Genomic DNA, 57,201 nt, shown 5'->3' on the forward strand with positions numbered 1-57,201 from the left:
CAGATTCATCGGCTCCACCAAGCGCAATTCACTCGGCGCACGAGAGCAAACCAGTTGGTATTGATTCCATGGCAAACGCAATGAAAAAACCCGCGAAAACGACTGTTACCGCAAAAAAAGCGAAATCGGCTGCAACTAAAATGGCCTCGGCCAAGTCGATGGCAAAGCCTGCCGTGAAGAAGACCGCTGCCGCCAAGCCCGCAAGCAAGGCGAAAACCTCGAACAAAGCCACGACGAAGACCGTTGCCAAGGCGGCATCCAAGATCGCTTCCGCGGCAGCTGCGCCGAAGGCGAAAACTTCATCCCGAGCTGCTGCAAAGCCGGCCGCTCCCGAGAAATTGAAAGCACCTGTGACGACCAAGAAACCTGATTCGAAGACCGCGAGCAAGCCCACGAAAGTGGCGGCGAAAGCCGAGCCCAAGTCCGAAAGCAAAGTCATGGCGGTCAGCCAGACGACCGATGCAGCAGCATTGGCGGCCATCGACACGTCCGGCTACGTGTTGCCGACCGTGAAAGTGCCGGGTCGCCGCGGCCGCAAGCCCAAGGATTTCCAGCCGGAGAACGATGAAGTCGCCGCACTCAATGCCGTCGAACGCGCGGAACTCAAGGCAGCCGACAAGGCAAAAGCAAAGGATCGCAAGGCCAAGGAAAAGGCTCTTCTGAAGGACGCATTCTCTTCCGATACCGAGGCCAGCGAGGAAGAACTCGAGCAGCGCCGCCAGAAGCTCAAGACACTGATCAAGCTCGGCAAGGACCGCGGCTTCCTCACGTATTCCGAAATCAACGACCATCTGCCGGAAAACATCGTCGATCCGGAAGCCATCGAAGGCATCATCGGCACGTTCAACGACATGGGTATCGCCGTCTACGAACAGGCGCCCGATGCCGAAACGCTGCTGCTGTCGGATAGCGTCGCCTCCGTCGCCACCGACGAGGATGCTGAAGCTGCCGCCGAAGCGGCGCTGTCGACCGTTGATTCCGATTTCGGCCGCACCACCGATCCGGTGCGCATGTACATGCGTGAAATGGGCTCGGTCGAACTGCTGACGCGTGAAGGTGAAATCGAAATCGCCAAGCGTATCGAAGAAGGCCTGAAGGACATGATCCAGGCAATCTCGGCCTGCCCGACCACGATCGCAGAAATCCTAGCCTCCGCCGACCGCATCGCCAAGGATGAAGCGAAGGTCGACGAAATCGTCGACGGACTGGTTGACCCGAACGCAGGCGACGATGTCGCTCCCGCTCCTGTTTCCGCTTCCGATGACGACGAAGAAGAGGACGAGGAAGAGGAGGAAGAAGAGGAAGAGGAAGAAGAAACTAACAGTGGTGGTGCTGCTGCTGGCTTCTCTGCAGAGCAGCTGGAACAGCTCAAGCGCGATTCGCTGGCAAAGTTCGACGAAATCTCGTCGCAGTTCGAGAAGATGCGCAAGTCCTACGAGAAGGAAGGCTACAACTCCAAACCCTACGTGAAGGCACAGGAAACCATCTCCAACGAACTGCTCGGCATTCGTTTCACCGCCAAGTTCGTCGAGAAGCTGTGCGACACCCTGCGCGGGCAGGTCGACGAAGTGCGTCATATCGAAAAGCAGATCCTTGAAGTTGCGGTCAACAAGTGCGGCATGCCGCGCGCCCACTTCATCAAGGTCTTCCCGGGCAACGAAACCAATCTCGACTGGGTCGATGCGGAAATCGCCGCCAACGAATCGTATAGCGGCATCCTCGGCCGCAACGCGCCCGCCATCAAGGAACTGCAGCAGAAGCTGATCGACCTGCAGGCGCGCGTCGTGCTGCCGCTGCCTGACCTGCGCAACATCAACAAGAAGATGGCCGCGGGCGAAATGAAGGCGCGCAAGGCCAAGCGCGAAATGACCGAAGCCAACCTGCGCCTGGTGATTTCGATCGCCAAGAAATATACGAACCGCGGCCTGCAGTTCCTCGACCTGATCCAGGAAGGCAACATCGGCCTGATGAAGGCGGTGGACAAGTTCGAATACCGTCGCGGCTACAAGTTCTCGACCTATGCAACGTGGTGGATTCGCCAGGCCATTACCCGCTCGATTGCGGACCAGGCGCGCACGATCCGCATCCCGGTGCACATGATCGAAACGATCAACAAGATGAACCGCATCTCGCGCCAGATCCTGCAGGAAACCGGTGCCGAACCGGATCCGGCCACGCTGGCTATCAAGATGGAAATGCCGGAAGACAAGATCCGCAAGATCATGAAGATCGCGAAGGAACCGATCTCCATGGAAACGCCGATCGGCGACGACGACGATTCCCATCTTGGCGATTTCATCGAAGACAACAACACGCTGGCACCGGCCGATGCTGCCCTGCATGCATCCATGCGCGGCGTGGTCAAGGACGTGCTCGATTCGCTGACGCCGCGTGAAGCCAAGGTGCTGCGCATGCGATTCGGCATCGAGATGTCGACCGACCACACGCTCGAAGAAGTCGGCAAGCAGTTCGATGTCACCCGCGAGCGCATTCGTCAAATAGAGGCCAAAGCGCTGCGCAAGCTGCGCCACCCGTCTCGCTCTGACAAGCTCAAGAGCTTCCTCGAAGGCAGCTAATCGATTAACATATCGGAAATGTTCTTGGGCGGGTAACACCGCCCAAGTCCTTTAAGAGTTATCGGGGCCTCTAGCTCATGCTTGGTTAGAGCAGCGGACTCATAATCCGTTGGTGCCGTGTTCGACTCACGGGAGGCCCACCAGTAAAATCAAGGGGTTACGTTTCGGCGTAACCCCTTTTGTTTTTGAACGCGCATTTCAGAAAAATTTCGCCGTTAAAGATACATTCAAAATGAATCTTATGGTACAGTGTCGCTATACAAGTATTGGACTTGTTATCGACGAACCTGAGGAAAGCAAATGAAATCTGAAACTTTGTCACTGTCGGGTGCGCTGGACGAAGCTGGCGCGATGACCGTTGCACGCGTGCTGAATGCCGTAAAGGGTGTGAGCAAGGTGGCGATTGCCACGGCGGACGCGAAGATCAACATCGACTTTGATGACGATGTGACCTCGCTCCAGGAACTGCGCACCACATTGACGCAAGCGGGTGTCAGCCTGAAGAAGGTTGCACACGGAGAAGAGGGGATGTGCTGCGGAAGCTGCGGTAGCTGATACCGGCAAGCGCGGCAACGCCTTTCTTTCGGAACACGGCGGTACTCGCTTTTCCGTAAAAAAATCCCGGGCAAGCTGCATTTCCTGGGATTTTTAAACCGGTTTTATAGGACTAACTTGGTACTGATTAAGCGCTAGGTGCAAGACCATGTTGAGACTAAGCAAGATGGCCGATTACGGAACTGTGGTACTGACCGCCATGGTCAATGAGCCTGACCGCAGCCGGAGTTCGGCGGAGATCGCAGCAGCGATTCATGTGCCGGCCCCGACCGTCAGCAAGATCTTGAAAATGCTGGCGCGCAGCGGGCTGGTGACATCACTGCGGGGCGCGAAGGGGGGCTATCTGCTGTCGCGTCCGCCAGGAAAGATTTCGATGGCCGACATCATCGACGCCATGGATGGCCCGATTGGCATGACGGAATGCAGCGTAACGCCGGGGCTGTGCGTGCAGGAAACGGCATGCGCGATTCGCGTGAACTGGCAGCGCGTCAATCGCGCGGTGCTGGGCGTGCTGCAGGAGATGACGCTGGACCAGATGGTGCAACCGGTGATTCAGCCGGTCGATGCAAGCGCGATCACCTTGAAGCGGCAAATGAAGGCGGTCAACGCCGGAACGAACAGAGGATAAGGAACATCATGGCTGAAACAATCACCGCACTTGACGAAATGATCGGTGGCGAATACCGGCATGGTTTCGTCACCGAGCTGGAAACGGATACCGTTCCGCGCGGCTTGACGGAAGAAACGATCCGCATGATCTCGGCGCGCAAGAACGAGCCGCCGTTCATGCTGGAGTGGCGCCTGAAGGCCTTTCGCCACTGGCTGACGATGACTGAACCGAACTGGCAGATGGCGAAATATCCGCCGATCGACTATCAGGACATCATCTATTACTCCGCGCCGAAGTCGCTCAAGGACCGGCCGAAGAGCCTCGATGAAGTCGATCCCGAATTGCTGCGCACTTATGAAAAGCTCGGCGTGCCGCTGCATGAGCGCGAGCGCCTTGCCGGCGTCGCGGTGGACGCGGTGTTCGACAGCGTTTCGGTCGGCACGACCTACAAGGACAAGCTGGCGGAACTCGGCATTATCTTCTGCTCCTTCTCCGAAGCGGTGCAGGAGCATCCCGAGCTGGTGCAGAAATACCTCGGTTCCGTCGTGCCGTCATCGGACAACTTCTTTGCCGCGCTCAACTCCGCGGTGTTCTCCGATGGCTCCTTCTGCTACATCCCGCCGGGCGTGCGCTGCCCGATGGAGCTGTCAACCTACTTCCGCATCAATGCGAAGGACACCGGCCAGTTCGAGCGCACGCTGATCATTGCCGACGAGGGCGCCTATGTCAGCTATCTCGAGGGCTGCACCGCGCCGATGCGCGACGAGAACCAGTTGCATGCGGCCGTGGTGGAACTGGTTGCCATGGACAATGCGCAGATCAAGTATTCGACGGTGCAGAACTGGTACCCGGGCGACAAGAACGGGCTGGGCGGCATCTACAACTTCGTGACCAAGCGCGGCGACTGCCGCGGCGCGAACTCGCGCATCTCGTGGACGCAGGTGGAGACCGGTTCGGCCATCACCTGGAAGTATCCGAGCGTGCTGCTGCGCGGCGACAACTCGACCGGTGAGTTCTACTCGGTGGCACTGACGAACAACTACCAGCAGGCCGATACCGGCACCAAGATGATCCATCTCGGGCGCAATACGCGCAGCACCATCGTGTCGAAGGGCATCTCGGCTGGCCGTGGACAGAACGCTTATCGCGGACTGGTGAAGGTCATGAAGAATGCCGAGGATGCGCGCAACCATACGCAGTGCGATTCGCTGCTGCTGGGCGACCTGTGCGGCGCGCATACCTTCCCGTACATCGAGGTGCGCAATCCGACAGCGCGTGTCGAACATGAAGCCACTACGTCGCGCATCGGCGAAGACCAGCTCTTCTACTGCCGCCAGCGCGGGCTGTCGGCGGAAGATGCGGTGTCGATGATCGTGAACGGCTTCTGCAAGGAAGTGTTCAAGGAACTGCCGATGGAATTCGCGGTGGAGGCGCAAAAACTGTTGAGCGTGAGCCTGGAAGGCAGCGTGGGTTAAGAAGGGAATGACAAACATGTTGAAAATTACGAATCTGCAAGCAACCGTCGACAAGAATCCGATCCTGCGCGGCCTCAACCTGACCGTGAATCCGGGCGAGGTGCACGCGATCATGGGGCCGAACGGCTCGGGCAAGAGCACGCTGGCGCAGGTGCTGGCCGGACGCGAGAACTATGAAGTCACCGGTGGCGAAGTGCTGTTCCAGGGGCGCGACCTGCTTCCGCTGGCGCCGGAGGAACGGGCCCGCGAAGGTATCTTCCTGGCCTTCCAGTATCCGGTCGAGATCCCTGGCGTGAGCAACGTCCACTTGCTGAAGGCGGCCGTCAACAATGTGCGCAAGCATCGCGGTCTGCCGGAACTCGATGCGATGGAATTCCTCAAGCTCATCAAGGAAAAGATGAAGCAGATGGAAATGCGGGAAGAGCTGCTCTATCGCTCGGTCAACGAAGGCTTTTCCGGCGGCGAGAAGAAGCGCAATGAAGTGCTGCAGATGGCACTGCTGGAGCCGAAGCTGGCGATCCTCGACGAAACCGACTCCGGCCTCGACATCGATGCGCTGCAGATCGTGGCCAAGGGCATCAATGCCCTGCGCAGCCCGGAGCGTTCAATGATCCTCGTGACGCACTATCAGCGCCTGCTCGACTACGTGGTACCGGATTTCGTGCACGTGCTGTCGAAGGGCCGCATCGTGCGGACCGGCGGCAAGGAACTGGCGCTCGAACTCGAAGAGCGCGGCTACGGCTGGCTGGATGAAGCCACAGCCGTGAAGAAGACACCGGTACGGGCGGGGGCACGATGAACATCGACGCTCGCAGCCACTATCTGACGGACTTCGCACGCGTGGTCGATCTGTTGCCGGGCGCGGGAGTGCCCTGGCTGGCACGCGTGCGGAAGAGTGCGCTGGACCAGTTTGCGCAGCGCGGTTTCCCGACCCGCAAGGACGAAGACTGGAAATACACCAGCGTGGCGGCACTGGAAAAAATGAACTTCCGCGTCGAGCCGGATGGCCGCGCCCACACCGGCGCGAATCCGCTCATGGACCGGTTCGCGCTGGCCAGCGATATTGGCCACGTCCTGGTATTCCACAACGGCCGCTTTGCGCCGTGGCTCTCGGCAATCGGAAAGCTTCCTGATGGGGCGCGGCTAGTCAGCCTTGCCGATGCGCTGGAAGCGGCGCCGGAAGCGCTGGAACCCTATCTCGCGAGCGAGGAACCGCAGTCCGCATTTGGCGCACTCAATGGTGCTTTCATGGCGGACGGCGCCTACCTGCACCTAAAGCGCGGAACCGTGCTGGAAGCACCCGTACACCTGCTGTTCCTCTCGACCGAACCGGGATTTGCGAACCATGTGCGCAATGTGATCGTCGCCGAAGAGGGCGCGCAGGCGACCGTCATCGAGCACTATGCCGGCATCGACGGCGCGACGTATTTCAACAACGTCGTGACGCGCATCTTCGCCGCGGGCAATGCGGCGATCGAGCATCACAAGCTGCAGCAGGAGGGATCCGGAGCGTTCCACGTGGCCGGAATCCACGCGGTACAGCAGCGCGACAGCCGGCTGGAATCGCATTCCATCTCGTTCGGCGCGGCGCTGGCCCGCAACGACATCACGACAGCGTTCGATGGAAACGGTTGTGAAGTCACGCTCAACGGCTTGTACCTCGTCGGCGGCACGCAGCATGTGGACCACCACACGCGCATCGACCATCGCCAGCCGAATGGCACCAGCCGCGAACATTATCGCGGCGTGCTGGAAGGCCAGTCGCACGCGGTGTTCAACGGCAAGGTGATCGTGCAGCCCGGCGCGCAGAAGACCAATGCCTACCAGGCCAACCATAACCTGCTGCTGTCGCGCGATGCGGAAGTGGACACCAAGCCGGAGCTGGAAATCTATGCCGACGATGTGAAGTGCAACCATGGCGCTACGGTCGGCCAGCTGGACGAGGCGCAGCTGTTCTATCTGCGCTCGCGCGGTATCGACGAGGCTGTGGCGCGCAGCCTGCTGGTGCACGCGTTCGCACATGACGTGATCGAGCGCATCCGCGTCGCATCGCTGCGCACCCGTCTTGAACAGATTCTGCTGGCGCGCCTGCCACAGGAAGAACGTATCGGAGAACTGTGATGAAAATGGAAACGGAAGTGCTGCGCAATCCGGGTCAGGTCCACAGCGAAGTCGCGCGCTGGCGCGAGGATTTTCCGGTGTTGCGCGAGACGGTGCACGGCAAGCCGCTGGTGTACCTTGACAACGCGGCCACCACGCACAAGCCGGTGTCGGTGATCGAGGCGGAAGCGGCGTTCTACCGCCACACCAATTCCAACGTGCACCGCGGCGTGCATACGTTGAGCCAGCGCGCCACCGACCAGTACGAAGAGGCGCGCGAGAAGGTGCGGCGCTTCATCAATGCCGCGAACACGAAGGAAATCATCTTCGTGCGCGGCACGACGGAAGCGATCAACCTGGTGGCGCAAAGTTTCGGACGGCCGCGCCTGACCGCGGAAGACAACATCATCGTTAGCGCGATGGAGCATCATTCCAACATCGTGCCATGGCAGATGGTCTGCGGACAGACGGGCGCGGAGCTGCGCGTGGCGCCGGTGAACGAAGCCGGCGAGGTGGACGTCGAGATGCTGGGACGCCTGATCGGGCCGAAGACGAAACTGGTCGCGATTACGCATCTGTCAAACGCACTCGGCAGCATCACGCCGGTGAAACGCATCATCAAGATGGCGCATGCGCAGCAGGTGCCGGTGTTGCTGGATGGCGCGCAGGCCATCGCGCACCTCGGCGTGGACGTGAAAGCGCTCGACTGTGATTTCTACGCATTCTCCGGCCACAAGATTTATGCGCCGACCGGTATCGGCGTGTTGTACGGAAAGGAAGCCTGGCTGGATGCGATGCCGCCTTACCAGGGCGGCGGCGACATGATCAGTTCGGTCACCTTTGGCGAGACGCACTATAACGACCTGCCGTACAAGTTCGAGGCTGGCACGCCGAACATTGCCGGTGCCATCGGTCTTGGGCATGCGCTGGATTATGTGTCGTCGCTCGGCATCGGCGCGATTGCGGCGCATGAGCATGACCTGCTGGAATATGCGACCGGGCTGGCGAACGGCATCAAGGGCCTGAAGATCATCGGTACTGCGCGTGAGAAGGCGAGCATTTTGTCGTTCACGCTCGAAGGCGTGCATCCGCATGATATCGGCACCATCCTCGACCATGACGGCATTGCCATCCGTGCCGGCCATCATTGCGCGATGCCGATCATGCAGCGTTTCGGCCTGGCCGGCACGGCGCGTGCCTCCTTCTCGCTGTACAACACGCGTGCCGAGGTCGATGCATTGATGGCGGGAATTGCCAGGGTACAGGAGATGTTTCAGCGATGAGCGATCTGCGTGACCTTTACCAGGAAGTGATCTTTGACCACTACAAGAAGCCGCGCAATTTTCATGCGATGGCCGATGCCAATCATGTTGCGCACGGCCACAACCGCTTGTGCGGCGACAAGTTGACTGTCTACCTGCACCTCGAAGGCGATGTGATCCAGGACGTCAGCTTTGAAGGCAACGGCTGTGCGATCTCGACCGCATCGGCGTCGCTGATGACCGATGCCTTGAAGGGCAAGAAGGTGGAAGAGGCCGAGCACCTGTTCGAGGAATTCCACCACCTGGTGACGCACGACGATGCCGAACCGGCGCCCGACCTGGGCAAGCTGGAAGTGCTGGCTGGCGTGCGTGAATTTCCGGCGCGGGTGAAGTGCGCGACGCTGGCCTGGCATACCCTGCAGGCGGCATTAAAAGACCGCGCCGCGCCGGTGACCACCGAGTAACTATTGATTCGAAGCGAGATGCAACCATGGATCTGGACAATGCAAACGTGGCGCAGGAAGCGGCCGTGAACGAAGAGGAATTGCGGGAAGACATCATAGCCGTGATGCGCACGATCTATGACCCGGAAATTTCCGTCAACATTTTTGACCTCGGGCTGATTTACGTGCTCGACATCGACCCCGAAGGGAACGTGCAGATCGAGATGACGCTGACAGCGCCGGCATGCCCCGTCGCAGGCACTTTCCCGGGTGTGGTCGAGGGACGCGTGGCCGAAGTGCCAGGCGTGAAAACGGTGCACGTGGAGCTGGTCTGGGAACCGCCGTGGAGCATCGATTCCATGACGGATGAAGTGAAACTCGAGCTCGGATTGCTTTAAGAGCGCGGAATCGTCGTTCCCACGAAGGCGGGAATCCATAGTGCGATTGATATGTCACTGCATTTACTCTCATTACCTCAGCATGGGTTCCCGCCTTCGCGGGAACGACGGGGAGAGGTAGGGGTACTGCACAGAGCCATGGCCCGCCTGCGAAGACGAGCGTGTTTTCGCGTTGTATTAAATAACTTTTGTCTGTCCGCTTAATTTTTTCAAGACAACACCCTATGAACCATCCTGCCTTCTTCGACCAGGCCCCTGTCATCACCGTCCATGACGGCCTCGCCGAGTTCCTCGGCGCTTGCAGCGACGGCATCATCACGTACCGCTATGTCGATGCGGTGCGGCTAGCCGGGCATTCCTGCCCGACCGTGGCCGGTGCCTATCTCATGACCCGCAAGGCGCTGTCCTTGCTGTATCCGAACGAGACGCCCGAGCGCGGCGCGGTGCAGGTGCGCTTTGCCCTGCCGGCCGATGAAGGCGTGACGGGCGTGATCGGCAGCGTGGTCAGCCTGATCACCGGCGCGGCCGGGCCGGGCGGGTTCAAGGGCATCGGGCGCAAGTTCCGCCGCCAGGACCTGATGTATTTCTCCTGCGCGGTCGAGGGCGAGGTCAGCTTCGAGCGGCTCGACAACGGCGCCTCTGTCCAGCTTGGCATGCATATGAACCATGTCGAGGGCGATCCGCGCGCCGGCGGCTTGCTGCGCAAGCTGCTGGAAGGCGTTGCCACGCCCGAGGAGGGCAAGCAATTCGCGGCACTGTGGCAGGACCGGGTACGCCGCATCCTGCTCGAGCATGCGGATGACCCGGAGTTGATCCTGGTCAATGCAGCCACCGTCTGACCGCGAGGAAACTTGTCCGGGTTAAATGAGGTCGTACGACGACAGCCAACTTGCGGCAAAATATGCCGCAAGATAACCTTTTGGATATTCCCGTGACTCAATCCCTGCCAGACATCGAGCTCTCCGAAGAGCTTATCCGCCGCTTCGACAAGCTCGGCCCGCGCTATACGTCCTACCCGACCGCAGACCGCTTCAATGCCGGCTTCACCGACCAGACCTACCAGACCTACCTGAAGCAGCGCGCCGGGGGCGGTGCCAATCCGCCCTTGTCGATCTATCTGCACCTACCGTTCTGCGAATCGCTCTGCTATTTCTGCGCTTGCAACAAGATCATCACGCAGGACCATGCGCGCGTGGCCGAGTACCTGCGCTATCTCGACAAGGAGATGGCGCTGGTAGCGTCGCAGATCGGGTCGGACCGCAAGACAGTGCAGCTGCACCTGGGCGGCGGCACGCCGACCTTCTTCAATGCCGGCGAATTGCGCGAGCTGATGGACATGGTGCGCAAGCACTTCGAGTTCACGCCGGACGCCGAGCTCGGCATCGAAATCGATCCGCGCACGGTGCGCGACGGCACACTGGAAATGCTGGCCGGTCTTGGTTTCAACCGCACCAGCTTCGGAGTGCAGGACTTCGACCCGGAAGTGCAGAAGGCGGTCAACCGCATCCAGCCGCTGGAAATGGTGGACAAGTGCGTGAAGGATGGCCGCCGTTCAGGCTTCCAGTCCATCAATGCCGACCTGATCTACGGCCTGCCGAAACAGACGCTGGAAAGCTTTTCGCGCACGCTGGATAGCCTGATCCAGGTTTCGCCGGACCGCATCGCGCTGTACAACTATGCGCATCTGCCGAACCGATTCAAGGCGCAGCGCCTGATCGTGGCATCGGACCTGCCTTCGGCCGAGGACCGCCTGCAGATTTTCCTGATGTCCACGCGCCGCCTGCTGGAGGCCGGTTATGTGTACATCGGCCTGGACCACTTCTCCAAGCCGGACGACGAGCTGAACAAGGCGCGCCTGGACAAGACGCTGCACCGCAACTTCCAGGGTTACACCACGCGTGCGGAATGCGATCTGATCGGCTTCGGCGTGTCGGCCATCGGCAAGGTCGGCAGTTCGTACAGCCAGTCGGTGCGCACGGTGAAGGCCTATTACGAGCATCTCGATGCCGGACGCCTGCCGGTCGAGAAAGGCTTTGAGCTGAGCCAGGACGATCTGCTGCGCCGCCAGATCATCATGACGCTGATGTGCAGCGCGCCGCTGGAGTTCGAGGAAATCAACCGCAAGTACGGCATTGATTTCGAGAGCTATTTTGCGAACGAGATGGCGACGCTCAGGCAGTATGAGGAAGCCGGCCTGATCACGATCGATCCCACGGCGGTGCGCATCACGCCGAAGGGAAGGTTGTTTGTGCGCGCTGTTGGCATGGCCTTCGACAAGTACCTGACCCAGCCGACGACGTCGACGTATTCGAAGCTGATCTGATGGAAGGCGGTGTGTGCTGTGCGCGAACCTGCGCACGGCGCATGCTACCGGATGTTTGCCTCGGCGGGACGGGAAGCTGCGAGCTTGCCGTCGTCCGTCTGCCCGTCTTTGAAAAACTCCCTCACCTGTTTCTGGCTCGCGCACCATAGCGCGGGGACTACGATCGCAAGCACCACCAGCCCCACGCCTGCCACCACCTGGTCGTCGATCAGGTAGAAGTTGCACAGGCGCGTCGACGTGTCCTGGTAGAGCATGCCGACGATGGCCATCATCGAGGCGAAATTGCCGAGGAAGAAAAGCTGCAGGATGATGTTGGCGCGTGACAGCGACGCGGGCAGGTGAAGCCCCGCGATGAAAAGCGTTGCGAACTTGGCGAGTTCCACGGTGCCTGATGCGACTGCGCTGTCGAGCGCGCGGGGAATCATCCAGTAAGCCGTCACCAGCACGAAGATCGCCAGGCCAGCCAGGCCGTATTCGTCCCACGAAGCCGCATAGCACCGCACCGCCTTCATGCGTGGCAGGTGCGTGAGGCATCGATGCCATGCTGCACCGGAGGCCAGCAGCATCGGGATCTGCACGAGCATGTGCCGCGCCATGGTCAGTTCGAGGTGCTGCCGGAACAGGAAGGCGGTGAGCAGCAGCAGGGCTGCGAGTGCGGCCCATCCGCATGCCCTTGTTGTTTCTGAAAGATGACGCGTCGGTTGCTTCATGACAGAGGATGGCGGCGGGCGGCGGATTCGCGCCCGATGGCGAGCGCATGCGCCAGCGCCACATCGGGCTGGTCGTAGTCGATAATGCGCGCCAATTGCCCGTCGGGCGTAACGATGTGGAAAGCTGCGTTGTGCTGGAATTCGCCGAGCGGTGCCGGTATCACGGTGATGCCGAAGGCATCGAGCAGTTCGCTGCGGTGCTGCGCGTCGGTCACGCGCGCGAAGCGCCATGCGCCGGGCGACGCGTGCATGTGTTTTGCATAGGCGGCCAGCGCGCCGCGGTCGTCGGCAGGGTCGAAGCTGATGCTCAGCAGGCGCACCTGAGACTGCAGTCCGCGCGAGCGGATGGTGTCCTGCAGCTGCTGGAACTCCGACCCGACTGCGGAGCAGACCGTGTTGCAGCGGGTGTAGAAGAAGACAGCGATGGTCGCGCGCCCGTCCTCGCGCAGCGCCTGCGCCAGTGGCAGCGTGGTGCCGTCTTCGTACTGGATCATGCTGGCCGGAAGCCGCCGGGGATGCTCGTGGATCGCCAATCGCCGCGCGTCTTCGGTGGTGACGACGCGGAAGCCGTCGGTGACGCGCCACGCGGCAAAAAGCGCCAGCGTGGCGACCAGCAGCAATGCCAGCAAGGTCTTTGCCGGCATTCCCGCCTTATTTGAGCTTGGCGAGCTCATCGTCTCCGGTCCATGGCGTGGTGCGGCCCTTGGTCGACTCGCGCGCGGCCTTGACGGCAGCTTCGTCGACCTTGCCCGCGCTGTTGCCGAACTGGGTGCGCACGTGGCTCAGCACGGCGGCGATCTGCGCGTCGCTCAGCTTGTCGCCGAAGGCTGGCATGGCGCCCTGGTAGGCCTGACCCTTGACGGTCAGCTTGCCCGAGATGCCATGCAGCAGGATGTTCGCAGCCAGCGAATCCTTGCCGTTCACCCATTCCGACCCCGCCAGCGGCGGGAACACGCCCGGCACGCCGCTGCCGCTGGCCTGGTGGCAGGCCGCGCATTGCGCGCCGAAGATCTGCGCGCCATCGACAGCGCCAGCGCCGCCCCCTGCCTGCGCCATCAGTTCCTTGCTGGTGCGGCTGTCGCCCAGCGACGGGTCGGCACTTGGATGCGCCATGAAGATGTAGCCGACCGCCCATAGCAGCGCGAGGCTGACCACGGCGATCACTGTGCGCGGCACCGGCGTGCCGCTTTCATGCGGATCAGGGTGCTCGCGCAACTGCGCATCGGCTTGATTGATGTCCTGGATCATGTCTGAACTCCGTGATTATTTCTTGACGTCGTCGGCGGTGATCGCCGGGTAGGTGTGGTCGAGTCCGAGCAGGTACTGCGTCAGGTCCAGCGCCTCCGGCTTGGCGACGATGACCTTGCCCGGCGGAGCGACGCCCGGCGGCAGGTTCACCACGTGGTCGCCGCTGTCGGCCTTGTCCTTCACTTCGAACAGGAAGGGATAGGACGGCATGATGCTGCCCGGCGTATAGGCGCGCGGCTGGTAAAGGTGGCCGAGCTGCCAGTCGGCGCTCGGCTGCCGCGCCCCGATGTTGAACAGGTCGGGGCCGGTGCGCATGGTGCCCAGCAGGTGCGGGCTGTCATAGTAGTAATCCGCCGCGACCGAGGCGCGTCCCCAGCCGCGTTGCGTATCCGGCGCCTGCGTCGAGGCGCGCGGCTGTTGCGAGTGGCAGTAGAGGCAGCCGTTCTTGATGTACTGCTCGCGGCCGCGCAGCTGCGCGGAGGTGTAGGGCTTCAGGGCTGCCGGCGGCTTGAGGTCGGACAGTTGCAGGTACGGCATGATAACCAGGGTCGACGTTGCAAGTGCCAGCGTCACCATGGCGCCGGTCAATAGTTTCAGTTCGTTTTCCATGAGAATTCTCGCGGCAGGGAGACAACGGGAGCAGGGGTGTGCAGCAGGGCGGCGCCGATGCGGCGCGGGCCATAGCGCAGGGCCATTGCGACGAAGTGGAAGGCGAAGACCAGGTGGCCGAGCGTCATGACGGCGCCGCCGATGGAACGGCCTTCCAGGTAGGGGATGGTGACGTTCACCGAGTCCATGAAGGGCTTGGTCGCATCAAGCATGGCCAGGCCTTGCAGCCAGCCGCCGATGGTCAGGCTGACTACATAGATCGAGAAGCCGGCCACGACCAGCCAGAAGTGGGTGGCGATCAGTTTCGGATACGGCCATTCCCAGGCCATCACGCGCGGCATCACGAAGTACACGGCACCGAACATGACCATCGAGAAGAAGCCATACAGGCCGAGGTGCGCATGTGCCACGGTGTAATGCGTGAAGTGGGTGATGGTGTTCACGCTGCGCAGCGCTTCCAGCGAACCCTGGATGGAGCTGACGGTGTACATCATGCCGCCCAGGACGATGAAGCGCAGCGTCGGCGAGTAGATCAGCGTCTTGAAGCTGCCGCGCATGGTGAGGTGCTGGTTCACGGAGAAGGAGATCACCGGGATGATCATCATCACGCTTTGCACGATGGACAAGGTGATGAGCCAGCCGGGCACCGGGCCGCCGATCAGGTGGTGGCCGCCGACCTGGCCGTAGAAGAAGGCCAGCGTCCAGAAGCCGAGCAGGGACAGGTTGTACGACTGCACCGGGCGGCCGATGATTTTCGGCAGGAAGTAGTAGACCGAAGCCAGCGCCATCGGAGTGTAGAACAGGCCGAGCACGTTATGGCCGAACCACCAGTTCATGGTCGCCTGTTCCACGCCGAAATGCAGACCGGGGATGTTACCGATCAGGAACAGGGTGGGGAACCAGAACAGCGCGGCGCCCATGTACCAGATCGACACGTAGAGATGCTCGACGCGGCGGTTCTGCAGCGTGAACACCAGCGGCAGCGCCACCAGCAGGCCGCCGATGACCAGCAGGATGTCGACTTGCCACGGAATTTCCAGCCATTCCATGCCGTCGTTCAGGCCGACGGCGATGCAGCCGAGGCCGGCGATCAGGCCGGCATTCCAGACCATGGCGCCGAGCACCGCGAAGCGGCCGCCGATCAGCGGGGTTTTCAGCAGGCGCGGCAGCATCCAGATGGCAATGCCGAGCGCGGCCATCGGCGCCCAGCCGTAGGCCACTGCGTTGAGGTGGATGGTGCGGATGCGGCCGAAGGTCAGCCAGGCCTGGTTGACCAGCCAGTCGGGCTCGTGCAGCTTGATCGAACTGATCAGGCCGGCGCTGGATGCAACGATCAGCCATACGACCGCGCATGCCAGGAACACGAAGGCCACGAACGCTGTCGACTTGTCAGCCTCGATGCGCTCGGCCAGTTCCTGCGAGAGCGTGGCCTGTTGCGCGGCGTCGAGGGCTGCCGGGCGCTCCGTGGTCGCGTCCTGCAAACCGGCGCGCTGGGCGGCGTCGGCAGCGGGCTCTTCGACCCGCCCGATCTCGCCCGGGGAAAAGATCACCTTGGCGGCTGCGGGATTGGCATCGAACAGCCGCTTGCGTAGCGACCAGATGAAAAAGAATAGTCCTGTGATGGACAAAACGAAGGATGACAGCAGTATGGTTGCAGTGTCCATGGTTCTGAAGTTGGATGGTGGGGAAATCGGATACCGGAGTCGCCCGATTTGCTCAGTAAATCTTGACCTGGGTCATTTGAGACAAGGGGTTCTCTGTGGTAAAAGCGAAGCCATTATAAGATACATCGACGATATTTGTTTGATATACGCCAAATATATATTAATACTTAGGCATATACGCAACAAGTAATGCGATGATTGGCACTACAGGGAACCGTAATGAGGTGTTTGTGTTGCATGTTCGATATTGCCTTGGAGCCAGACTATGAAGAACGGATATGGATTCGGAAAAACGGTAAACGTTTCATTCGATGATGCAATTAGCCGCGTGACTGCGGCCCTCCAGGCCGAGGGCTTCGGCGTACTCAGCGACATTGATGTCGCTGCGGCATTGAAAAAGAAGATCAACAAGGACATCCCGCCCTATCGCATCCTCGGCGCCTGCAATCCTCCGCTGGCCGACCGCGCGATCGGCATGGATCCGTCGATCGGCCTGCTGCTGCCCTGCAATGTGCTGGTGCGGCAGGACGGCAGCGGCGCGGTACATGTCGAGTTCATGGACCCCGACGCCGTGTTGAAACTGGTCGAGGCGCCCGGCATCGACACCCTCGCACACGATGTGCGGCAGCGGCTTGAGAGAGTGATGGCCGCGCTGTAGTCGCCTGATGCCGCTCGTCTCTTGTCTGAAAAGATAGAACTTTTGACATTGCGGCCCGGTCATACTTTCACGCGGAATAGATTGTTTTCCTTGAAAGCGATCGCCGCGTGGAAATTCCTTTGAGGTTGAACCGGTGCGGCGCTGGTGCGGGCGCCCGTCAATCGGACGCCTGCCGATGCGCTCGTCACTTGCAAAATGAACCAGTCTTGCAGGGAGGACAAACCATGTCGTATCGCTCGCTCGCGGCGCTCATCCTGACCGGCGCGATTTCCAGCATCGCCCACGCGCAGACCGCTGCGCCACCCACGGCCGAATTCAAGGTGCCCGACGAATCCTCGATCCCGTCGGGGCCGAAAGGCGACGCCATCCGCAACGGCAAGCTGCTGCTGACCGAAACGCACCAGCGCCTGCCGAAGAACGTGGGCAACAAACTGACCTGCTCCAATTGCCACCTCAACGCCGGCACTACGCCAGGCGCCTCACCGTGGGTCGGCATCTGGGGCGTGTTTCCCGAATACCGTACGCGCAATGCCAATGTGAATTCCTTGCAACAGCGTGTCAATGACTGCTTCCAGCGATCGATGAACGGCAAGCCCTTGCCTTACGATTCGCGAGAAATGAACGACATCCTGTCGTACATGCAATGGCTGTCATCCGGCGTGCCCACCGGTGTCAGCGTGAAGGGGCGCGGATTCGGACAGATCAATCGCGAGCTCGTACCGAACGCGGCACACGGCAAAGAGGTTTATGCAGCGAAGTGCGTCGCCTGCCACGGGCCGGACGGGCAGGGCGTGAAGAATCCGAACGGCAGTTATGCCTTCCCGCCGCTGTGGGGCAAGTATTCCTTCAACGTCGGCGCGGGCATGGCGCGTACTTATACGGCCGCGGCATTCGTCAGGCACAACATGCCGCTCGGACAGCCGGATACGCTCACCGAACAGGAAGCGGTCGATGTGGCGGAATTTGTCACGCACCAGCCGCGACCCGACTACCCGGCGAAGGCCAAGGACTGGCCGAAGGGTGACAAGCCCAAGGATGCTCGCACGCAAGGCTGAGCGCATTCTGCGGCGGCTGACGTATGCGACCGAAGCACGCGGCCAGAGCGCGCCACGCAGCGTGCTGGCCTCAGCGCGCCGACCTCAATGCCGGTTCAGCTGGAAATCGACCTCGACCAGCTTGATGAGCATCAGCGTGGCCATGATGTTGTGCAGTACGCCCGCCAACAGGAAGCGCCCCCCGAAGACCATGGCAAGGCCGAGCGCCAACTGGATCAGCAAGAGGGCAAGCAGTGCCGGATAGTTCCTGCGCATGGCGCCGCCGGCATCACGCAGCCGCAGGCAGAGCTGGGCGACCAGTACCAGCAGCAGCGATGCGCTCGCTGCATGCACGGCGCCGAGCCAGTGCGTGGCCTGCAGCAGCGCCGGGCTGGCGCCATACTGGATCGCGAAGGGATTGAGCGCCTTCCACGCCAACGGGCCCGGCCATAGCATGATGTCGCGCGGCGAAGAAAGCGCATCGCAGCTAGTCGCCGCGACCAGGCCGGCGCACCAGCCGCCTATCCAGACCTGGAAGGCCGCGAGCGAGCGTGCCGACCGGCTCAGCGCACTGACGCGGCGTTCCGGCCGCTGCCAGGTTTCGCGCGGCAGGAAAGACAGCCGCAGGCGCCAGAACAGCGCCGCAAGCGCCATGCCTGCCACCACATTGCCGATGACGATCGCCGGCAAGGTGCCGCCGGCGGTATAGCGGCCGAGCACGGCAAGGAACACCGTCAGCACCCACAGCATCACGAGCAAGGCGCGGCGGCTGCGCAGCACGGGCCGGCCATTGAGCACAAAGGCGCTGATCATGATCAGCAGCATGCCGACCGCCGACGCCGCTACGCGATGCATCACGCGCGCCATCATGCTCAGCGTCGCGGGGAAGGCGACGTTGGTGCAACCGTTGTGCTCGATCCGGATGAAGGCGCTGGCTGCCAGCACCAGCAGCATCAGGCAGGCAGCAAAGCCGCACAGGTTGGCGATCAGGCGCGCGTGGCGCGCATCAACGTTCATGCACGCGTGCCTTCGACGCCGGCGCGCATCGCTTTCAGGACCACCACGAGGAAGATGATGCCGCCAATGATGGCGATCAGTCCGCCCAGCCCCATCAGGCCCATGCCGGCGATTTCCTGCGTGCTGCGCAGCACCTGTTCGCTGCCCGCCACCTTGCGCTGCACGCCATAGCCACCGGACCAGACCAGGCCGACGATGTGCAGCAACTGGCCGAAGCCATAGATGTAAGGCTGCCACGCGGCCATGCGCGAGGAGGGCGCCACATACCCGAAGTGCGGCAGCAAGTGATAGGCGAGGCCCATCAGCGCTAGCGTAACGCCGACGATGCAGCCATGGTAATGCGCGGGGATCTTGACGTTGCTGCCGTGGATGAGAAAGCCGATCAGGCCGCCGATGGCAAACAGCGCGAGCGAAGAAACCAGTGCCGCATGCAGCGGCTTCTGCTGCGCGGTCAGCACAGCACCGCGGCGTCCGGCCATGCCGATGACCACCGCCAGCGCCACCGGCAGGATGGGCAGGCCGCCGCCAAAACGCATCAGCCAGGTGAGCAGGTTGCGATGTTCCACCGAGGTGGGATCGTAGGCGAGGTAAATCGGCGGCACCGCAAACACCGAAGCCAGCCCGATCGCGAACAGCAGCAGCGCGACGCGCGGCGTGAGCGGAACGCGCGCACCACAGGCATTGGCCAGCCACAGCCACGCCACCAGCATCATCAGCGTGTAGGTGAACTGGATGACGTGGCCGCTGCCCCAGAACAGCAGCTCGTAATAGCCCTTGGCTTCCACCGTGGCCGGTACCCTGAGCAGGGACCACACCAGCGCGAACAACGCGACCGCGGTTGCAACCGCGGCGGTGTTCAGACCAAAGGACAACGCCGACTGCCCGTCGGGGCGCGTGCCGACCTTGGGCGCAGTCAGCATCGCGCGCAGCGCGAGCAAGGCAATGCCAATGCCGAACACCACCAGCCCGCCGAGGAACAGTGGATCGTCCAGCACGGGGACGTAGTTGCTCATGATCGCGCCGCCGCGCCCGAAGAACGGTGCCAGGCTCATGATCGCTGCACCGGCCGCCGCACCCGTCCAGCCGGCCCAGGCCAGCGGCATGAAGCGTGTGCCGCCGTTGATGCTCCACAGCAGGCCGGCGAAGGACAGGAACCACACCAGCACCGACAGGTCAACGTGCACCACCAGCGCGACGTGGAAGAAATCCGCCACCGGCAGCAGCTTCTGCAGGTAGGGCGTCCGCGATAGCACCAGCAGCACCGACAGGATGCCGGCCACGATCAGGGAAGCCAGCGACAGACTGAGCCAGGCGCGCGCCAGCGAGAGGCGCGCATCGCGCGGCACGGCAATCGAGAAATCGGTGGCGGCGGGTGCGGCCGACAGAGCCGGGCCGGCCGCAGCATGGGAGCTGTGTGTGGTGACGTTCACTTGATGATCACTCCGCCTTGTTGATGGTTGAAGTCGATGACCAGCACTTGCGACGCGCGCAGGTTCACGACTTCTTCGCGCTGATAGGTGAAACCCTTGACCTTGACGGAATCATTGACGCGCACGGCGAGGCGATGCTCCCCGGCCGGTGCGGTGAAGCGGTGGTAGACGGTCGAGGCGCCGTCGTGCGACAGCCCCGAGGGCTGCACCACTTCATGGTACAAGGGCTTGCCGTCGAACTCGATGGCAATGGTGACCGGCGAGCGCTCACGCGGACAATCCTGCAGCGCGCGCATGTTGCGCGAGAGCTTGTTCAGTTCCTCTGCGGTGCGCTGGCGGCACTCGCCAACCAGCTGGCCATTGTGGCTGACGCTCAACCGGATCAGGGCTTCGTTCTTGTCGAGATAGTGATACAGCGGCGCCCTGGAGAAGAAGCCGACTCCCAGCACGAACAGAAGAAAAAATACGGCCTGTCCGATCCATTTAGCCATGGCGCGTCTCCTGGTCTTCCGTGGCAGCGGTTTCCGGCTGCGTGCCCATGTGCTGCAGCTCCTCGCGGAAGGCATCGATCTCCCGACTTAGACGGTGCGTTTCCACTACGCTCGCGGGCGACATCCGCACGCGCCGCATGTCGAAGTTGTTGCGCCGCAGGTGCGGCTCGCGCTCGCCCTCGACACGCTGGCGCGCCCATGCTGGGCCAAGACGGAATTCGCATGCGCCCTCATGACAGCCGGTGAGCAGTACGCCGTCCGCGCCATTGCGCAGCGCGAATTCGATGAACGAAGGCGGCAGCTGTCCCGTGCACAGCAGGCTGACTGCCGCAACACCCTCCCGCGCCAGTCCGCTGACCTGCGCCGCGCAATCGCAGCCGAACACCAAGACCTTGGTCTTGTCGCCATCGAGGCTGCGCAAGGCAGTCTCCAGTTCGGTGCGCAGGGCTTGCACCGAGCGCTGCGGCATGTCGATGCCGGTCACCAGGTGCCCGATGCTGCGGAAAGGCGTCGAGGAGGGGCAGGCGCCGGCGCAGATGCCGCAGGAGGCGCACAGGTCGGAATTGACCACGGCTTCCATCGCAAAGCGCGCGCCGTCGGTACGCGGCTGCATGGTCACCGCCGAGTACGGGCAGTCGCTGACGCAGCGCCCGCAGCCGTTGCAGTTGGGTAAATCGACCACCGCGACCTGCGCGCGCTTGCGCCGGAACACGGCCGGCACCAGGAATAGCAGGACCGTGCCGCCGCCGAGCAATGCCCACACCTGCCCCGGCGTCCACGCATACAGCAGGGGATAGACGGTCAGGTAGAACCAGTCGAGCGAAAGCTCGGCCGGCGCCGTCATCATGTTGGCTGGCGCCGCGCTGATCGCGGGCTCGACGAGCGACAGCACCAGCAGCGCGATCATGGTGCCCCAGCCGAGCGCACGCGGCGGCTTGCTGCGCGCACGGCTGATGCGCTGGATGTGGATCCACATGCCTGCCAGCAGAAGCAGCGGCAGGCCGATGTGCATGAACACCAGCAGCGAGAAGAAGCGGTCGCTGATCGTTTCCGGCGTCAGGAAGTTGCGTACCATGGCACCGCCGAACACTGGCAGCCAGTCGAGCAGTTCCGCTGTGCCGACCGCGATGAACTGCGCGAGCTGGTCCCACACCAGCCAGTAGCCGTTGATGCCGCAGATGATGACCAGCCAGAGGAGCGGGACGCCGCTGACCCAGGAGAACCAGCGGAAATTGGCGAAGTGGCCATGCAGGAACTCGCGCAGCAGGTGTGCCGTCATGGTCACCACGAAGGCGTCCGACGCATAGCGGTGCAGGCTGCGGATGACGCCGCCGAAATACCATTGCCGGGTGATCGCCTCGACGGAGCGGAAGGCGTCCAGCACACCGGTATCGAACACGATGTAGAGGTACATGCCGGTGGCAGCGATGATCCAGTAGAAGAAATAGGACAGCGCGCCGAGGTTGTGCCACGGATTGTGCGTCGTGCCGAACGCGCGGTCGAACAGTCTCTCGACGGATCGCAATGCGCGCAGAGCGGCGGGGAAGGGTGAGATGGCCGGCGATTTTTCCGGTGAAGATGCAGGCTGCGTTGCGGCCGCTGCCTGCTTGATGGGCAAGACATTCAATTCAATGCACTCCTAAGCCTGCTTTCGCTGGCTCCTCCATTCGCTGAAGAGGAGCCACGCGACGCTGCCGAGAATGCTGGCGCCGGCGAGCAGGCCGATGACGACAGCGTAGTTGGTGCGATAACTGCCGGTGTTGCTGTCATACACCGTGCACAACAAACGAACGCGCGCGACCACGCCGGACCATCCGGACGGCACCGGTACGACGCCGTTGTCCATGTCGCGCAAGGTGGAGACGATGGCCTGCGCATTCAGGCCATCGCCGTAGAGCTGACGGAAGATGCGGCCATCACGGTCGACGACGGTCAGCTGAGTGAGATGGTCGAAACCCTTCGGCGTGGGCAGGTAGCTGAAACCGAAGTCGCGCGCGAGCGGCCCGATGGTTCTCATGTCCGGGCTGAGGAATTCCCAGTTGCGCGCGCTGATGCCGCGCTCGCGTGCGAATGCCGCCATGGCCTGCGGCGAATCGAAAGGCACATTGAAACCGATGCTGGCGACGCGGAAGGTGCCGTGGCCCAGCAGGTCCTGCGTGGCGTCGACGGCGCGCGCGATCAGCGCGGTGTCGCTCGGGCAAACCTGGAAACATCCTGTGTAGATGAAGCTGACCAGCAAGGGCTGGCCGCGGTACGACGACAGCCGTACCGGCCTGCCTTCGCGGTCACGCAGGGTGTAGTCACCCGGCGCCGTGCCGACCACGGCCTGGCTGATCCGATACGCTTCTTGCGGATCGAGTTGCGATTGCTCCGCTGCGCCGGCCTGCAGGAACAGGCCGGCCAGCAGCACGCCGCCGGCATGGCGGAAGAATGATGTGCTCAGGCGTTCCATACCGCATCGGCGATGGCGCCGATGATCAAGACAGTCAATTGCAACAACGACGCGTGGAAGTTGACCATCGCGGTCTTGCGCTCCGGCCGCCGCGCCAGCCGCACGCTCTTGTCGATGAAATACGCGCCGCCCGTCAACGCGCCGGCGAGATATGCCGGCCCGGCGCCGAAGCACATCGGCAGGAGCGATGCGGCCACCAGCGCAATCGTGTTGGCGAGCACGACGCGCGAGGCAGCCGGCACGCCGATCACCACCGGCAGCATCGGCACGCGCGCCGCCTGGTAATCGTCGACGCGCGCGATGGCGAGGCTCCAGAAATGTGGCGGCGTCCACAGGAACAGGACGAAGGCCAGCGACAGGGTGAGCGGCTCGGGCTGCGGATTGACTGCCGCGGCGCCGGCCATCACCGCGAAGCTGCCTGCCAGGCCGCCAATCACGATGTTGAGCCAGGTGCGGCGCTTGAGCCAGACGGTATAGACCACGGCATAGAAGAACGCGCCGAGGAACACGTACAGCGCCGAGATCCAGTTCAGCGCCCATGCGGTGACGAGCGTCGATCCGCCGACCATCACGGCGATCAGCCACAGCCATTGCGGGCCATGCCTGAGCGCGCCGGTGAGGAAGGGCCGGTTGCGCGTGCGTTCCATCTTGATGTCGATATCGCGCTCCACGTACTGGTTGAACGCACCGGCCGCCGCGGCCGAGAGCAGCACTGCAACACCGATCAGGGCCGCTTTCCATGCCGGTGCGTGCGCACCGGGCGCCATCGCATACCCGGTGAGCGCCGTCAGGGCGATCACCACGCCGATGCGCAGCTTGAAGACGTTGAGAATTTGTTTGGCGAGGTTGCTCATGTCGGATGTTCTCTGAGTGAATCAAGAGAGGGACCGGGTTCCCCCGCGAGGGAACCCGTTCTGCAACCGCTAGCTCATGCCCCAGAGCTGGGACAGGTACTTCCAGTTGATGAAGTAATACAGCACGAAGGCAACCAGGAACACCATGGCAAACACGAAGGTGCCGGGCGCAGCAAAGCCGGCGACGCCGATGTTGCCGTGGCCATGCGAGGTGACCACCGGCGGCACGAGCTGCGTCGGCTTGTTGTGCTCGGCGCCGCCTTCAAGCTGCTTGCCGAAGAAGATGGATCCCACCGTAATCACGATGTACGCGATGCCGCCGATGACTGCCGCAACGCCGCTGATGCCCACCAGCGACATCAGCAGGTAGGCGCTGCCCGGGAACTCATAGGGCAACGCCGTGCCGGCGAAGGACATGTCCCAGTGGCGGCGCGGCACACCGAGCGTACCGGCACCCATCATCACCAGCGTGAACACGCTCATGCCGATGCCGAACAGATAGGGCTGCCACTTGGCCAGTGTCGGCAGGATCAGCTCGCGCTTGAACAGTGCCGGGATCAGGAAGTAGGTCAGCGCCATGAATGCCAGCGTGGTGCCGACGACGACGGTTGCATGGAAGTGGCCTGGCACGTAGATCGTGTTGTGGATGATGATGTTGAGCTGCTCGGTACCCATCATCACGCCGGAGATGCCGCCGAGGAAACCGAAGCCGACCAGCGAGATGAACATGCCGGAGAATACCGGATTGCCCCAGGGCGCCTTGCGGATCCACTCGAACAGGCCCTTGTTGAAGCCCTTCTCGCGTTGCGCCACTTCGATCGCGCCGGGAATGGTCAGGCCGTGCACCATCGAAGCGAGCACCGCGAGGTACATCGCATAGCTGGTGTTGAAGATCTTCCATTCGGAGGAGACACCCGGATCGACCAGGATGTGGTGCGCACTGGCCAGCTGCAGGAAGAAGATGTACAGCAGGAAGGCCGAACGCGATACGCGCTCCGACATCGGTTTGGCGCCGAACACGATGGCAGCAATGGCGTACCACACCGAGATGTGCGCCGCGACATTGATCTGCTGCGACGAGTGGCCAAATGCCCACCAGATCACGCGGTACATCAGCGGGTCGATGCTCTTGATGTAGCCGATCACCCACATGTAGGTCGGGATCAGGATGATCGCGCCGGAGGCAATCGTGAAGATGGCGATGATCGCTGCCGTCATGGCGCCGAAGGTCACCAGCGGGATCGATCCCTGGTAAGTCTTCTCTGCCTTGGCCACGACCAGCGTGCCGAAGAACACGAAGCAGCCGATCAGCGCGCCGACGGCGAACAGGATCAGCCCGAGGTAGAACGCCGGGGCGCCCTGCATCGGCACGTAGGACGTCATCATCACGCTCGAATTGCCCTGGAAGATCGCCACATTGGTGGTGATGCCGCCGATGACCATCAGCGCGAACGCCGCCCACGCGATGTTGGGCGTGGCGATGCGCGATCGCAGCAGGGTCGATGAGCAGAAGTACAGCACTGCGATCTCGAAGAAGATGATCCAGAACACCAGCATGTCGAGGCCGTGTGCGGTGAGCACCATGTAGAACTTGTCGGCCGCCAGCAGGTGGACGGCCGGCCAGCGGGTCAGCACAACCAGCAGCGCGAGCACGCCGCCGAGCGCGAGGAACAGCACGGCGGCCACTGCGTTGGCCTTCATCAGATTTTCGGCGGACTTGTGGAACTGCAGCCCTGTGCGCGGACAGGTGCGGAAGGTTTCTTGATTAGCCATGGGCGGTCCTCTTACTTGTTCACCACATAGAGCCGGTTGACCATCGTGTGATGGCCAATGCCGCAGTACTCGTTACAGACGATGGAATACTGGCCCGCCAGGTTTGGCGTCACTGTCACCACCATCTCGTAGCCGGGGATGACCTGCAGGTTGATGTTTTCCGGCTGCAGCGAGAAGCCGTGCATGTAATCCATCGCCGACAGATGCAGGCGATAGCTCTTGCCCTGTTCCAGTTCGAGGATCGGCCACCATGCCCACAGGCGTGCCACCAGGTAGACGTCGCTACCCGCCGGCGGATGCACCACGGGAATCTTCTGGTCGCTTTCGGTGCGCACCGTGTACTTGTCGACCATCGCCTGCGCCTTCTTGCTGTAGATCTCGGGCGTGGTGCGATAGGCTTCGTTGGAAAGGTTCTGTTTGCCGTAGACGTGCCAGAACGGCATCATGAAGAACATGAACAGGCACCAGATGAAGGCAATGCCGATCCAGGTGCCTTCGACGCGGTCGATAGGCTGCTTCCACCACAGTCTCCTGGTGGGCGGGTGTATCGCGCTCATGGAAGTCTCCTTATTTTCCCATCGGGATGGTCACGATTTCCATGACACCCCAGATGATGTAGAACACCGTCGGAACGGTGACGCCAATGAACAGCAGCAGAAACGGGTTATCGAGAATCTGCTGCATGGCGGGTACGCGTTCTTCCGCGTCGTCCTCGATATGCAAGTCAGGATTTGCTGACATCATTTCCTCCCTGAAGCCGGTGGCCCGGCATGCGTTGAATAATTCGAATAATTTTTTTCACTCCCGGCATGTGGATGCCGGCCTGATATGGATCAGGAACGTCGGATCTGGCAACTTGGAAGTTACGTCAGGAGGGTTTTAAAAAAACATGATACGTATCAAGAAAAAAGAAAAAGCTCGTTGGCCAAACGCTCAACAAAAAACCACGTTTGATGTATGGAAATGCGCTCTTGTGCAGTGCCGGATCGAGGCAAAAGACAGCGGCAGCGCCGTGCGGAAAGAGGAATGCATGTGCAGGTATGCAGCGGATTGCTGCAATGCGAAGACCATGCAGTGCTGTATGCTTGTATGAAGATATAGGCTGCGCAGGCGGCGGACGCCTGCGCAGTTGTTTAGTGACTGGTGCCTTCCGAGCGCGTGATCTTGTTGTAGACGTTGTACTTGCCCGAGGGCTTCTTCATCGGTAGGCGCTTTACTTCCTTCAGCGTCTTTGCGTCATACACGACGAGCGCGCCGTCATCGTCCCACACGCTGACCAGCGCATACCGGCCGTCCCGCGTGAACTCGGTGTGCGCCGCGATCTTGCCGGGACTCGGCTGCACCTGCCCGACGACTTCCAGCTTCTGCTTGTCGATGATCTGGATGACGTCGTGATGCTCTTTGCTGTTGAAGGCATCGACCCACGCATACGGCGTGTTCTCATGGCTGCGCATGAAGAAGCCCGGGCCGAGGGTCTTGATGTGCTTGATGGTCTGCCAGGTCTTCATGTCGACCACGGTCACCACGCCTTCCTTCAGGTTCGGGCTCGCCAGCACGGTGCGGCCCTGGTACTGCCAGCTGATTCCCGAGCCGAGATGCGGCATGCCGGGCAGGTCGATGCTCGCGATCTTGCGCCGCACGTTCAGGTTGACCACCTGCCCGCGCCCTTCGCGCGAGGCGCCGATCATGTCGTCGTAATGCGCGTCGAAGAAGAAGTCGTCGAGGTAGTCATCGAGCTCGATGCGGCGTGGCGCAAACGGGCCCGGCGTGGCCAGCCCCTCCGCCATCTTGTAGTCGTGCACGAAGCCTTCGAATACCGGTTCCGCATGCTCGTCATAACTCAGCTCCCACACTTCTGGAATGTCCTTCATCGCCGCCACGAAGCTCTTGCGTGGCGCCGCGTCGTACACCGCCGACACACGCGAACTCTTGCCGCTGCGGCTCTTCACATCGAACATGCGGATCGGCGACAGGTCTTTCGTGTCCAGTATCACGAGCGTATGGGGCAGGTAGTTCGCCACGATCGCATAGCGGCCATCGCTCGATACCGCCATGTTGCGCGCATTGATGCCGGCACGCACTTCCGCCACCAGCGTCAGGTTCCAGATGTCGTACTTCGCGATCCAGCCGTCACGCGAGCAGAAATAGACATAGCGTCCGTCCGGCGAAAACTTCGGGCCGCCGTGCAGTGCAAAGCGAGTCGGGAAACGCGTGATCGGCTCGAACCTGTCGCCATCGAGGATGGTGGCGTGATGGTCGCCAAGCTCGACCACCACGAACAGGTTGAGCGGATCGGCCTTGAACACCGGCTTGTCGGGCAGGCTGTCCGGTGCATGGTACTGGATGCGCGACGCGCGGATCGCATCGATGCTCCAGTCCGGCGTGACCGGCGGCGGCGTGTAGATGTAATCCACGAGCTGCTTGATATCGTCCGCACTCAGCTTGTCGGCAAAGGGCGGCATCTGCGTTGCGATGCGCCCGTTTGTGACGGTCTTGACCGCATCGGGCTTGCGCAGCCGGTCGAGGTTGCCGGGCAGGAGGGCAGGGGCAATCAGGCCCAGCCGGTCCGGCCCGTGACAGCTCGCGCAATGTGTTTGAAACAGCGCCGGGGCGTCGGCTGCACCAGTTGCACCAGCAAGCTGTGCCATGCCGGCCGCCGCGATCGAGATCGCGGTTTTCATCAGTCGCCTCATGCTGCCCCCGTTGCGCGGATCTTGACGTACGGTTTCAGCGGCACGCGTTCGCGCGGCGCGTCCAGGCCGATTTCCTCGTCTCTCAGGTAGCAGGCCGGATCTTCTTCCCACGGATCGCCGGTCAGCTGCAATGCGCGGATGCGCGTGTTGCCGCCGCAGATGTCGAGGTAGTTGCATGCAGCGCAGCGGCCCTTGACCGGACGCGGGCTGGATTTCAGTCCGGTCATCAGCGGGTCGGAGGTGTCGCGCCAGATGTCGGAGAACTTGCGCTCGCGCACATTGCCGAGATTGTGCTGCCACCACATCGTGTCCGGATGCACATTGCCGAGGTTGTCGATATTCGCCACGTTCACGCCGGACGCATTGCCGCCCCACTGCGCGAGCTTCGCGCGGAGATGAGCTTCACGCTCCGGCATGTGCTGCCGCACCCAGTGCAGCAGGTACACGCCATCCGCATCATTGTTGCCCGTGACGAATTCCTTCTCGATGCCGTTCTGCACGTTCTCCCAGCAGGTATCGAACAGCAGGTCCATCGCATTGCGCGTGGTCTGCAGGAAGGCATCATGCCCGCGGTTCTTGTTGCCGCGCCCCGCGTAGTTGAGGTGCGACAGATAGAATTTGTCGATGCCCTCGTCGTCGACCAGCTGCAACAGCGCAGGCAGGTCATGCGCATTGTCCTGCGTCAGCGTGAAGCGCACGCCAGCGCGGATGCCGACGCCACGGCACAGGCGCACGCCATGCAGCGACGCATCGAACGCACCGTCCTTGCGGCGGAAGATGTCATGCGTCTCGTGCATGCCATCCAGGCTGATGCCGACATAATCGAAGCCGGCAGCGGCAATCTGTTCGATGTTGCCGGTATTGATCAGCGTGCCGTTGGTCGACAGACCGACATAGAACCCCATCTTCTTCGCATGCCGCGCCACCTCGAAGATGTCGCCGCGCAGCAGCGGCTCGCCGCCCGACAGGATCAGCACCGGCACGCCGAAGGCGCGCAGGTCGTCCATCACCGTATAGACCTCGTCCGTGCTCAGCTCGCCGGCGAAATCCTTGTCGGCGGAGATCGAATAGCAATGCTTGCAGGTCAGGTTGCAGCGCCGGATCAGGTTCCAGATCACGACCGGCCCCGGCGGATTGCGTTTCGGCCCGAGCGGCGTCGGATGGGCGAGTTCATGCATGTACTGGCTGATACGAAACATGATGTTTTCCTTGGTGTTTTCCTTCATCCGGCCAGCCTGAGGCCGGTTTTCTTGAGAATCCTTGTGCTGAATAGCACGTCATGACTGCGCACGTGCGCGCCGAGCACCTCCTTGATCTGCGCGATCTGCCCGGTGACCTCCTCGCGACTGTGCCCATGCACCATCGCGAACAGGTTGTACGGCCACTCCGGCAGATGGCGCGGACGCCGATAGCAATGCGTGACGAATTCCAGCTTGCCCACACGTTGGCCGAGTTCATCGACGACGTCGTCCGGCACATCCCACACAGTCATCCCGTTCGCCCGGTAACCGATCGCGTAATGGTTAGGCACCACCCCAATGCGCCGGATCACCCCCGTCTCCTGCATGCGCCGCACCCGCGCCATTACCTCATCCGCATCCAGCTTCAACTGCTCCGCAATCGCATGGTACGACCGCTCCACTAACGGCAATCCCTGCTGGGTCGCGATGATAATGGCGCGGTCTGTAGCGTCGATGACAGATTTCATTTGCATGCGTCGTTTAGGGATGTCCACGGAAAACACGAAAAACACGGAAAGGAATTTTTCAATCCAAACCCACGTTTCCTCGGTGCCATGCGCACATTCACCTGAAAAATAGTTTCCGTGTTTTTCGTGTTTTCCGTGGACATAGGTTTTTATAGGTCAATCACACCTTCAACTTCATCTCGACAAAATACTCTCGCGACTTCGGGAAGTTGAATACCTTGCAGCCGGTGTCGCGTTCGATACGTGCAATCACTCCCTCGATTTCGTCCGGCGTTTCCGTGGCAATCACGAACCACATGTTCAGTTCGTGCGTGCGGGCGTAGTTGTGCGCGACCTGCGGCAGCGCATTCACGCATTGTGCGACCTGCTCGTAGCGGTCTTCGGGGGCGTGCAGCGCGGCCAGTGTGAAGGCGCCGCCCATGCGTTCGATCTGGAACAGTGGGCCGACGCGGGTCAGCACGCCGCGTTCGAGCAGCTGCGACAGGCGATCGATCAGCTCCTTCTCGCTGATGCCGATGTGCCGCGCCGCTTCGAGGTAAGGCCGCTCGCACACTGGCAGGCCACCCTGCAACTGGTTGATGATGGCGCGGTCGATGTCATCCATGGACAGCCTCGCGCAGGGGAGCGTAGCGCGCGCCATGCTGCTTGAAACGGCGGCGGCTGAACAGCAAGGCATGCGGATAGGCGGCGAGGCCGCAGGCGTCGATCAGCGCGGCAACGCTGGCTTCGACTTCCGCACGATCCTTGCCATGCACCATGCAGAACAGGTTGTAATGCCATTCGGGCAACTGCCGCTGGCGGCGATAGCAGAGCGTGACCTTGCCGGTGGCTGCGATACACCTGCCGAATTCACTGGCGATACCGTCCGGCAGGTCCCAGACCGCCATCGCGTTGGCGGTATAGCCGAGCTCGTGATGGCGCACGACGACGCCGAAGCGCTTGATCACGCCTTCATCGAGCCAGCGCGCAATGGTGGCGATTGCTACTTTCTCGGGCATGCCGAGCTGTGCAAAGGGGTGTGCGACCAGCGGCAGGCCGTCCTGCAAGGCGGCGATCAGTTGGCGATCCGGTGCGCTCAATGGCGCATGACACGGGCGCCGGGCGGGCCTGCATGCGTTGATGCCTCCGCCTTGTGCAGCCAGGTCGAAGCCAAGATCGATGTGATAGTCCTCCAGCATCGGCAATACCAGCATGCTGCCGCACGTACTTGCGGATTCGATGTCTTCCAGCACGCCACGCAACAGTTCTGCCGACGGCGCGGTCGCGACGAACCAGAGGTTGAAGTGATGCTCACGTTCGTAATTGTGATTGACCTCGGGATGGCCATTGATGATTGTCGCGACCTCTTCCACCCGGGCGGTGGGCACCGCGAGCGCCGCCAGCGTGCTCACGCCGATGACGTTCGGCCGGAACACCGCGCCCACGCGGCTGATCATGCCGCGCTGCTGCAATCGCTGCAGTGTGCCGATGACCGTCTGTTCATCCGTGTCCAGCTGCGTGGCCAATGCAGCGAACGGCCGCGGCAGCAAGGGGAAGCCGCGCTGGTAGGCATTCAGCAGCGTGAATTCCAGTGTGCTCAGCGATGCGGAGGAGTTGGCGCTCATGGCAATCTACAGTCCCGTGCGGCCTGCGCGCGAGGTAAAGAAAATGCCGCTTGGTGCGGTCGCCGGCAATACCTTGCGTTGCTCGAACGTCGCGGTGTCGTACACCACCACCCGGTTGTCGTCTCGTGCCGATATCCACACGGCTTCGCCGCGCGGCGTGAATTCCATGTGCAACACGGTCTTGCCGGGTTCCAGCCGCTTCACCACGTTGCGCGTCTCCACGTCGATCACCTCGACATGGCTGTTGTTTGGGAAGGCGAAGTTCACCCACACTTGCCTGCCGTCCGGCCGCGCCATTACGAACACCGGCTGCCCGGAGACGGGAATGCGCGCTGCTTCGCGCCAGGTTTCCATGTCGAGCACCAGCACCTCATGCCGCCCGACTGCCGGCAGGTAGGCGTACCTTCCCGCCACCGCCCACCCGCGCAGGTGTGGCATCTTGTAGACCGGTAGCTTCTCCTGGCCCTTGCCGTAGCCGTCGAGCACGCGGCGCAGGCCCTTGTCCGGATGCCACAGGTCGAGCAGCGCCATGCCGTCCTCGCCGAACAGGCCGGCGATGTAATAGCGTCCATCCGGCGTGATCATGCCGTCGTACGGCTCACGGCCGGCGTTCCTGAATTTGTCGATGCGCGGATGACGCGGGTCGCTGAAATCGCCGACCCAGATTTCGCCCGCTTCGAACAGGCTCCACACGAAACGCTTGCCCGGCGCATCGGCCAGCCCGACGACCTTTGCGCGCTGCCCCTGCGTGCCGTAGGTGGCCGGCACATCGGCCAGCAGTTCGAGCGTATCGGCATTGAACACCTTCACGCCGCCCGGCGTGTAATTCTGTGCTGCGATCAGCGTGCCGTCCTGCGAGATCGCACCGCCAATGCTGTTGCCGGCCTGGACGACGCGCCGCGCGATCACGCCCTTGAGCAGGTCCACTTTCGAGAGGCCGCCATCGCGGCCGAATACATAGGCATAGCGTGCATCGCGCGAATACACCACCGATGCATGCGACAGGTCACCCAGTCCCTGCACCGATGCGATCGGTACGCGCTGCGTGGTGTCGACGATCTGCACGCTGCCGGTGGTCCGCTCGATCACGACGCCGAGATCACCGGTGCCACGCAAGGCCGGTGTGGCGCAGCCTGCGAGCGCAGCGGCTAGGGCTGCTGCGATAAATGTGATGCTAGCGCGCACTCGGAAATCCTTTCTGTAACTGGTGCACGATCCACTCCGCTTCCGTCTCGGTCAGGAACGGCTTCCATGGCGGCATCGGCGTGCCGGGACGTCCTTGCAGGATGGTCGCCTTGAGCGACTCCACCGGCTTGTCGCCGAGCGTCTCGGGAAGCAGGGCAGGGCCGAGGCCGCCTTTGAGCGTGAGACCATGGCAGGAACCACAGTCCTGGCGTACCAGGTTGATCAATTCGCTGCGCCGTACGGGGGCAGGATCGGGAGAATAAGAGACAGCATCTGCTGCGAAGATGGGCTGGAAGAGGGTTGATGCCAGTGCGAACAACAGCACCTTGACGGCGATCCGGGTGCAGGGAGGGCCGTGCATGGTCCTGTCGACCGGTGTGCCGCAAATCTGGTTCATACCTGTTCCTCTTGTCCGTTCTGGGCATGCGGGATGCGCTCGCGCGCAACCCGCATGTCCGGTCAGCCAGTCATCGCTTACTTGAGCGACAGCACCCAATCGACCAGGGTCTTGATGTCAGCATCGCTGACCCTCGGGCCGTTCGGCGGCATCGGGATCGCGCCCCATGTGCCGCTGCCGCCTTCCTTCACCTTCTTCAGCAGCATCGCTTCCGCGCCCTTGTTGCCGGCATACTTCTTGGCGACATCCTTGAATGCGGGGCCGACCACTTTCTTGTCCACCGAATGGCAGGCAAGGCAGCCGTCCTTCTGTGCGAGCGCGGTGGCGTCCGCCGCGTGTGCGGCGCCACCCAGGAACATTGCTGCGGTAGTGCCGATGACTGCGATGAATCCTTTCATCCTTTTTCTCCTATTAATAAACATCATGCTGTGTGTTGTTGACATTGAATTTGCCGGTCGGCGTGATCAGGCGGGGATCCTTGATCACTGCCTTCAGCTTGCGGGTCTTGTCATCGACCACGACAATCGCTGACTGCTTGTCCTTGGCATTCCATACCGAGAACCAGACTTCATCGCCGGCCTTGTTGTACTCCGGCTGAACGACACGCTTGGCGCCCTCGCCGAGATCAGCCCAGTCGGCGATCGGCAGGACTTCAAAGCCTTTGTCGAGATTGTTGATGTCATACACGGCCACTGACTGGCTGATCTTCGCGTCCGGATTCAGCGGCGTGTCCACCCACAGGTTGTGTGACTTCGGATGCGTCTTGATGAACAGCGAGCCGCCGCCCTGGCCCTTGATCGATGCCACCACCTTCCAGGCCTGTGCCTTGTGCTTCACCGGATCGGTGCCGATCAGCGAGATCGATTCGTCACCAAGGTGGCTGGTTGCCCACACCGGGCCGAACTTCGGATGGATGAAGTTGGCGCCGCGTCCCGGATGCGGTGTCTTGCCCACATCGACCAGCGCCGCGAGCTTGTCTTCCTTGGTGTCGACCACGGCAATCTTGTTCGACGCGTTGGCAGCCACGAGGAAGTAGCGGCCGGTTGAATCGAAGCCGCCGTCATGCAGGAACTTCGCCGCATCCAGCGTCGTCATCTTCAGGTTGTTCAGATCCTGGTAGTTCACCAGCATGATCTTGCCGGTTTCCTTGGCATTGATCACGAACTCCGGCCTGTAATGCGAGGCAACGATGGAAGCGACGCGCGGTTCCGGATGGTATTCGTTGTCGACCGTCATGCCGCGCGTGGACACGATCTTCAGCGGCTTGAGCGTCTCGCCTTCCATCATTACGAACTGCGGCGGCCAGTAGGAGCCTGCCACGGCATACTTGTCTTCAAAGCCCTTGTACTTCGAGGTTTCCACCGAACGCGCTTCAAGGCCGATCTTGATTTCGGCGACGTTGTCCGGCTTGTCCATCCAGAGGTCGATCAGATTGATGCGCGCGTCGCGGCCGATCACGTACAGATAACGGCCTGAAGCGGACAGGCGCGAGATGTGCACCGCGTAGCCGGTCTTGACGATGTTGATGATCTTCTTGGTGTCGCCATCGATCAGCGCCACCTGGCCGGCATCGCGCAGCGTCGTGGAGAAGATGTTGTTGATGTTGTAGCTGTTCATCTTCTTCTTCGGCCGCTGCGCCACCGGCACGATTTCCTTCCAGGTCGCCTGCATGTCCTTCAGGCTGTATTCTGGCGGCGTCGGCGGCTCCTGCTGCACGTAGCGCGCCATCAGGTCGACCTGCTTCTCGGTCAGGTCGCCGGAAGTCTGCCAGTTCGGCATGCCCGCGGGCGAGCCGTAGGCGATGAACACCTTCAGGTAATCCGTGCCCTTGGCCAGCGTGATGTCCGGCGTCAGCGGCTTGCCCGTTGCGCCCTTGCGCAGCACGCCATGGCAACCGGCGCAGCGCTCGAAATAGATCTGCTTGGCCTGCTCGAACTCCGCCTTGGTCATCGGCGGCGCCTTCGGGTTGATATTCTGGTGCATCTCTTCGGTCGCCATTGGCGAACCGCCTGCCTGGTACTTCAGCTCTGCGCCTTCATGGGGCTGCTTTTCCTGCGCATGCACGACTGCGACAGCCAGCGGCAACGCTGCCAGCAGTGCCGCGATGGGGCGAACGATCGGCTTCATTTTTTGCTCCTTGACGAGAATGATGAGGACTGCGATTGCTTCGACTAAAACCGGGCACCGGACGGTTTGATCGCGGAAAACAGATTAACCGTCGTTTTGCGAGATGGTCGTAGAGTGCCGTGACAGATTTGGTATTTCCTTAACTCACATCAATTTTTTTCAGAGTACTGCAAGATAGATTGAGAACCGCTGAAAGCACGACAAAGAACACGACAAGCGCGCCAGACAAAATTCAGGTAGCAAGGGACCTCATCATGAGCAAATCGCCACCCATCCTGCAGCGCTTCGACCCGGCCGGCGAGCGACGGCGCGTCGGCAGGGTATTTCTCGTCGGCGCCGGACCCGGCGATCCGGAACTGTTGACCTTGCGCGCTGCGAGGCTGCTGGCACAGGCCGATGCGGTGGTGTACGACCACCTCGTGGGCAGCGGCATCCTGGAGCTCGTGCGCAAGGGCGCGGAACTGGTGTATGCGGGCAAGGAGAAATGCAGGCACACGCTGCCGCAGGACGAGATCAATGCGCTGATTGTGCGGCTGGCGCGGCAGGGCAAGCAGGTGGTGCGGCTGAAAGGCGGCGATCCGTTCATCTTCGGCCGAGGCGGCGAAGAGGCCGAGACGCTGGCGGAGGAAGGCATCGACTTCGAGATCGTTCCCGGCATCACGGCCGCCAGCGGCGTCTCCTGCTACGCCGGCATTCCGCTCACCCATCGCGATTACGCGCAATCCTGCGTGTTCGCCACCGGCCATCTCAAGGACGACAGCCTCAACCTCGACTGGGACAACCTCGCACGCCCGCGCCAGACCGTTGTGATTTACATGGGGCTCGGCGCGCTACCCGAAATCAGCCGCCAGCTCATCGCGCACGGCCGCATGCCCGACGTGCCCGCAGCGGTGGTCGAGCAGGGAACGACCCACAGCCAGCGCGTCGTTACCGGCACGCTGGCCAGCATTCCCGAGCGCGTCGCCGAACAGGCCCTGAAATCACCTTGCCTCATCATCATCGGCGAAGTCGTCGCCCTGCAGCAGAAACTGCAATGGTTCGACGCAGGAGCGCAGGAGGCACCCAAGCGTGCAGTGAGCGCGTAGTCGGGCTTGTCGAGCGCCGGAGGAAATTTCGGGGCAATAATTTTGTCCACGGAAAACACAGAAAACACGGAAGATTTTCTTGCACTTCTTTCCGTGTTTTCTGTGTTTTCCGTGGACATCAATCATTCCCGTTGCGACCCTCCTCAAGAGATGGCATCAACTACACGCCAATTTGTCATGAAATGTTGCGAAAAACACATCCAAGGTCATGGATGAATTCCAGATTTCTCGTCTTTTAGAGGGGATTGCCCTGCAATTTTCCGGATCATTGCTGGTCTGATCAGAACTTGTCGTGTGCCGGGTTGCCCATGGCACAGCCTGGAGCCGGGCCGGCAAAGACGCCGCCTGAAATACGCAGGCGTATAATGGAAGGTTGTTTTACCCGAGCGGCATTTCTGGACGGAAGTTCGCCGCCGCCCTTACTTCACGGCCTCTCGCAGGCCCACCGAAAAGATGATGTCAGACACCCTGTTAGCACCCACGCAACCTGCCGCGCCTGCGGTCCGCTTCGAAGACTTCGGACTCTCGCCCGACATCTTGCGCGCGCTCGCCGACCAAGGTTATGTCCACCCGACGCCGATCCAGGCCGAGGCCATTCCCATCGTGCTGCAAGGCCGCGATGTGATGGGCGCCGCCCAGACCGGCACCGGCAAGACAGCCGGCTTTTCCTTGCCGATCATCCAGCTGCTGCTGGCGCATGCCAGCGCCAGCGCATCGCCCGCGCGCCACCCGGTGCGCGCCCTGATCCTGACGCCGACACGCGAACTGGCGGACCAGGTCGCGGAGAACGTGAAAAACTACTCGCGCCACACGCCGCTGCGCTCCACGGTGGTTTTCGGCGGTGTCGACATGGCGCCGCAGACCGCCGCGTTGCGCGCCGGCGTCGAGATCCTGATCGCCACGCCGGGCCGCCTGCTCGACCACGTCCAGCAGAAGACGCTGAACCTGTCGCAGACGCAGATCCTGGTGATGGACGAGGCCGACCGCATGCTCGACATGGGCTTCCTGCCCGACCTGCAGCGCATCATCAACCTGCTGCCGGCGCAGCGCCAGAACCTGATGTTCTCGGCCACCTTCTCACCCGAGATCAAGAAACTCGCCAACAGCTTCCTCAAGAACCCGGTGACCATCGAAGTGGCGCGCAGCAACGCTACCGCCGACAACGTCACCCAGGTGCTCTACAAGGTCGAGGAGGAAGCCAAGCGCGACGCGGTGGCGCACATCATCCGCGAGCGCAACCTGAAGCAGGTGATCGTCTTCTCCAACACCAAGATCGGCGCCTCGCGCCTGTCGCGCCATCTGGAAAAGGAAGGCGTCAAGGCTGCCGCGATCCACGGCGACAAGACGCAAGCCGAACGCATGGCCGCGCTCGACGCCTTCAAGCAAGGCTCGATCGAAGTACTGGTCGCCACCGATGTCGCCGCGCGCGGCCTCGACATTGCCGAGCTGCCCTGTGTGATCAACTTCGATTTGCCGTACAACGCGGAAGATTACGTGCACCGCATCGGCCGTACCGGCCGTGCCGGCGCATCGGGCGACGCGATCTCGCTCTTTACCGACAAGGATGCGCGCTCGCTGGCCGATATCGAAAAACTCATCAAGCACCACATTGCGCGCGTCGAGCTGAGCGGCTTCACGCCGCGCTCGACCGAGCGCCGCCACCGTTACGAAGGCGCAGAAGAACGCGCTCCGTCGAGCAGCCGCGGATCGCAATACGGCTCCCGCAGCGCCTACGCCCCACGCAAGGAAAAGGTCGACCCCTGGTTCCTGAAACCGTACGAACCGTCGGCGGCAGCGACCGAAGCGGACAAGCGCGAAGACGAAAAGGCGCCACAGGTGAAGCCGCAGAAAGCCAAGGTTGCGGCGCTGCTGGGTGGACTGCCGAAGCGCTGATCAGGCTTGATGGGTGCTCAGAGAAAAACCTGGGTGTCCACGGAAAGCACGGAAGATTTCTTTGATTTCTTTCCGTGTTTTCAGTGTTTTCAGTGGACAAAAAATTCCCATGCCGTCGATGTCCCGCTCCGTTTGATTCAAGGGTTTATCAGGAAGCGCGCCGCCCAGGCTGCTGTCGCTTGCTGCCAGAAATCTTCCGTTGAGACTGCCCCAGTGACTGGTAACTTCAGGAAGCGCGTGGCGGCAATCAACTCCTCCAGCGGCCGCGCTAGGTCAAGCGCGCGTGCCCCGGTCTGCTTCGAGAGTTTTTCGCCGATGTCGTTCGTCACCACAGGCACATGCAGGTAGGACGGCGTCGGCGCACCGAGCAGGCGTTGCAGGTAGATCTGGCGCGGTGTTGAATCGAGCAGGTCAGCGCCGCGCACGACGTGCGTCACGCCCTGGTCGGCATCGTCCACTACGACTGCCAGCTGATAGGCCCAGAAGCCGTCCGCGCGCCGGAGCACGAAGTCGCCCACCTCGGTCGCCAGGTTCTGCGTGATCTTTCCCACCCAGCGATCCTCGAAGCTGATGCAGGCATTCGCGATATCCGGCACACGCAGGCGGTAAGCCCGCGCCGTCTTCCCCGGCGCGAGTCCGGCGCGGCATGTTCCCGGATAGACCGCCGCGCCATCGCTGGCGATGCCGATGCGCGAATCCGTGATCTCGCGCCGTGTGCAGCCGCAGGGATAGACATGGTCATCGAGCCGTTCGAATGCAGCCTGGTACAAATCCTTGCGCCGGCTTTGCCATACGATTTCGCCGTCCCATTGCATCCCGAAGAGTCGCAGGCACTGCAGAATCTCCTCCGCCGCGCCCGGCACTGTGCGCGCTTCGTCGATGTCCTCGATGCGCACCAGCCACTTCCCGTGATGCGCGCGCGCGTCGAGGAAGCTGGCAAGGGCCGCGACCAGCGAGCCCTTGTGCAGCGGGCCGGTCGGGGAGGGGGCGAAGCGTCCGATGTAGTGCGTCATGGTTGATCGTGAAGCTGCGCGGGGCCGGTGTGTGGGTCAGGTGCCTGCGGTGGCGGGCCGTTGCAGGCAGGCGCCTTCCCCGCGCTGGATCTCGATGGAAGGATCGAGCCAGGTGCAGCCGGCGAATTCTTCGTGGCTCAGGTTCATGACGCTGAACACAAGCGCCAGGTCGCGCCACTCGTAATTGTTCACCAGGTGCGTCTCGCTGCTGGAGAGGCTGGTCGCAATGGAATAGCTGCCCGGGCCGAGGTTCATGGGAAAAGCAAAGGAATAGACCAGCTCCTCACCCGGCTGCACGTTTTCCAGCGGCAGGTCCTTGAGTGCTGTATTGGTGCCATACATTGGCTGCCCGAGGCGGTCCTTGATCATGTAACCCAGCACCAGTTTCGGTATCGGCGCCGTCACCTTCACCTTGATGCGCAAGGTGGTCGCGCTGCCGACATCCACGGCTTCCACACGCTCGCCCTGTCCGTCGAACAGCGCAATGTCCGTGACGATCGCCTCGCCTGAGCCGGACACGGTCTGGATCTTTCCGTGCGCGACTTCTTCCTGCCGTACCGTCTGGTTTTCGCGCTCCGCCAGCATCGCGTTGTAGAAGTCCATGATGGCTTCCGGATCGCCTTCCTTCGCCAGCCGCCCGCCATCGAGCAGGATGGCGCGGTCGCACACCGACTGGATCGCGGTCTTGTCGTGCGACACGATCAGCAGCGTGGTCCCGGAATCGCGCAATTGGCGGATGCGATCAAAACTCTTGTGCTGGAAGTAGGCGTCGCCCACCGACAAGGCCTCGTCCACAATCAGGATGTCGGGCCGCCGCGCGGTCGCGACACTGAATGCGAGGCGCATCTGCATCCCGCTCGAGTACACCCGCACCGGCTGATCGATGTATTCGCCGATTTCGGCGAAGGCCTCGATCTGCGGCATGAGTTCGGTGATTTCTTCCGTGCCCAGGCCGATGAGCTGCCCCGACATGTACGCATTCTGCCGCCCGGTGAAGTCCGGATGAAAACCCATCCCGAGCTCCAGCAGCGCGGCGAGGCGCCCGCTGGTAGCGACGCTTCCGGTGGTGGGCTGCGCGGTGCCGGTGATCAGCTTGAGCAGCGTGCTCTTGCCGGCGCCGTTGATGCCGATGATGCCGACCGCTTCGCCTGGCTGAATGTGGAAATTGATGTCCTGCAGCACCCACTTGAGCTGGTGCCGCGGTTTCGCGCCCGGCAGCATCCACTCAGCGAGGCGCGACCAGTGATTCGGGTACTGCTTGTAGGCTTTCCCGAGCTTGCTGACGTGTATGGTGCCCATCAGGTTTTTTCCATGGAGTCGGCGTTCTTCAATGCCGCCAGATCATCCCGCATGGCGAATCTTGAATACGTAATATTTGTTCATCAAAAATGCAGACACGACGTAGACCGCGCCGGCCACCACCTGGCTTACGCCTTCGTGTACGCCAAGCTGATGGATCAGGACGAGCAGCGCGACGAAATTCAGCCCGTAGGCGATGGCGAACACGACCAGGAAGCGCATGAATTCCGTGCGCCTGCCTTGCGTGCTGTTGAATGTGTAATTCCGGTTCAACACGTACGACACCATCAGGCCGACCGCATAGCCTGCGATATTGCTTGCCTCCGGCGACATCCCGAGCAGATACATGCAGCCGAAGATGATGCCGTACCCGACGATCGTGTTGGCAACGCCGACAATGATATAGCGAATGAACTGTCCCATGCGCGATGCTTACGCCAGATAATCGCGGCAGCGCTCCAGCCGCGGGCGGCGGCAGGCGTAGAACTGATACAGGGATACTGCCTTTGCCGGGCCAAAGCAGCTGCAGTCGACGTCGTCGAAGAAGAATTCCAGCACTTCCCTGATTTCGTGCGCCTTGTTCACATGCTCATGCCGCATCAATTGCCCGTAGTCCAGCCCGTACTTGAGCTTGAATTCGAGTCCTGTCGTGAGCTTCCAGCCGAGGGTCCACAACACCGTGCCTTCGCTCGGGATGGCCGTGCGCAATGAGCCGTTGGGTTTCAGCAGCAGGGCGGCGCGAGCGACCACTTCCGGCAGGTTCAGGATGTGCTCGAACGTTGCAACCGACGTGATCCGGTCGTACATACGGTCGGCCGGCACTTCCGCGATATCCGCATAGATCGAGCGCACGCGCGACAGGAAGGGCGAGCCCGCGTACAGCTCCCTGAACGGCTCGATGATGTCGTACGGCCCCGCTTCCGTCTCATGCTGCAACTGGTTCAGCGTGCCGGCACCGATTTCCAGCGTCGATACGCTTGCCTGCGGCCGGCGTGCCAGGTCCATCGCCACTTTCCTGTGCATCCAGGCCTCCAGCCGCTGCGACAGCGAGGCCGCCGTGGTTCCGCCTTCGCGGTTGGATTTGTAGTGCGAGGCATAGATCTCTTCGATTTCCTTCGGCAGATAAGGCCGCGTCTTGGGAAATGCGCTGAACACTTCTTTCATGTCTCGGTCTTTTTCGATGGTTTGATGAGATAGGCAGGCCGTCCCTTCACCTCGTCATACAGGCGGGCAATGTAATGGCCGATGATCCCCAGGCTGATGAGGATGGCGCCGCCGATGACAATGACAAGGAGATTGACGGTCGTGAAGCCGTCGATGGCCTTGCCTTCGAATTTCCGGAGCAGGCTTAGCACGCCGATGACGCCGCCGAAGGCCAGCGTGGCCATGCCGAGCAGCGACACGAGCTTCAGGGGCAGGCTGGAGAAACTGGTGATGTTGTTGATCGCGTAACGCAGCAGCTTGAGCTTGCTCCAGCTCGTCGTGCCGCCCGCGCGCTCGGCCACCGAGAACGGTATTTGCGCGCTGGGATAGCCTGCCCAGCCGATGATGCCGCGAAAGAAACGCTGGCGTTCCGGGAATGTGAGGTATGTGTCCACCACTTCGCGATCGAGCAGCTTGAAGTCGGAATGGCCTTTCAGGTCGAGGCCCGCGAAACGCCGGAACAGGGCGTAGAAGGCATGGGCGAACAAGCCGTCGTGCATGCGTTCATTGCCACGGTCGGCCTTCACCGCTTCAACGACGGACAACCCTTTTCGCCAGTAGTCGGCCATCGTCGGGATCAGTTCCGGCGGATGTTGCAGGTCGCCGTCCAGCACGACCACCGCATCGCCCTTGGCATGCGCGAGCCCGGCATGGATGGCCGCTTCCTTGCCGAAGTTGCGGGTGAATGAGACGCCGCGGATGCGCGGGTCCATCGCCGCCGCCTTTTCAATTTGCTGGGCACTGCGGTCCCTTGAGCCGTCATCGACTGCGATCAGCTCCAGTTCGTACCAATCCGCGTGTGCGGCCCTGAGGATGGCCGCGAGATTGTCGAGAATGATCGCCTCTTCGTTATAGACCGGAACGACCAAGCTTATTAAGTGCCCCACAGTGTGTGCGTCCTATTGTTGGGAGATGACGTGACCATGCGACGGGGTGATGCGCCGCCCCGTCGACACAAGGCAGTCGTTGCGCGATCTGCCCTCGGCGTTTGCGCGACACCGGAGTGTTGCGCACGCTCGCCAGCGAGAGTGTATTGCAATTGTCCCGGCAATGTTGAATTTCACGCAAGAGGAAAATTGTGACCTTTTCTATTTGCCTGTGCCCGCCGTCATCGGGCTGACCTGCTCCATCCCGAGGCCGGTTGTCTGCCAGTAATGTTCCGGGAGCCGGGGCTGGCAAAGGATGGCATTTTCCCATTTGGAACAATTGCCCGCCTGTAATGCTGTCCCGAAGCCGGCAGGGACTGCGGCAGGGGTTGCCAGCAACTCGGCGGACATGACATAGAGATGGCGTTCCAGGAACGGGGCTTCGAATTCCTGCCTGTTCTTTGCGCAATCCACGTTCGGGCGGGCAATGTACCCGGTATCGAGCAATTTCCCGTACCGGGCCGCGACGCGCTGGAAGAACCAGTAGACCTCGGTATCGTTCGTGGTCTGGCAGCCGAAAGCCGGGTAGATGTGTATCTTCTCGATATTGGCCGCCACGCCCGTCCATGGCGCAAGGTCATTGCTGCCGGGCCTTGCTGCATTGGTGCTCAGGCGATCCCGCAGATGCTCTCCATCAACCCATTGCAAGGGCAGCGCAATCGCCAGCACTGCCACGCCGCGCCAGGAAGGCTTGCGCAGCAGCGCCGCCAGCATCCCGAAGAGGATCATGTAACCCGGCACCCAGAAGAAGCGCCCGCTCACCCGGAAGGTGCCGGTCAGCCGGTCCAGCAGCTCTGGCAGCGCATAGGTCAGCACCTTGAATGGCCCGGCATATACCGTGTTGGACAGCGCATAGACCACGAACAGCACCAGGATGGTGACAAGCGCAGGATAGTGCCACCGCTGCGCCTTGATGGCTTCCCACTGCGTGGCAATGAGGTAAAAGAGCATGACGAGGGCGCCCGCCCCGAGATAGTTGAACCCCTCTCCCTGGCTGCCGCTGCCATCGAACGGGCACCAGTACACGCCACCAAGGTCCGAGGCGCAGAATGGCGCAAACACGTTCATCGAGAAGATGCCGAAGCCGGCGGCCTGGGTCCGCTGGCCGAAATAGCCGAGCACATAGCCGACCGCACAGATCACGACGACGGAAGCCAGCAGCCTCGGCACCTGTTTCATCCAGCCTTCGCGGGCCAGCGCCTGATCCGCCAGGAAGGCGATGAACAATGCGTAGCAGAACGCCAGGAAATACGGATGGATGACGAGGCCGATCACATTGACTGCGATGAAGGCCACCGTGGTGCGCTTGCCGGACCAGCGGCCGCCGCGGCCGAGAAAATAGAACGCCAGGCTGAATAGAATAAGGCTGTGGGTCATCAAGGCAATATGTGCCGCGCCACGGAACAGCAGTGCCGGCCAGGTGACGGCAAACAGGACCGCAGCCAGGCCGGCGAGCAGATGGCGCACGCCGAGCGCACGCATGAGGAACATGGCGGCAATCGCCTGGGTAAGGAATGCCACCGCCTGCCACAAGCCGAGATAGTGAAATCCATCGGGAAGCCAGCGCGCAAATGGTTTGAACAGGAGCGCGGCCAGCGGAATGCTGTCGGTAAACGCGATGCTGACGCCGTCCGGATGATTCAGCCGCTCGGTATGCAGCAAAGGAAAATGCCAGCTGTCCCGCACGTAGAACAGCCAGCCGGCGACATGCTGGGAAGCATCGCCCTCCTCGAAGAAGCGCCCATGCCCGAGCAGCGAGCTGAGCGGATAGATGTGCCAGATGAATACAAGGGCGATGAAAGTCGCCAGCCCATAGGCGCTCGCCGGCGACAGATCCTGCCACAGGAACGATAACAGCCGGCTGTTGGCAGCTAGTGCGGGGTTCGGTCTTTGCAATGCCGCTCTCCGAAGATTCATGTTAGCGACGCGTCCGAAGGCGCGGTAGAGAATGCAGCGCTGACCGGGCCGGCGTGCCGATGCGGGCGTGTCGCCAGGATGCTCTCCAGTTGCGCGACGTTCTCAGCCCATGTCCGCCATGGCATGCCGGAGGAAGAGGGGGCTCTTCCTTCCGCATGCAGAGCCAGCCAGACGCTGATCGCCGAAGCAAGTTCATCCGCTTCCAGGCCCTTGAAGTAATAAGCGTGCTGCTGCGCGACTTCGCGGAACACCGGCAAGTCGCGCACGATGATCGGCAGGTTGTGACGTGATGCTTCGATCAGCGGCAGGCCGAAACCTTCCCCTTCGCTGGCGAAGAGCAGGCAGGTGCAGGCAGCGTAGAGTTTTTGCAGATACTCATCGCTCACGTCCTGCAACCATAACAGGCGCTTGCCCAGTTCGGGATGATGGCGCAGGCGTTCGACGATGTGCGGAATTGTCCGGCGCTGGCTGTCGGGCAGGGCAGTCCAGCCTTCCTTGCCGACGATGACCAGTTTCACTTGCCGGCCGTCCTGCCACAGCCGCTCGACGGCTGCCAGGGCCTGCAGATGTCCCTTGCGCGGCTCGATCGTGCCAACCATCAGGAAGCTTGGCGTCTGCGCAATGTCCGCCAGCACCTGGTTTGCATCGTCCGGCATTCCAGTGGAAGGGAAGGAGGCCGAAATATTGGCGCCGTGGTGGAGGACGGCAATGTCGAGGCGATCCGCATCAATCCGGCTGTGTTGCCGCAACCAGTCGCGGGTTTCGTTGGCAACGGCCCGCGAGATGCACAACAGCCTGTCCGCCTGCCCTGCAATCGTGGTGAGCCACTGCGCATGCAGTTGATCGGCGTGTTCCGGAAAAAACTCGGGCCGCAGGACGGGCAGGACATCGTGGATCAGGAAATTGACCTCCACCCCTCGAGCGCGCCAGTCCGCATACAGGCCGCTTCGCGCCGCCTCGACAACCGCGAAAGGGCAGAAATCAGGGCTGTAGAGCACGTCGCCGGCGGAGACTTCCACCACGGCATCCTCCAGCATGGCATTCTCGATGCCGAGCAGTTTCTTTGTGTAAGCGCGCGCATAACGATAATGCCAGGCGCCGCCCTCATCGCTGAGATAGACCGGTTCGACGCGCAAGCCGGCGGGCGGCTTGTCGAACAAGGCGGAAAGCTGTGCCCGGACCACGCGCTCTATCCCGGTCTGCAGATCGTTGCGCGCGATGGTCGAGACATCCACCAGCAACTGGCGCGGGGAGGGCATGTGGTGTACCGGCGCATGGTAGGCGGCCTCGATCGCATCCGCATACAGCTTCGCGCACACCGCCGGATCGTGGTGCATGCGAATGAATTCCTTTGCCGCCGCACCAAGTTGCCCGCGTCTTGCGTCATCCGTGCGCAGGCACTCGAGGGCCGAAATGAGCTCGCCATCGCTGAATGCCTCCGGTATCCGCCACACGGCATCCGGCGGCAGCTCGGCCATCGAGCCGTTCTCGTTGACGATGGTAGGCAGGCCATGATTCATGCAGTGCAAGACCGAGCCGGAGGTCTCGCCGCGCGACACGCCACGCAACTGCACGCCCGCGTCCGCCGCCTGCAGATATTGCTTGTACACGGCATCGTCGGCCCAGCCGGTAATCCGTATCCTGTCCTGGCATCCGCTGTTGCGAATGCGTTCGGCAATCCGATCGCCGTATTCACCGGGGTGGTTCGCGCCCACGAAGACAAGCCGGCAGCGTGGATCATCCTTCAGTGCCGAGCCCAGCCAAGCATCGAGCAGCCGATGGCTGAGTTTTACCGGATCGATGAACCCGAAGCTGCACACCACGAAGTCGTTTTCATCGATGCCGAGCGCCTGTCGCGACCCGGCCCGGTCAACTGACCCGACCGGCACGCGCAAGTGTGGAACAAGCCGCCAGTCATCGGCCGCATGCTCGCCGTACCAGTGGCATGCGAGCTCCCGCGCGTGCCCGGAATGCACAATGACGCCGCGCGCCCGTTCCAGCACCTCGAGGTTGCTCGGATAGGTGTTCCTTGCGTACTCGATACCGTTGGCGCCGAAGCTGTCCCTGACAGCCATATAGCCATGAGAATGGTAAAGGGCTTGCGTCCACGCCCCCGGCATGGCGCCCGTGCTCTCCTCATACGCCAACACGCTGCTCAGGAAAAAGTCGTGCAGCACCACCACGCCGGGGTGCCGCCGCAGCAATCCGAACATGTGCGAGTGGTAAGGGCTGTTGCCGAACTGATAGAGCACGCGCGCATAATCGTCCAGGTGTTCCTCGAACCACTCGACGCTGCGCACCGGGCAGTAGGCCTGCACCCAGTGATCGGCAACCTCTGCCTGTGCGACGATGACCTCGATCTCGTAGTAGCGCGCAAGTTCCGGCAGCAGTTCGGCACTGTAATCGCTGATGCCGCTGCGCTCCGGCGGCAGCGGGGATAGGTAAGCCAGCCTGGGTCGTTGCACGGGAAGCGGGTTGAACAGCCTTTCCTGGTCGAGGCGCTTCTGGAAGTTCCGCACCTGGCCATGGACCTCGCCGGCAATCACTCTCTGTATTGCCGGCGTGACGGAGGTTTCAAGCCGCTCCAGCCGCTCTGAGGCTGCGATCGCTTCCAGCGCATCGAGCCGCTGTTGCAGCGACGCCGCCAGTTGCTGCGCTTCGCGCGCGGTGGCCTCGAGGGTTTCGATGCGATCCCGGTCGGTGTTGGTGATGCCTTCGAGTGCGTCGAGCCGAGGCTGCGATGCTTGTGCTACCGTGCGCAGCCATTCCAGTTGGGCTTCATGGGCGTCCGACTGCTCGCGCAGACGGTTGATGCGAATGATGTTGGAGATGAAGCACTTGAGCCGGCCCGCAAGAGAGTGGTGATTGGCAGTCTTTGTCATGGTGGCGGCCTAACGGGGGAGGGGCGGCGGCAGTATCCTGCCCAGCAATTGCCCGGCGCTTTGTTGCCATGTCAGCCAGGGCATGTCGTGCGACTGCGGCTCCCGGCCCTTGGCATGCAGGTTCAACCAGGCACTGATCGCGTTGGCCAGGGCGTCCGCCTCAAGCCCGTTGAAGTAAAACGCATGTTCGCCCGCCACCTCGCGAAATACCGGGATGTCGCGTGCGATGATAGGCAAGCGGTGCTGCGCCGCTTCGATGAGAGGAAGTCCGAAGCCTTCGCCTTCGCTCGCCGCAATCAGGCAGGTGCTGCTCGCATACACCTGTTCCAGGTATTCGTCACTGATGCCCTCCAGCCAGAACAGCCGCCGGTTCAGCTCGGGATGATGACGCAGCTTCTTGACCAGCGCATCCACCAGCCATCCGTTCTTGCCGACGATGACCAGGTTGGCGTTCGTGCCGCGCGACCAGAGCAGTTCGAATGCGGCCAGTGTCTGGGCGTGCCCCTTGCGCGGCTCCAGCGTGCCGACCATCAGGAAGCTCGGGCTGGTACCCAGCGCGCGCAGCACGTCGGCCGCATTCTCCGGCAGTCCCTTGCTCGGCGCGCTGCTCTCGACGTCGGCACCGAGATGGAAGCTGCTGACGGCGGGCAGGTCGGGGCGCGATGGCTTGTTGGTCCGCAGCCACTGGCGCACGTCCTCGGCCACCGCTTCGGAAATGCAGACCAGCCCTGTTCCGGCCTGCGCGATGCTGCACAGCCATTCCTCGAATACATCGGAGGTGCCCGGATGCCACCAGTCCGGGCGCTGCACCAGCAGGATGTCGTAGACCACGAAGTACACCTGCACGCCCAGGCTTTTCAGTTGCATGTGCAGCGGATGCAAGGCGCGCGTGAAGTGTGCGTGCAGGTCAAGGCCGAGGTAAATATCGTCCTGGTTGAACTCCGCCACCGGGTCCGCGTCTTCCGGCGCAGCTTTGCCCAGAAAACGGGCGGTGAACGCGTCGGCCTGGCGGTAGCGGCTGCCGTCGAAATAGATCGGCCGCACCAGGTATCCGTCGGGCGCATTCTTCAGCAATTCCAGCAGGATGCTGCGCACCACGCGCTGGATGCCCGATTTCGCATCACGCTCGACGAGTTCCGAAATATCCAGCAGCAACTGGAGCGGACTCCCGCCAGCCGTGTTGAAAGCAATCGCATCCGCCGCTGCAGCCAGATCCTGGTCGGAGGGCTGCGGCGTGGCATCGATGCCGGCGATCGCTTTGAGCATGGATGCCGAATCGGTGCTTACCGCCTCTGTACCGGCGTGTTCCTGTAGCGTCGGCAGCCAGGCCTCGAACGCCGCCAGCGCGCGCCGGGCGCTCGCATCCCAGGAAAATTGTTGTGCCTGCTGCAGTCCATGCTTGCGCAGTTCGGCGCGCAACGCATCATCACCCAGCATGCGCTGCATCTTGTCGGCAATGGAGCGGGGCGATGCCGGATCGAACATCGCCTCATCCCACCCGATCACTTCCGGAATGCTCGTGCTGCCGGAGCCGATGGTCGGGGCGCCGCATGCCATGGCTTCGAGCACCGGAAGCCCGAAGCCTTCGTGTTTCGAAGGGAATACGAACAGGGTCGCGAGATTGTAGAGCCCGACCAGGTCGTCATCGGAGACGTAGCCGGTCAGCACCAGTTCATCGCCTTTCAGTCCGGCCTGCTCGGCAAGCCCCGCCATCCTGGCGCGGTCGCCATCGCTGATCTTGCTGGCGATGACCAGCTGGTGCCCGGCCCGCAGATCCGCCGGAAGCAGCGCATAAGCCTGGATCAGCCCCTCGAAATTCTTGCGTGGATCGAACCCGCCAGGCGCGTACATGACAGCCTTGCGCGTGATCCCGTAACGCGCGAGCAGCGTTGCGGCTTCCCGCTGCGCGTACTCCTGCATGCCGAAACGTGCATCGATTGCGGCGGAAATGCTCACCACGCGTTCCGGCGGCAGCCCCAGGGCGTCGATGGCATCCTGGCGCGAATAGTCGGAAATCGCGAGCAGCAGGCCGGCGCGCTGTAGCGAAGCGATCTTCCGCTCGTAATGCTGCCGATGGGCAGGCGTGGGCAGATAGACCGATGGATTATGGTGAGGAATCAGGTCGTACAGGATGGCGGCCGTGCTCGCGCCGCTCGTGAACGTGCCGATCGATGCCACCGCGTTGTCGAACAAGCCCTCGAACAGGCTGGACACCAGGACCACGTCCGGGCGAAGCTGCTGGATGAAATGTTCGCGGATAATTTCCGCCGCACGCGCGCGCCAGGCATTGGCGGCATCGATTTCCGCCGTCGGAAATGGCGCCTTGAAGACCCGGATGCGTGCGGCCGGAACGAGGTCGCGAAAGGCATGCCTGATATCGATGATGCTGTCCGGGAAGGCCGCATTCAGCACGAGCCAGATCTCATGCTCGCCCGCGTTGCGTGCCAGCGCGAGGACAAACGAAGAAATATAACGGCCGATGCCCCGGAAACGGTTCTCCGTCTGCGCACCTTGTAGATCGATGACGATACGCATCAGCTGGTTTCCCGTCCCATCATTTTCTTTAATTCCGTATAGATGCCCATCGCGCGCGGCGGAAGGTATTCCGGCTCGCGTTGCGTGGGCATGACAGCCGATGCATCGCCCGCCGCGTAGATGATGCCGTGCAGGCGGCGCTTCAGGCCCGGCATGCGGTTCAGCAATCCAAGCGCGGCTTGCCTGAGCGTCGGATTGCGCTGCACGGCATGGCCGAACTTGCGCAGGACGGACTTGACGCCCCGTCGGGCGGCGACGGCCAGCGCATTGCCGCGCATGGCCGCCCTGATGCGGCTCGCCTGGCTTCCCAGGGCGCGCAGCGGTGCGGTCACACGCCACGAGTTGCTGCGGTAAACCGCGTCGAGTTGCGCATGCAATTGCGCATCCAGTTGCGCAAGCCGCTGTTCAAGCTGATTGATGCGGTCTTGCGCCTGCTGCGCTGCCTGCGCGGCGCGAGTTTCGGATTGTGCCGCGACAGCCTCGATGGCCGCGAGCCGCTTGTCGAACTGCGCGTCGTAGCGTTGCGCAAGCGACTCCAGCGAGAGGCCATAATGAAAACTGAATGCCTGGTCGAGCAGGGAAAGAAGTTCGCCGTCCGCGTTCTTCTGCGCCACGACCGCATAATCCGGGCTGACGCCGCCGAGCACGTTGATCAGGCGGATGTTCGCTCCATTGCGCAGCTCGGGGCGTTCCTGCAGCCGCAGGACGGCGTTGCGCTGGAAGCCGGCATGCTCTACCACGAACTGCAGCAGCTCCCAGGGGACCGGCCGGGTGTGCGACGGGTCCTTGTAAAACTCATAGGCGCCGACCATCAGGTTTTCCGAGTTCGGCGTCTCGAGGATCAGCAGACCGCCCGGCGCCAGCACGCGCAGGCTTTCTTCCACCAGCGTGCGCATGTCGTCGAAAGGCATATGCTCGACCACATGAAATGCCGAGACCAGCGTCTTGCAGTTGTCGGGCAACGCGCGCAAGGTGGTGAGCGCATCGCCGCGTCGCGCGTCCAGCCCGCGTTTGCCGCACTCGGACAGCATGCCTTCGTCAAGATCCACGCCAGTCGCATCGAACCCGGCCTCACCCAGCAATTCCAGCCATTCTCCGCGGCCGCATCCCAGGTCGAACGCGGTTGCCGGGCCGCGCGCGGTGGCGAGCGGCTTGAGAAAGGGGAGGTAGGCGCGCAGGCGCGACTTGATGAGCTCGCGCGACCCGCGGTGGCGGTCTTCGTAGGCTTTGTAGAACAAATCGGTCATTGATCCGGACTTGGGAGAAGTTTGCAGAAGCGACGGCCATTGTCTTGCCGTCGGAATCCGCACGGCACACGTCGCTCCCAGTGCCGTATGCCAATCAGGCAGGTGCAGGGATCCGGGCGCAAAGCGCCGCGGCATTTATTATTGTTGTGCCAATGATAAACGCCTGATTATAGAGCAGATCCGGGCGTTTTAGCTTTGCACCAATTTTTGCAGGGCGTCAGGATTGATGATGATCAACCGGTGCGAATCCTTCTTGACGATGCCTTGATTGACCAGCGTCAGGATGGTCCGCGTGACCGTTTCGCGGCTGGTGTTGATCATGTTCGCGATATCCTGGTGGGTCGGGAGGTTTTCCACGACTTCCACGTCGCTGTCTTCCTTCTTCTTCAGCAGTGCGATGAAGGTATAAATGCGCTTGGCGGTATTGTGAATGCTGAGCAGGGCGCGGAATTCGGAATCGCGCTGGATCTTCTGCGCGAGGTGCCGCAGCATCTGGTTGGCCACCGAAGGCGAGTGCGAAAACAGGTGCAGCGCGGTCGCCGCCGGCAGGAGCGCGACCAGAACCGGCGTGAGCGCCACGACCGAGGCCGAGCGCTTGGAATTGTTGATCACGGCGATTTCGCCGAAGAAGTCGCCCGGCGTCAGGATGCGCAGACCGATCGCGCGCCCGTCCTCGGTGATGTCGATGACCTGAAGCTGGCCCGAGAGCAGGAACAGCAGGCAGTCGCCGTTGCCGCCCTTTTGCAGCACGATGTCGCGCCGCGCGTATTGCCGGATGCGGATGTCTGCCTTGACCTTCGCCATTTCCTCGTCGGTCAGGTTGGCGAGCAGCGGGATCTTGCGCAGGTGAATCTGGATGTTCACCCGCTCCTGTGCCTTGCCATCCGCTTCCGGTACGGGTGCGGCGGGCGCCGGCACCTGGCCTTCGTCGGAATCCGTCACCTGTAAACTGGTTTGCGTCATAAGCTGATCGCCACTTGGGAAAAGATTGCTGCACAGAGTATGCCGGCCGTGTTGGCCGCCATGTCGCGCCAGCAGAAATTGCGGTCCGGCACCCAGGATTGCAAGCATTCGATCACCCAGCCGGCGATAAACAACCCGATCAGCCAGGAAACCTGTTCAGAACGATTATGAGCGATGCGCTCTGCCAGCATGGCCATTCCGCCAAAGGCCAGAAAGTGAAGCAGCTTGTCGTTCGGAAGCCGAGGAAGCCAGCGCGCCGGCACCAGGCAGCCGGCCGGAATCGCCAGCGCGCCACACATGAAAAGAATCAGTTCCCAACCCATTGCCAACTCACCTGTAGTAGCTGGCTATTATATTGAAAAATCGAAATATTCTCGTTATTCCGAACTTGCCGCACTTCAATTTGCAACGAATGCTGTGGTTTTATCGGAACGATAAGCGCCGCCCGCAGCAGCTGCGTGTCCTGCCGGCGGATCTGGTCGATCAGGCCGGGCGAATACGGCGTGGTGCTCAGCCAGTGTTGTTGCGACCAGCCCAGTTCGCCGGTCATGTCATGACCCAGCCGGACATTTCCCTGGATTCCCGCATACCAGCCGCTACGGTTGCCGCCCAGGCGCGCCGCGGCGCCGCGGTCGGTCAGGTAGCCGGCACTGGCCTCGACACGCGTCTTGCTGTCCTGGTACATCAGGATCCCGCCGGCCTCGATGGTATTCGAGTCGTAGTTGGCCAGCGTGTCGTACTGCACGCGTGTCAGTCCGGTCAGGGCGTTGAACCGGAAATGTTCGGGCAGCGAGAGCGGCGGCGCCACGCGCAGCTGAAGCTGCCCCTGTTTCTGGTAGAGCTGGTTGCCGAGCGTCAGGAATCCCAGCGCGCCGGTAGTGCGCAAGCCCCAGTCGCCCATGCGCCACGGATGCTCGAGGCCGAAACGCAGCGCGGTGGTGTTGTAGCGAGTCAGTGAGTCGTTCACGCGCGATCGCAGCTGCACGAAGCCGACGCTGCCATCTTGGGCAAGGTCGCGCGAGTATTCCGCCGCAAGCAGGGTGTACTGGTCATGCTGCGGCAGGTATTCCGGCGCCAGTTGCAGGTCGATGCGCGAGCTGCCGCTGCCGATGCTGAAGTTCGGGCTGCTCGCGCCCTGGTTCACGTTGCTGTCCACGCCGCGTCCCAGCGCGAGCGACCATTGGTTGCGCGCCTCCCAGCCCTTGCAGCCTTTCGCGCGATGGGCAGCGATTACTTCCCGGATGCCCGGCGGCGGCGCAAACCGCTCCTCGATGATCTGGAACAGCCTTTCGGCTTCCACCGCATGCCCGAGTTCGCACTGGATGATCGCCAGATCCAGCCAGGCGCCTGCATGTTGCGGCTCCTGCTCGATCATGCGCATCAGCGCGTCGCTCGCCTCGTCTGGCCGGCCCTCGGCGATCGAATGCATCGCATCCATGTACAGGTCCTGCTGCGCGAGTAAGGTCTTGCTGCCGTCGAAAGGCGCGCCACCCACTGCTTCGGCCATTCCAGCGAACAGCATTGACAGCAGCGACAGCAGCATGATGCGCAGGATGAACCTGCCCATGCGCATCATGCGGCCGGCTCCAGCGTGTAGAGCTTGGTCGGGTGCTCCTTCCCACGCAGCAGCTTCTCGCCGAGATACATCAGGCTGTGCCGCTTGGCGCGCTCCGCCGTTCCCTGGCCGACGATGATGTCATGCGGGAATTCGCGCGCGAGCTGTTCCAGGCGCGAGGCCACGTTCACGCTGTCGCCCACCGCCGTATAAATGCTGCGCGAGGATGTGCCGAAGTCGCCGGCCATCGCCACGCCGCTTTGTATTCCGATGCGTACCCGCAACGGCTTCTTTCCCGGCCGTTCCGCGCTGAAACGCCGCACCGCCACGACCATCTCCTGCGCTGCATCGAGCGCCAGGTCGGCGTGGTCATCGATCGGCAGCGGCGCGCCCCAGAACGCCACCAGCCCGTCGCCGGTGAACTTGTCGATGGTGCCGTGCTTCTCCAGCACCGGCTTGGTCAGGCAGGCGAGGAAGTCGCGCGTGAGCTGCGCCGCTTCTTCCATGGTCAGCGATTCCACCTGGCCGGTGTAACCCTCCATGTCCGCGATCAGCGTCGTCACGTTCAGGCGTTGCGGCGTCAGCGGATCTTTCAGACCGCGGCGCAGCAACTCATCGACCACCGCCTTCGCCACGTACTGGCGCAAGGTGCCGAGCAACTGCCGCGACTTGCGCTGCGCAAGCTGCCAGTCGAACGGCACCGCCACGGCGAGCAGGAACAGGTTGGCCGCCAGCGGCGCCGTGGTGGAAAAACTCGCGTCGTGCGGGCTGAGCACGTAAGCCAGTCCCAGCCACAGCAGCGAAGCCAGCACCAGCAGGCCGACATTCGCCACGGCCGACAGGCGGGGAAAGGTATATGTCGCCATGAGCGCAACCAGTACGGTGAAGATCATCGCAATCCATCGCCCCGGCCACTGCGATGGTGCAACACCGGCTTCCTCGTCCAGCAGGGAGGAGAGGGCGGCCGCATGCACCAGCATGCCGGGTGTCGAGGCGAGCAGCGGTGTCGCCACGCGATCGGTCAGACCAAGCGCGGAAGAGCCGACCACCACCAGCCGTCCTTGCAAGACAGCCGGCGGCGCGCTCTGGTTCAGAATCGCGGAAGCCGGAATGACAGTATAGGCCGACCAGTCGCGGTCGAACGGAATGCGCCGGAATCCCTGCCGGTCGGTAGTCGCCGGGCGGTTACCGTTTGTTACGCAGCACCCCATCAGGGCCCTTGACAAGCTTGGATAAATCCGGCCATCGAACGAGGTCATGACCGGCAAGCGGCGGATCATGCCGTCGTCGTCAGGCACGAAGCCGATGTTCCCGACATGCGCCGCCTGCGCCAGGCCCGCATGGTTGCCGATAAATCCCGTTGCCTTGGGAAACGTTCTGCTCTCCGGCAAGCGATCGCCGCCGACAACGCGCCCGACGCGCACCCCCAAGGGCTGCACCGAATAGTCGAACGCCTGCGCCAGCACCACCGGCCCGTGCTGCGCCAGCATCGCGAGGCGGGTATCGCCAGCCGCGTCCGCCGGTTCGGGAAACACCATATCGAGTGCAACGCCCCGCACGTTATAACTGCCGAGCAGGTTTTCGAGCAGCGCTGCAATCCGTTCCCGCGGCCAGGGCCACGGCCCGACGGACGTCAGGCTGTTCTCATCGATATCGATCACCGCCAAGCGGGATTCCGGCGAGGTAGAGGCGCGCAGGCGGATGAAGTGGTCACGCAGCCATTCATTCGCCAGGTACGACGACGTCGGCGCAGGCATCCATTCCGACCAGATCGTCAATGTAATCGCAACCAGTGCGATAAGCGACCGCATGACAGCAACAGACGGAAAGCGCATGAAGGGCAGGCGGGATGGCTTGGTAAAAAACCTGATGCGACTTCCGGTCTCCACAGACGCCGCACAGACGTGTTTTATTTGATTAACAGCCGGCAAGTATAGCTCCATGTATCGCGCCGGACTATCCCATGATTTTGGGTGTTAACGGAAAAGCATTTTGTCCACGGAAAACACGAAAAACACGGAAAGAGAGTTTTTGGATAGAACTTCATTCCGAACTCTTGACGGCTTCCATGCAGGCTCCAACCGTTTTCATGTCTACAACAGACACAAAAGCCACAAAAATGCTCCCGGTGACCATTTGAATTTCCCTGCCTTTGGCGCAACCGCTGTCTTCATCGCACAATCCGCTCGATCGTCGCCTTTGGATAACAGCCGAAATTGGCGAGCAGGCCTACCCGCATTCCTGTAGCCCGCAGGTAATTCAGCACCTGCGCCTTGTGTTCGCCCGTCGTGCTGCCGAGTGCCTTCAGCTCAACAATAACGGATCCAAAACAGATAAAGTCGGGAATAAATGTTTGCTTGAGCCGCTCACCTTTATAGACCAGATTCAGCCCTGGCTGCGCAACAAACGGGATGCCGCACCTGGCAAATTCCCTTCCCAAACATTCTTGATAAACGGCTTCCAGAAACCCAGGCCCCATCTCCCGATAAACCTCAAACACCGCCCCTCGAACCAAATAGTATTCCCGCGAATAAAGAAGCTCCACGTCCTGACCCTTTCCGTGTTTTTCGTGTTTTCCGTGGACAATATTATAAAAAACATAACAAACCCGAAAAAGCCGCCCGAAATGCAACAAATTGAAAATTCTGATTACAAAATGTGACAGTTGTCACAGAAAGTGTTGCCGTGGAGGGCACAATGGCACACAAGGAGATAGTGTCATGTCTAGTCGGTTCGCTACTCGATTCGCTTTCGTTGCTGCCCTGCTCATCGCTTCCGGCCTCGCGCAGGCCGGCGAGGCGGGCCGCATTGTTTTCGTGACCGGCCAGGCGCATGTGGCCAGCCACGCCATCGCGCTTGGCGATGCGGTGCAGGAAGGCGACGAGATCACCACCGGCGCGGACGGTTACGTTTACGTAAAAACCGTCGACAACGGTTTCCTGATCCTGCGTCCCGCGACCCGTGCCAAAGTCGTTGCCTACCATATAGATGCACAGAACCCCGCCAACACCCGCGTCAAGTTCGAACTCCTGAGCGGCGTTGCGCGTGCCATTTCCGGCGAGGGCGTCAAGAAGGCGCGCCAGAATTTCCGCTTCAATACACCTGTTGCCGCCATCGGCGTGCGCGGAACCGACTTCACCGTCTTTACCGACCAGCAAACCTCGCGTATCACCGTGATTTCAGGCGCGGTGGTGGTCAGCGGTTTCTCGGCTGGCTGCGGCCCGGAAGGTGCCGGCCCCTGCGAGGGAGGCAGCAGCCGCGAACTGTTCGCGGAACAGACCGGCCAG

The 57,201-nt window shown here is 62.0% G+C and carries 54 protein-coding genes and 1 tRNA gene (1 of these 55 only partly in view); 17 read left to right on the forward strand and 38 right to left on the reverse strand.

The annotated features are described in order from the left end of the window. Positions 1-28: 28 nt before the first annotated feature. Positions 29-481 (reverse strand): hypothetical protein, encoded by a 453-nt coding sequence (locus tag VJ698_RS24575; protein WP_414691086.1) that lies wholly within the window; start codon positions 479-481, stop codon positions 29-31. Here VJ698_RS24575 and rpoD point away from each other — a divergent pair. From rpoD to hemN, 12 genes are all read left to right on the forward strand, one after another. Then, positions 438-2,576 (forward strand): RNA polymerase sigma factor RpoD, encoded by a 2,139-nt coding sequence (gene rpoD / locus VJ698_RS02170; protein ID WP_414691087.1) that lies wholly within the window; start codon positions 438-440, stop codon positions 2,574-2,576. The genes VJ698_RS24575 and rpoD overlap by 44 nt on opposite strands. A 64-nt stretch (positions 2,577-2,640) precedes the next feature. Beyond that, a tRNA-Ile gene (locus VJ698_RS02175) sits at positions 2,641-2,719 on the forward strand. A gap of 157 nt (positions 2,720-2,876) precedes the next feature. After that, the gene (locus VJ698_RS02180) at positions 2,877-3,131 is read left to right on the forward strand and encodes a hypothetical protein (RefSeq protein ID WP_324101019.1); all 255 of its coding nucleotides are present in this window, start codon (positions 2,877-2,879) and stop codon (positions 3,129-3,131) included. Between the two features lie 148 nt (positions 3,132-3,279). Then, positions 3,280-3,759 (forward strand): SUF system Fe-S cluster assembly regulator, encoded by a 480-nt coding sequence (locus tag VJ698_RS02185; RefSeq protein WP_324101020.1) that lies wholly within the window; start codon positions 3,280-3,282, stop codon positions 3,757-3,759. A gap of 8 nt (positions 3,760-3,767) precedes the next feature. Further along, positions 3,768-5,216: a Fe-S cluster assembly protein SufB gene (gene sufB, locus VJ698_RS02190; RefSeq protein ID WP_324101021.1), complete on the forward strand. Its 1,449-nt coding sequence runs from the start codon at positions 3,768-3,770 to the stop codon at positions 5,214-5,216. A gap of 16 nt (positions 5,217-5,232) precedes the next feature. Then, positions 5,233-6,015, forward strand: a complete 783-nt coding sequence (gene sufC / locus VJ698_RS02195) for a Fe-S cluster assembly ATPase SufC (RefSeq protein WP_324101022.1) — start codon at positions 5,233-5,235, stop codon at positions 6,013-6,015. Continuing rightward, on the forward strand, positions 6,012-7,337 hold the full coding sequence (sufD, locus tag VJ698_RS02200) for a Fe-S cluster assembly protein SufD (protein ID WP_324101023.1): 1,326 nt from the start codon (positions 6,012-6,014) through the stop codon (positions 7,335-7,337). Before sufC ends, sufD begins: the two co-directional genes overlap by 4 nt. Beyond that, entirely contained in the window at positions 7,337-8,599 is a 1,263-nt protein-coding gene (locus tag VJ698_RS02205) for a cysteine desulfurase (RefSeq protein WP_324101024.1), read from the forward strand. Before sufD ends, VJ698_RS02205 begins: the two co-directional genes overlap by 1 nt. Then, positions 8,596-9,042, forward strand: a complete 447-nt coding sequence (gene sufU, locus VJ698_RS02210) for a Fe-S cluster assembly sulfur transfer protein SufU (RefSeq protein WP_324101025.1) — start codon at positions 8,596-8,598, stop codon at positions 9,040-9,042. Before VJ698_RS02205 ends, sufU begins: the two co-directional genes overlap by 4 nt. Positions 9,043-9,068: 26 nt before the next feature. After that, positions 9,069-9,419: an iron-sulfur cluster assembly protein gene (locus VJ698_RS02215; protein ID WP_324101026.1), complete on the forward strand. Its 351-nt coding sequence runs from the start codon at positions 9,069-9,071 to the stop codon at positions 9,417-9,419. A gap of 224 nt (positions 9,420-9,643) precedes the next feature. Further along, positions 9,644-10,258: a hypothetical protein gene (locus VJ698_RS02220; RefSeq protein WP_324101027.1), complete on the forward strand. Its 615-nt coding sequence runs from the start codon at positions 9,644-9,646 to the stop codon at positions 10,256-10,258. A gap of 62 nt (positions 10,259-10,320) precedes the next feature. After that, on the forward strand, positions 10,321-11,742 hold the full coding sequence (gene hemN / locus VJ698_RS02225; RefSeq protein ID WP_324101028.1) for an oxygen-independent coproporphyrinogen III oxidase: 1,422 nt from the start codon (positions 10,321-10,323) through the stop codon (positions 11,740-11,742). Positions 11,743-11,786: 44 nt separating this feature from the next. Here the strand turns inward: hemN and VJ698_RS02230 are convergent, their stop codons facing one another. From VJ698_RS02230 to VJ698_RS02250, 5 genes are read right to left on the reverse strand one after another with little or no spacing between them, the layout of a single operon-like run. After that, positions 11,787-12,452 carry a hypothetical protein gene (locus VJ698_RS02230; protein WP_324101029.1) on the reverse strand — a complete coding sequence of 222 codons (666 nt, stop codon included), beginning with the start codon at positions 12,450-12,452 and terminating at the stop codon, positions 11,787-11,789. Beyond that, positions 12,449-13,096: an SCO family protein gene (locus VJ698_RS02235; protein ID WP_324101030.1), complete on the reverse strand. Its 648-nt coding sequence runs from the start codon at positions 13,094-13,096 to the stop codon at positions 12,449-12,451. The genes VJ698_RS02230 and VJ698_RS02235 overlap by 4 nt, the downstream gene beginning before the upstream one ends. Before the next feature lie 7 nt (positions 13,097-13,103). Continuing rightward, on the reverse strand, positions 13,104-13,700 hold the full coding sequence (locus VJ698_RS02240) for a cytochrome c (RefSeq protein ID WP_324101031.1): 597 nt from the start codon (positions 13,698-13,700) through the stop codon (positions 13,104-13,106). Between the two features lie 15 nt (positions 13,701-13,715). After that, positions 13,716-14,309 carry a cbb3-type cytochrome c oxidase subunit II gene (locus tag VJ698_RS02245; protein WP_324101032.1) on the reverse strand — a complete coding sequence of 198 codons (594 nt, stop codon included), beginning with the start codon at positions 14,307-14,309 and terminating at the stop codon, positions 13,716-13,718. After that, entirely contained in the window at positions 14,294-15,973 is a 1,680-nt protein-coding gene (locus VJ698_RS02250; RefSeq protein ID WP_324101033.1) for a cbb3-type cytochrome c oxidase subunit I, read from the reverse strand. Before VJ698_RS02250 ends, VJ698_RS02245 begins: the two co-directional genes overlap by 16 nt. A 328-nt stretch (positions 15,974-16,301) precedes the next feature. On the opposite strand from VJ698_RS02250, the gene VJ698_RS02255 reads away from it, so the two are divergent. Then, a complete protein-coding gene (locus tag VJ698_RS02255) occupies positions 16,302-16,631 on the forward strand; it encodes a DUF302 domain-containing protein (protein WP_324101034.1) in 330 nt (109 codons plus the stop codon). A 224-nt stretch (positions 16,632-16,855) separates the two neighbouring features. Then, a complete protein-coding gene (locus VJ698_RS02260; protein WP_324101035.1) occupies positions 16,856-17,686 on the forward strand; it encodes a c-type cytochrome in 831 nt (276 codons plus the stop codon). Between the two features lie 84 nt (positions 17,687-17,770). Here the strand turns inward: VJ698_RS02260 and VJ698_RS02265 are convergent, their stop codons facing one another. The 18 genes from VJ698_RS02265 to VJ698_RS02350 form a co-directional block, all read right to left on the reverse strand. Further along, on the reverse strand, positions 17,771-18,682 hold the full coding sequence (locus tag VJ698_RS02265) for a COX15/CtaA family protein (protein ID WP_324101036.1): 912 nt from the start codon (positions 18,680-18,682) through the stop codon (positions 17,771-17,773). Continuing rightward, complete coding sequence (locus VJ698_RS02270; RefSeq protein ID WP_324101037.1) at positions 18,679-20,112, reverse strand: cbb3-type cytochrome c oxidase subunit I; 1,434 nt, start codon at positions 20,110-20,112, stop codon at positions 18,679-18,681. Before VJ698_RS02270 ends, VJ698_RS02265 begins: the two co-directional genes overlap by 4 nt. Continuing rightward, positions 20,109-20,603, reverse strand: coding sequence for a hypothetical protein (locus tag VJ698_RS02275; RefSeq protein ID WP_324101038.1), 495 nt, complete (start codon positions 20,601-20,603; stop codon positions 20,109-20,111). The genes VJ698_RS02270 and VJ698_RS02275 overlap by 4 nt, the downstream gene beginning before the upstream one ends. Then, positions 20,596-22,230, reverse strand: coding sequence for a hydrogenase iron-sulfur subunit (locus VJ698_RS02280; protein ID WP_324101039.1), 1,635 nt, complete (start codon positions 22,228-22,230; stop codon positions 20,596-20,598). The genes VJ698_RS02275 and VJ698_RS02280 overlap by 8 nt, the downstream gene beginning before the upstream one ends. A gap of 12 nt (positions 22,231-22,242) precedes the next feature. Beyond that, entirely contained in the window at positions 22,243-23,055 is an 813-nt protein-coding gene (locus tag VJ698_RS02285; RefSeq protein WP_324101040.1) for an SCO family protein, read from the reverse strand. Next, positions 23,043-23,909 carry a heme o synthase gene (gene cyoE / locus VJ698_RS02290; protein ID WP_324101042.1) on the reverse strand — a complete coding sequence of 289 codons (867 nt, stop codon included), beginning with the start codon at positions 23,907-23,909 and terminating at the stop codon, positions 23,043-23,045. The genes VJ698_RS02285 and cyoE overlap by 13 nt, the downstream gene beginning before the upstream one ends. 69 nt (positions 23,910-23,978) lie before the next feature. After that, positions 23,979-25,682: a cbb3-type cytochrome c oxidase subunit I gene (locus tag VJ698_RS02295; protein ID WP_324101043.1), complete on the reverse strand. Its 1,704-nt coding sequence runs from the start codon at positions 25,680-25,682 to the stop codon at positions 23,979-23,981. 11 nt (positions 25,683-25,693) lie between these two features. Further along, complete coding sequence (locus tag VJ698_RS02300) at positions 25,694-26,239, reverse strand: cytochrome C oxidase subunit II (protein ID WP_324101044.1); 546 nt, start codon at positions 26,237-26,239, stop codon at positions 25,694-25,696. A gap of 10 nt (positions 26,240-26,249) precedes the next feature. After that, the gene (locus tag VJ698_RS02305) at positions 26,250-26,426 is read right to left on the reverse strand and encodes a hypothetical protein (RefSeq protein ID WP_324101045.1); all 177 of its coding nucleotides are present in this window, start codon (positions 26,424-26,426) and stop codon (positions 26,250-26,252) included. A gap of 389 nt (positions 26,427-26,815) precedes the next feature. Next, the gene (locus VJ698_RS02310; RefSeq protein ID WP_324101046.1) at positions 26,816-28,363 is read right to left on the reverse strand and encodes a cytochrome D1 domain-containing protein; all 1,548 of its coding nucleotides are present in this window, start codon (positions 28,361-28,363) and stop codon (positions 26,816-26,818) included. 8 nt (positions 28,364-28,371) lie between these two features. Continuing rightward, complete coding sequence (gene nirJ, locus VJ698_RS02315) at positions 28,372-29,574, reverse strand: heme d1 biosynthesis radical SAM protein NirJ (RefSeq protein WP_324101047.1); 1,203 nt, start codon at positions 29,572-29,574, stop codon at positions 28,372-28,374. 23 nt (positions 29,575-29,597) lie between these two features. Then, positions 29,598-30,083, reverse strand: a complete 486-nt coding sequence (locus VJ698_RS02320; protein WP_324101048.1) for an AsnC family transcriptional regulator — start codon at positions 30,081-30,083, stop codon at positions 29,598-29,600. A gap of 160 nt (positions 30,084-30,243) precedes the next feature. After that, a complete protein-coding gene (locus VJ698_RS02325) occupies positions 30,244-30,687 on the reverse strand; it encodes an Lrp/AsnC family transcriptional regulator (RefSeq protein ID WP_324101049.1) in 444 nt (147 codons plus the stop codon). Then, complete coding sequence (locus VJ698_RS02330) at positions 30,680-31,687, reverse strand: Lrp/AsnC family transcriptional regulator (RefSeq protein WP_324101050.1); 1,008 nt, start codon at positions 31,685-31,687, stop codon at positions 30,680-30,682. The genes VJ698_RS02325 and VJ698_RS02330 overlap by 8 nt, the downstream gene beginning before the upstream one ends. Before the next feature lie 6 nt (positions 31,688-31,693). Continuing rightward, positions 31,694-32,872 (reverse strand): cytochrome D1 domain-containing protein, encoded by a 1,179-nt coding sequence (locus tag VJ698_RS02335; RefSeq protein ID WP_414691088.1) that lies wholly within the window; start codon positions 32,870-32,872, stop codon positions 31,694-31,696. After that, complete coding sequence (locus VJ698_RS02340; protein WP_324101051.1) at positions 32,862-33,269, reverse strand: cytochrome c; 408 nt, start codon at positions 33,267-33,269, stop codon at positions 32,862-32,864. The genes VJ698_RS02335 and VJ698_RS02340 overlap by 11 nt, the downstream gene beginning before the upstream one ends. A 77-nt stretch (positions 33,270-33,346) precedes the next feature. Further along, complete coding sequence (locus tag VJ698_RS02345; protein ID WP_414691089.1) at positions 33,347-33,667, reverse strand: c-type cytochrome; 321 nt, start codon at positions 33,665-33,667, stop codon at positions 33,347-33,349. Positions 33,668-33,680: 13 nt separating this feature from the next. After that, positions 33,681-35,396, reverse strand: coding sequence for a cytochrome D1 domain-containing protein (locus tag VJ698_RS02350; RefSeq protein WP_414691090.1), 1,716 nt, complete (start codon positions 35,394-35,396; stop codon positions 33,681-33,683). Between the two features lie 254 nt (positions 35,397-35,650). Between VJ698_RS02350 and cobA the strand changes: the two genes are divergently transcribed. Beyond that, the gene (gene cobA / locus VJ698_RS02355) at positions 35,651-36,481 is read left to right on the forward strand and encodes a uroporphyrinogen-III C-methyltransferase (protein WP_324101052.1); all 831 of its coding nucleotides are present in this window, start codon (positions 35,651-35,653) and stop codon (positions 36,479-36,481) included. Between the two features lie 456 nt (positions 36,482-36,937). Further along, positions 36,938-38,374: a DEAD/DEAH box helicase gene (locus VJ698_RS02360; protein WP_324101196.1), complete on the forward strand. Its 1,437-nt coding sequence runs from the start codon at positions 36,938-36,940 to the stop codon at positions 38,372-38,374. A gap of 137 nt (positions 38,375-38,511) precedes the next feature. Here VJ698_RS02360 and gluQRS read toward each other — a convergent pair whose 3' ends face one another. From gluQRS to VJ698_RS02430, 14 genes are all read right to left on the reverse strand, one after another. Beyond that, complete coding sequence (gluQRS, locus tag VJ698_RS02365) at positions 38,512-39,387, reverse strand: tRNA glutamyl-Q(34) synthetase GluQRS (protein WP_324101053.1); 876 nt, start codon at positions 39,385-39,387, stop codon at positions 38,512-38,514. Between the two features lie 36 nt (positions 39,388-39,423). Then, the gene (locus tag VJ698_RS02370) at positions 39,424-40,686 is read right to left on the reverse strand and encodes an ABC transporter ATP-binding protein (RefSeq protein WP_324101054.1); all 1,263 of its coding nucleotides are present in this window, start codon (positions 40,684-40,686) and stop codon (positions 39,424-39,426) included. A 42-nt stretch (positions 40,687-40,728) separates the two neighbouring features. Beyond that, positions 40,729-41,109 carry a GtrA family protein gene (locus VJ698_RS02375; RefSeq protein ID WP_324101055.1) on the reverse strand — a complete coding sequence of 127 codons (381 nt, stop codon included), beginning with the start codon at positions 41,107-41,109 and terminating at the stop codon, positions 40,729-40,731. Positions 41,110-41,118: 9 nt separating this feature from the next. Beyond that, positions 41,119-41,850, reverse strand: coding sequence for a hypothetical protein (locus VJ698_RS02380; RefSeq protein ID WP_324101056.1), 732 nt, complete (start codon positions 41,848-41,850; stop codon positions 41,119-41,121). After that, complete coding sequence (locus VJ698_RS02385; protein ID WP_324101057.1) at positions 41,847-42,776, reverse strand: glycosyltransferase family 2 protein; 930 nt, start codon at positions 42,774-42,776, stop codon at positions 41,847-41,849. The genes VJ698_RS02380 and VJ698_RS02385 overlap by 4 nt, the downstream gene beginning before the upstream one ends. A 201-nt stretch (positions 42,777-42,977) precedes the next feature. Then, positions 42,978-44,711: a DUF6311 domain-containing protein gene (locus tag VJ698_RS02390; RefSeq protein ID WP_324101058.1), complete on the reverse strand. Its 1,734-nt coding sequence runs from the start codon at positions 44,709-44,711 to the stop codon at positions 42,978-42,980. Positions 44,712-44,728: 17 nt separating this feature from the next. After that, the gene (locus VJ698_RS02395; RefSeq protein ID WP_324101059.1) at positions 44,729-47,614 is read right to left on the reverse strand and encodes a glycosyltransferase; all 2,886 of its coding nucleotides are present in this window, start codon (positions 47,612-47,614) and stop codon (positions 44,729-44,731) included. 9 nt (positions 47,615-47,623) lie between these two features. Next, on the reverse strand, positions 47,624-50,149 hold the full coding sequence (locus VJ698_RS02400) for a glycosyltransferase family 1 protein (protein WP_324101060.1): 2,526 nt from the start codon (positions 50,147-50,149) through the stop codon (positions 47,624-47,626). After that, a complete protein-coding gene (locus VJ698_RS02405; protein ID WP_324101061.1) occupies positions 50,149-51,396 on the reverse strand; it encodes a class I SAM-dependent methyltransferase in 1,248 nt (415 codons plus the stop codon). Before VJ698_RS02405 ends, VJ698_RS02400 begins: the two co-directional genes overlap by 1 nt. A gap of 189 nt (positions 51,397-51,585) precedes the next feature. After that, on the reverse strand, positions 51,586-52,359 hold the full coding sequence (locus VJ698_RS02410; protein ID WP_324101062.1) for a Crp/Fnr family transcriptional regulator: 774 nt from the start codon (positions 52,357-52,359) through the stop codon (positions 51,586-51,588). Next, positions 52,356-52,682 (reverse strand): VanZ family protein, encoded by a 327-nt coding sequence (locus tag VJ698_RS02415; RefSeq protein ID WP_324101063.1) that lies wholly within the window; start codon positions 52,680-52,682, stop codon positions 52,356-52,358. Before VJ698_RS02415 ends, VJ698_RS02410 begins: the two co-directional genes overlap by 4 nt. Continuing rightward, on the reverse strand, positions 52,667-53,935 hold the full coding sequence (locus VJ698_RS02420) for a tetratricopeptide repeat protein (RefSeq protein WP_324101064.1): 1,269 nt from the start codon (positions 53,933-53,935) through the stop codon (positions 52,667-52,669). Before VJ698_RS02420 ends, VJ698_RS02415 begins: the two co-directional genes overlap by 16 nt. Then, the gene (locus VJ698_RS02425) at positions 53,932-55,725 is read right to left on the reverse strand and encodes an adenylate/guanylate cyclase domain-containing protein (protein ID WP_324101065.1); all 1,794 of its coding nucleotides are present in this window, start codon (positions 55,723-55,725) and stop codon (positions 53,932-53,934) included. Before VJ698_RS02425 ends, VJ698_RS02420 begins: the two co-directional genes overlap by 4 nt. Positions 55,726-56,084: 359 nt before the next feature. Further along, positions 56,085-56,459 carry a GxxExxY protein gene (locus VJ698_RS02430; protein ID WP_324101066.1) on the reverse strand — a complete coding sequence of 125 codons (375 nt, stop codon included), beginning with the start codon at positions 56,457-56,459 and terminating at the stop codon, positions 56,085-56,087. 175 nt (positions 56,460-56,634) lie between these two features. On the opposite strand from VJ698_RS02430, the gene VJ698_RS02435 reads away from it, so the two are divergent. After that, positions 56,635-57,201, forward strand: the 5' end (the start) of a protein-coding gene (locus tag VJ698_RS02435; protein ID WP_324101067.1) for a FecR family protein. It continues 768 nt past the right edge of the window; the window shows 567 of its 1,335 coding nt (coding positions 1-567); its start codon is at positions 56,635-56,637; its stop codon lies off the right edge, out of view.

Origin of the sequence: Noviherbaspirillum sp. (assembly GCF_035254685.1) — a bacterium.
In the GTDB taxonomy this organism is placed as follows: domain Bacteria; phylum Pseudomonadota; class Gammaproteobacteria; order Burkholderiales; family Burkholderiaceae_D; genus Noviherbaspirillum.

What these genes read in the sequence shown, in the direction of transcription:
- rpoD (WP_414691087.1), top strand. Translation starts at nt 438, where the DNA reads ATGGCGGTCAGCCAGACGACCGATGCAGCAGCATTGGCGGCCATCGAC.
- VJ698_RS24575 (WP_414691086.1), bottom strand. Translation starts at nt 481, where the DNA reads ATGGCCGCCAATGCTGCTGCATCGGTCGTCTGGCTGACCGCCATGACT.
- VJ698_RS02180 (WP_324101019.1), top strand. Translation starts at nt 2,877, where the DNA reads ATGAAATCTGAAACTTTGTCACTGTCGGGTGCGCTGGACGAAGCTGGC.
- VJ698_RS02185 (WP_324101020.1), top strand. Translation starts at nt 3,280, where the DNA reads ATGTTGAGACTAAGCAAGATGGCCGATTACGGAACTGTGGTACTGACC.
- sufB (WP_324101021.1), top strand. Translation starts at nt 3,768, where the DNA reads ATGGCTGAAACAATCACCGCACTTGACGAAATGATCGGTGGCGAATAC.
- sufC (WP_324101022.1), top strand. Translation starts at nt 5,233, where the DNA reads ATGTTGAAAATTACGAATCTGCAAGCAACCGTCGACAAGAATCCGATC.
- sufD (WP_324101023.1), top strand. Translation starts at nt 6,012, where the DNA reads ATGAACATCGACGCTCGCAGCCACTATCTGACGGACTTCGCACGCGTG.
- VJ698_RS02205 (WP_324101024.1), top strand. Translation starts at nt 7,337, where the DNA reads ATGAAAATGGAAACGGAAGTGCTGCGCAATCCGGGTCAGGTCCACAGC.
- sufU (WP_324101025.1), top strand. Translation starts at nt 8,596, where the DNA reads ATGAGCGATCTGCGTGACCTTTACCAGGAAGTGATCTTTGACCACTAC.
- VJ698_RS02215 (WP_324101026.1), top strand. Translation starts at nt 9,069, where the DNA reads ATGGATCTGGACAATGCAAACGTGGCGCAGGAAGCGGCCGTGAACGAA.
- VJ698_RS02220 (WP_324101027.1), top strand. Translation starts at nt 9,644, where the DNA reads ATGAACCATCCTGCCTTCTTCGACCAGGCCCCTGTCATCACCGTCCAT.
- hemN (WP_324101028.1), top strand. Translation starts at nt 10,321, where the DNA reads ATGCCGCAAGATAACCTTTTGGATATTCCCGTGACTCAATCCCTGCCA.
- VJ698_RS02230 (WP_324101029.1), bottom strand. Translation starts at nt 12,452, where the DNA reads ATGAAGCAACCGACGCGTCATCTTTCAGAAACAACAAGGGCATGCGGA.
- VJ698_RS02235 (WP_324101030.1), bottom strand. Translation starts at nt 13,096, where the DNA reads ATGCCGGCAAAGACCTTGCTGGCATTGCTGCTGGTCGCCACGCTGGCG.
- VJ698_RS02240 (WP_324101031.1), bottom strand. Translation starts at nt 13,700, where the DNA reads ATGATCCAGGACATCAATCAAGCCGATGCGCAGTTGCGCGAGCACCCT.
- VJ698_RS02245 (WP_324101032.1), bottom strand. Translation starts at nt 14,309, where the DNA reads ATGGAAAACGAACTGAAACTATTGACCGGCGCCATGGTGACGCTGGCA.
- VJ698_RS02250 (WP_324101033.1), bottom strand. Translation starts at nt 15,973, where the DNA reads ATGGACACTGCAACCATACTGCTGTCATCCTTCGTTTTGTCCATCACA.
- VJ698_RS02260 (WP_324101035.1), top strand. Translation starts at nt 16,856, where the DNA reads ATGTCGTATCGCTCGCTCGCGGCGCTCATCCTGACCGGCGCGATTTCC.
- VJ698_RS02265 (WP_324101036.1), bottom strand. Translation starts at nt 18,682, where the DNA reads ATGAACGTTGATGCGCGCCACGCGCGCCTGATCGCCAACCTGTGCGGC.
- VJ698_RS02275 (WP_324101038.1), bottom strand. Translation starts at nt 20,603, where the DNA reads ATGGCTAAATGGATCGGACAGGCCGTATTTTTTCTTCTGTTCGTGCTG.
- VJ698_RS02285 (WP_324101040.1), bottom strand. Translation starts at nt 23,055, where the DNA reads ATGGAACGCCTGAGCACATCATTCTTCCGCCATGCCGGCGGCGTGCTG.
- cyoE (WP_324101042.1), bottom strand. Translation starts at nt 23,909, where the DNA reads ATGAGCAACCTCGCCAAACAAATTCTCAACGTCTTCAAGCTGCGCATC.
- VJ698_RS02295 (WP_324101043.1), bottom strand. Translation starts at nt 25,682, where the DNA reads ATGGCTAATCAAGAAACCTTCCGCACCTGTCCGCGCACAGGGCTGCAG.
- VJ698_RS02300 (WP_324101044.1), bottom strand. Translation starts at nt 26,239, where the DNA reads ATGAGCGCGATACACCCGCCCACCAGGAGACTGTGGTGGAAGCAGCCT.
- VJ698_RS02305 (WP_324101045.1), bottom strand. Translation starts at nt 26,426, where the DNA reads ATGATGTCAGCAAATCCTGACTTGCATATCGAGGACGACGCGGAAGAA.
- VJ698_RS02310 (WP_324101046.1), bottom strand. Translation starts at nt 28,363, where the DNA reads ATGAAAACCGCGATCTCGATCGCGGCGGCCGGCATGGCACAGCTTGCT.
- nirJ (WP_324101047.1), bottom strand. Translation starts at nt 29,574, where the DNA reads ATGTTTCGTATCAGCCAGTACATGCATGAACTCGCCCATCCGACGCCG.
- VJ698_RS02320 (WP_324101048.1), bottom strand. Translation starts at nt 30,083, where the DNA reads ATGAAATCTGTCATCGACGCTACAGACCGCGCCATTATCATCGCGACC.
- VJ698_RS02325 (WP_324101049.1), bottom strand. Translation starts at nt 30,687, where the DNA reads ATGGATGACATCGACCGCGCCATCATCAACCAGTTGCAGGGTGGCCTG.
- VJ698_RS02330 (WP_324101050.1), bottom strand. Translation starts at nt 31,687, where the DNA reads ATGAGCGCCAACTCCTCCGCATCGCTGAGCACACTGGAATTCACGCTG.
- VJ698_RS02340 (WP_324101051.1), bottom strand. Translation starts at nt 33,269, where the DNA reads ATGAACCAGATTTGCGGCACACCGGTCGACAGGACCATGCACGGCCCT.
- VJ698_RS02345 (WP_414691089.1), bottom strand. Translation starts at nt 33,667, where the DNA reads ATGAAAGGATTCATCGCAGTCATCGGCACTACCGCAGCAATGTTCCTG.
- VJ698_RS02350 (WP_414691090.1), bottom strand. Translation starts at nt 35,396, where the DNA reads ATGAAGCCGATCGTTCGCCCCATCGCGGCACTGCTGGCAGCGTTGCCG.
- cobA (WP_324101052.1), top strand. Translation starts at nt 35,651, where the DNA reads ATGAGCAAATCGCCACCCATCCTGCAGCGCTTCGACCCGGCCGGCGAG.
- VJ698_RS02360 (WP_324101196.1), top strand. Translation starts at nt 36,938, where the DNA reads ATGTCAGACACCCTGTTAGCACCCACGCAACCTGCCGCGCCTGCGGTC.
- gluQRS (WP_324101053.1), bottom strand. Translation starts at nt 39,387, where the DNA reads ATGACGCACTACATCGGACGCTTCGCCCCCTCCCCGACCGGCCCGCTG.
- VJ698_RS02370 (WP_324101054.1), bottom strand. Translation starts at nt 40,686, where the DNA reads ATGGGCACCATACACGTCAGCAAGCTCGGGAAAGCCTACAAGCAGTAC.
- VJ698_RS02375 (WP_324101055.1), bottom strand. Translation starts at nt 41,109, where the DNA reads ATGGGACAGTTCATTCGCTATATCATTGTCGGCGTTGCCAACACGATC.
- VJ698_RS02380 (WP_324101056.1), bottom strand. Translation starts at nt 41,850, where the DNA reads ATGAAAGAAGTGTTCAGCGCATTTCCCAAGACGCGGCCTTATCTGCCG.
- VJ698_RS02395 (WP_324101059.1), bottom strand. Translation starts at nt 47,614, where the DNA reads ATGACAAAGACTGCCAATCACCACTCTCTTGCGGGCCGGCTCAAGTGC.
- VJ698_RS02400 (WP_324101060.1), bottom strand. Translation starts at nt 50,149, where the DNA reads ATGCGTATCGTCATCGATCTACAAGGTGCGCAGACGGAGAACCGTTTC.
- VJ698_RS02405 (WP_324101061.1), bottom strand. Translation starts at nt 51,396, where the DNA reads ATGACCGATTTGTTCTACAAAGCCTACGAAGACCGCCACCGCGGGTCG.
- VJ698_RS02410 (WP_324101062.1), bottom strand. Translation starts at nt 52,359, where the DNA reads ATGACGCAAACCAGTTTACAGGTGACGGATTCCGACGAAGGCCAGGTG.
- VJ698_RS02415 (WP_324101063.1), bottom strand. Translation starts at nt 52,682, where the DNA reads ATGGGTTGGGAACTGATTCTTTTCATGTGTGGCGCGCTGGCGATTCCG.
- VJ698_RS02420 (WP_324101064.1), bottom strand. Translation starts at nt 53,935, where the DNA reads ATGATGCGCATGGGCAGGTTCATCCTGCGCATCATGCTGCTGTCGCTG.
- VJ698_RS02425 (WP_324101065.1), bottom strand. Translation starts at nt 55,725, where the DNA reads ATGCGGTCGCTTATCGCACTGGTTGCGATTACATTGACGATCTGGTCG.